Below are 54,084 nucleotides of genomic sequence, written 5' to 3'. Positions count from 1 at the left end.
CGCTGTCGCGAGCGGGGGTTTCCTGCTGGCGCTTTTCAGCTTCGGAGCCTGGGCCGTCCAACGGTCGGGCAGCGCGGGGATGGTCCTGCTGGATCAGGCTGACCGGTTGTCATCGCTGGTGACGGCAGGCGGAAGCGGCCCGGTCGCCGGCATCCTGCTGGCCGTGGCCGGACCCCCGCTGGCCCTTCTGGTGCTGGCACCCGTGCTGGTCATGGCGCTTCTTGTCGCGACACGGGGCTTTGTCGTCGCACCCAGCAAGCTGGCGCCCAAGCTGTCGCGGATATCTCCCATCGCCACGGCCGGGCACAAGTTCGGCGTCGAGGGTCTGGTGGAGTTCGCGAAAAGTACGGTCAAGCTCTGCCTCGTCTCGCTGATCCTCTACTACTTCCTCGCCGCGCGGCTGGAGGAGATCCTGGCCAGCCTTTACCTTACCCCAGCGATGTCGGGGGCGCTGATGGCGCAGATGACCCTGCATTTCCTGGTGATCGTGTTTCTTATTCAGCTGGTTCTGGGTGGGGTCGATTTCATCTGGCAGAACCACCAGCATCGCCAGCGGCAGCGCATGTCGCGCAAGGAGATGATGGATGAATACAAGGAAAGCGAAGGTGATCCGCACCTGAAAGCCGCCCGGCGCCAGCGCGCGCAAGAGGTTGCGACGAACAGCATGCTCTCGGACGTGGCGACGGCAAACGTGGTGGTCGTGAACCCGACCCACTATGCCGTGGCGCTGAAATGGGACCGGTCCAAGGGCGGCGCTCCGATCTGCGTGGCCAAGGGCGTGGACGAGATCGCCCGGAAGATCCGGGAACGGGCCGCCGAGCACGGCGTGCCGATCCACAGCGACCCGCCGACCGCCCGCGCGATCCATGCCACCGTCGAGGTCGGCCAGGAAATCCGGGTCGAACAGTACCGGGCTGTCGCTGCGGCGATCCGCTTTGCCGAGACGATGCGCAAAAGGGCGCGGCGGAAATGACCAGACCCGCCGACCTGGCCCGTATGGCAGAACTGGCGCAGCTTGTGCTTGACCAGCGTCTCGGCCGGTTGCGCACCGCCGCCGCCAAGCTGGAGAGCAGCCGCCAGCAGATCTCGGCGCTGGATCTGTCCGCCACCCAGACGGATCTGGAGCCGGTCACGGCCGAGAAGGTGGCGCTGACCTACAACCGCTGGGCCGACCAGCGCCGGTCCGAGCTGAACCTGGTGATCGCCCGGCAAACGGTGGACTGGATAGAGGCCCGCAGCGAGGCTCAGACAGCCTTCGGCCGCGTCCAGGCCCTGCAAGGCCTGGCAACGCGGCTGAAGTCCGGTCGATAGCGCGTCAGCTGTCCTGACGTGCGATGTCGGTGATCAGGACATCGGTGATCATCGGCCCCAGCACCTGCGCGCCCGCCTCTTTCAGGCTGGTGCGCAGGACCACAAGGTTCGAGCCGTCAGTGAACGACCCCGAGAAGCCACCGGTGTTGGCGTGATCGAACATCACCTGCAGGAAGGAATCCCGCAGCTTCGGCTCGCGCAGATAGACCTTATCGGTGTTTCCCGGTTCGATCTCCAGCGACAGCGACAGGACCACCAGGGCGGCGACCCGTCCCTCTTCGACAACCGGGACCACGAACTGATTGTTCAGCTTGACATATTCCGGCGCCCCCTCCTTCGGCTCGCCGTCTTCGCCTTCCCCTGCCTCGGCATGTTCCGCGTCATCTGCGGCTTTCTCGGCGGCCGCGGTGGCTTGGTCCTGAGGCGGCGGCGCGGGGCGAAGGAACAGGCCCGCGCCCACGCCCCCGCCCAGGCCGACCAGTGCAAGAATGACGGGAATGAGCTTGCCCATGATCAGAACGGCATCACGATGTCTGCGACCTGCTGGCCATAGGTCGGCTGCTGCATGTCGGTGATCTGGCCGCGGCCGCCATAGGCAATCCGGGCGCCTGCGATCTTGTCATAGGTGATCTCGTTCTGGCGCGAGATGTCGGCGGGTCGGACATAGCCCGTGACGATCAGCTCGCGCATCTCGAAGTTGACCCGGACTTCCTGCTGGCCCTCGATCTTCAGGACGCCATTCGGCAGCTCTTCGATCACCGTTGCCGCGATGCGCAGGGTCAGCTTCTCCTTGCGCGCAACCGAGCCCTGGCCCTTGAAGGTCGTGGACGAGTTCATGTCAAAGGCGTCCCCCATGCTGGCGCCCTCGGGCAGGCTTTCGTTCAGCCGCTGCGGGATGCCAAGAAGGTCGGGGATGCCGCCGCTTTGCTCGCCACTGCGGCTGCGGCCGGTCGAGTTCGAGATCGAGGCGCTGTCATCGATCTCGATCACCACGGTCAGGATGTCCCCCCGTTGCGCCGCCCGCCGGTCGCCGAACAGCGACTGTGTGCCTCCGGTCCACAGCGACGATCCGTCCGACACCGTCGCGGGCGGCTGATCCTCGGGCAGAGACGAGGCATACATCGCATAGTGCTGGTCTGTCCCCTCCAGTCCCGAAAACTCGGGCGCGCGCCCGACCTGTTCCAGCTTGGCGCAGCCAGCCAGGGCCAGTGTCAAAATCATGCAGGACCGCATCATCATCTTATCCATTCCATCCGACATAGACTGCTCCATCCGGGCCGATCCGACCCGTGACCGTGTTCCGTGAGCCGAGGTTCATCACCCGGATCTGATCGCCGTCCGCCCCCCGTGCCAGGGCGCGGCCTTCGGTCGAAATCGCCAGCCCCCCGGACACGTAGACCAGCGTGACCAGCTGATTGCGCTCCACCAGGGTTGGTGGGCCCAGGTCTCCAAGCCGCACCGGCTTTCCGGCATAGATCGACACGCGCGCTTCCAGCCCCACGGCCAGCGCCGGATCCGTCAAAGCACCGGGAAGCTCGGCATTGACGAGGGTCAGATCCTCGGGCGCGATCAATGTCTTGGCGCGGATTGTCCGCGTCGCGACCAGACTTTCCGCCGAGACGGGGGCCGCAAGGGCGATCAGAAGCAGGACCCTCAGCATCAGCGCACCTGCGTCGTGGCGGCCAGCATCTGGTCGGCTGCCGTGATCACCTTGGCGTTCAGCTCGTAGCCGCGCTGCGCCTTGATCAGCTCTGTCACCTCGCGCACCGCGTCGACCGAGCTGCTTTCCAGATAGCCATGCCGCAGCGTCCCCAGACCCTCTTGCCCAGGCGTGCCCGAGAAGGCCGCGCCCGAGGCCGGGCTTTCCAGGAAAAGGTTGGACCCGATCGCCTCCAGCCCCTTTTCGTTCGGGAAGGACGAAATCGTCATCTGTCCGATCAGTTCGGGATCGACCCGGTCCGCGAAATCGGCCCAGACCTCCCCGGTGGGCGAGATCGTGAGGCCCCGCGCATCCGCCGGAACCGTGATCCCCGGCACCACGGGATAGCCGTCCGAGGTGACGATCAGCCCCTCGGCCGACCGTTTCAGCGCACCGTCACGGGTATAGCCGACCTGACCCGAGGGCATCTGCACCTCGATATAGCCGTTGCCGTCGATGGCGACGTCCAGGTCGCCCCCGGTGGCATCCAGCGTCCCCTGGCCGATCACCACCGACACCGCTGCGGGCCGCACGCCCAGCCCGATCTGCACGCCCGTCGGCAGCATTGATCCGTCCGCCGCGGTGACGCTGCCGGGGCGGGCCATCTGCTGATAGGTCAGGTCGGCAAAGTCGGCGCGGCGGGGGTTGTAGCCCGTCGTCGACATGTTCGCGAGGTTGTTCGACACAACATCGACCTTCATCTGCTGCGCCGACATCCCCGTTGCAGCGATCTGCAAAGCCTTCATCACGGCCTCCTATCGACCAAGCGCCTGGATCACGCCGCGGACACGTTCGTCCTCGGAATCCAGGAATTTCTGACCAAGTTCATAGGCGCGCTGCACCGTGATCATGCGCGCGATCTCGGAGACGGGTTCGACGTTGCTGTCCTCCAGCATCCCCTGCAGAACCGTCGCGCCCTCGGCCGGCTCGACCGCATCGGCCGAAAACATCGTGCCTGCCTGATGGCGCAACGAGAGCGGGTCGGCCGGTTGCCAAAGCCCGACTTGCGCGATGGGCTGACCGCCGGTCGACAAGGTCCCGTCCGAGGCCATCGCCACGCCCTTGGCGTCCGGTGGCACGAAGATCGGCGCGCCGCCCGCGTCCAGCAGACGGTAGCCGTCGGGCGTCACCAGCTCTCCTTCGGCGGATGGTGTGAAAGTGCCGGCGCGGGTCAGGCGCTGGCCCTGCGGCGTCTCGATCAGGAAGAACCCTTCGCCCTGGATCGCAAAGTCGAACTGCCCGCCGGTCTGGCTTAGCGTCGATTGCGACAGGTCGACATGGCGGCCGCTGGCATGCGCCATCGACAGGGACGGGTCATGGTCCAGCGCCGCGACATATTCCGAGAAGACCACCCCTTCGCGCCGGAACCCGGTGGTCGAGGCGTTGGCGATATTGTTCGCCACGACGCCCATCTCGCGCATAAGTCCCGACTGGCGGTTCAGCGTCGCATATCCGGCGGCGTCCATGTCTTAGCCCCCGGCAATCTGTGGAATGATGGTTTCGGTGAAGAACGTGACCAGGGTCGAGGTCATGAAGCTCATCGACAGCCAGAAGACCCCCAGCATCACGGCGGCTTTGGGGACGAAGGTCAGCGTCATCTCCTGCACCGAGGTCAGGGCCTGGAAAAGACCGATGACCACACCGACCACGAGGGCAATCGTCAGCAGAGGCGCCGAGATCACCACGCAGATCCACAGGGCCTGGCGGGTCAGGTCATAGATCATCGGCTCGGTCATACCGGCATCCTCAGGATTTCCTGGTAGGCCTCGACGACGCGGTCGCGGACCGTGGCTACCGTCTCGACCGCCATTTGCGAGGAGGCCAGCGCCTGCACCAGCGCATGCGGATCGGCACCGCCCGTCATGGCAGACCGGGCCGTCGCCTCGTGCTCCTGCAAGGCGCCCATGAAATTTCCGGCCAGTTTTGCGAAACCCTCTTCCGCCGCCCCGGCCTTTGGCTGAGGGGCGGCGGCGGTCCGGGCATTCGCATAAGCCTGGGAAACGAAAGAGGTCTTTACGTCCATTCTGGATATCCCCTATCGGCGCAGAAGGTCGAACAGACTTTGCGTCATCTGACGCGTCTGATCGAACATTCGAAGGTTCGCCTCGTAGCTGCGCTGCGCTTCGCGCGCGTCAGCGATTTCGATCACCAGATCGACATTCGAGCCGTCGTAGTGACCGGTTTCATCCGCGAGCGGATGCCCGGGATCGTAGATCTTCGTCAGTTCAGCCTGGTCCAGTTTCACCGGACCGGCCTGGACCAGGCCACTGTCCATGGCCTGTTCGAAGGTCATCACCTTGCGGTGGTAACCGGGTGTGTCGGCGTTGGCGATGTTCTCGGAAACATGCCGCAACCGCATTGCCTGCGTCTCCATTCCGGAGGCCGCAAAGGAAAGCGAAGAAATCAGGTCATTGCCCATGTGCTACCCCCTTACCGCGGCCGGCCAAGGCTGGCGCGGACCACGTCCGAGGTCGCCCGGTAGATCGCCAGAGCCATTTCGTGGCTTTGGCGGGCTTCGACCGATTTCACCATCTCGGCCTCAAGCGAGACCGAGTTTCCGTTGGGCGATTCGTGCCCACGGACGATGTCGGGGATCGCCGCCACTGCCGTTGCTGGCGCGCTAAGGTGCCCGCTGCGCGTGGCACGCATCTCAAGCCCTTCGGCCGCATAGACATCGGCGAAGGCCGGGACATCCTTGGCCTTGTAGCCAGGGGTGTCGGCATTCGCGACGTTTTCGGCGATCACCGCCATGCGTGCCCCGGACTGCGCGGCCAAAGCCTGCGCCATTCGGGTAATTTCCAGTTTCTCAAACATCGGGGCTTCTCCCACGACCAACTTCACCAAGGCTTAAGAGTGATTCCTTTAGAAACGGTTGAGAGCGAACAAAGGGAGAATCCCGTGACTGGAATTTTTGATGGCCTCCTGGCGGAAATAGCGGTCAGCGCGTCGCTGCGGCGGATTGGTCGGGTGGCCGAGACCCGGCGCGGTCTGGCCGAGGTCACCGGGTTGGACACAGCCACGATCGGCGACCGGGTGCTCATCCACAGCCGCGACGGCGTGGCGGGCGGCGAGGTTCTGCGTCTGGCGCCGGGGCGCTCTACGGTCCTGCCCGATGCCTCGGGCGACGGGATGGCAATCGGTGACCGGGTCGAGCTTCTGGGCAAGGCCGAGATCGCGCCGGACGACAGCTGGATCGGGCGGATCATCGACGCGACGGGTCAGCCCCTGGACGGTCGACCTTTGTTGCGCGGCGCGCGTCCGCGTGCCCTGCGCGCCCCGGCACCTCCGGCAGCCTCGCGGCGCAGGCTGGGCGCGCGGCTTGAGACGGGGGTGGCAATCTTCGACACGCTTCTGCCCCTGGTGCGCGGGCAGCGGATCGGTCTTTTTGCGGGCTCGGGCGTCGGCAAGTCCTCGCTTCTGGCCAAGTTCGCCCGCGGAGTGGAGGCGGATGTCGTCGTCATCGCTCTGGTAGGCGAACGCGGCCGCGAACTGCGCGAGTTCACCGAACGCGTTCTGGGTTCCACCGGGATGGCGCGCAGTGTGGTGGTGACGGCGACCTCGGACCAGTCACCCTTGATGCGGCGGATGTGTGCGCTGACAGCGATGGCGGTGGCCGAACATTTCCGGGATCAGGGCAAGCATGTGCTGCTTCTGGTCGACAGCGTCACCCGCTTTGCCGAGGCGCATCGAGAGGTCGCCCTTGCGGGGGGAGAGGACGCGTCGCTGCGGGGCTACCCCCCCTCGCTGACGCAGGCGATCATGGGTCTGGCCGAACGGGCGGGTCCGGGGCCGGAAGGGGCGGGCGACATCACGGCCGTCTTCTCGGTCCTGGTCGCAGGGTCCGATATGGAGGAGCCGGTGGCCGACATCCTGCGCGGGGTCCTTGACGGGCACGTGGTGATGGACCGCCGGATTGCCGAGCGGGGGCGCTTTCCGGCCATCGATCTTCTCCGCTCGGTGTCCCGCTCTTTGCCCGAGGCGGCGTCCGAGGACGAGAACCAGCTGATCGGCGAGGCGCGGCGGCTTCTGGGGGCCTATGACCGGGCCGAGATGATGATCCAGGCCGGGCTATATGCCTCGGGCTCGGACCCGGTAATCGACCGGGCGATCAAGGTCTGGCCGCAGCTGGACGGGTTTCTTGCCGAGGGGGCCCCGGCCAACGGGATCACCGGAAGCTTCGAGCGGCTGCGGGCCAGCCTGAAGAGCTGACCTGGGGCCGCAAGGGACTGGCGTCGCCGGGGCTGCGGGGAAGCACCCGGGCCTCTTTCCAGATCAATGCCTTGCCAGCGTCGACTCAGAACAGGTCCGCATCTGCACCGCACCCGTCTACCGCCGCAATAGCTGCAGCGCCGTCGCGGCAGGGGAGTTGGCGGCTGCCTGACCCTGCATTTCGGACTGCAGGATGAAGCGGCGGGTCAGCGCCTCCAGCTTCTTGGGGTCCCGGAACTGGCCGATGTCCGACGACCCGAACGCCGCCTCGGTCCGCTTCTTCAGAACCGCGACCTGCTGGTCAAGGTTGATCGACGAGAAGCTTTTTGGCAGGCCCAGCGCAGTCTGCATCACTTCACGCAGCGGGGCGTTACCCAGAACGGTGAACCACTTGGCGTTCTCGCTTATCGTCCGGGAGGCCAGCGCCGGAATCTCGCGTTCGGCGTTCATCGCCAGACGGAAGGTGTTGTTCTGCGCACCCACCGCCGTCTCGAAGCTGCGCGCGCGGAACTGGGTCAGGATCTCGTCCGGGAAGGTCGAAAGCCTGGTCCGCGGAACGGAAAAGTCGCCGTAGCCAAAGGCCGCGGCGAATTTCTGGTACTGCTTGTCGGCCAGCTTGTTGGCAAGGCTGCCTTCCTTCAGCGTGCCCCCCTCCAGGATTTTCTGGATGAAGGCCTTGCTGTTCACATCGCCCTCAAGCCCGAAGGCAGTAAGGGCGATGCGCAAGAGCCGCTTGTCGTTCACCAGCTTTTCGGCGGTGTCGGCCTTGCCGATCTTGTCGCGGAAATAGGCCTCGTCGCGCTGCTGGACCGGAAGCGCCTGCTGCACGGCCTGTTGCCGCTCCATCGTGCGCTTGAGAAACCCCCAGCCGGTAAAGCCGGAAAGCGGCAGGACCGGCTGGAAGCTCATGCGCGGCCAGCGGCGAAAAGCCGCTCCTCACGCGGAAGAAGCGCCCGCAGCGCCTTGAGCGCCTGATAGGGCTGCGCGTCCATCACCGCGCGGCTGGCCAGGGTCAGCTGCGTGCGGCTGTCATAGTCGGTCAGCACCTGGGAAAGCTGCTCGATCCCGCGCAGAAGCTGCATCTTGGCATCCTCTGGGTCGGCGTCACCGGTCAGCACCAGCTGCGCGATGTAGCAGACCCGGCGGACGGGCGTGTTCACCTCTTCGGGGTGGATGGCATCGCGCAGGCGGAGGATGTTGGCGTTCGGCGTCATGATCGCCAGGCGCGAGCGCTTGTCGCCATTCTCGATCACCGCACCGTTGATCAGCACCCGTTCGTGCGGGCCAAGCTTCAGGACAAGGCCGCTCATTTGCTGCCTCCGTCACCGCGAAGGCCCCGCATCACGGCCATGTTGATGTCGGCCAGAACCTCGACACTTGCCTTGTCGTCCAGAACGGACCGGCTGTGCTGGACGGTGAATTCGTAAAGATAGAACAGCCGGGCGCGCAGCGCGGCGGGCAGTCCGTTGCCCGGCAGTGCGACGTCCGAGGCCAGCGTCGACCAGAGCGTGACATTGTCGGTCACGGCGCGGACCAGCGCAGGGTAGTCGGTCGCCCGGTTGGTCCAGGCAGTGCGCAGCCGCTGGGTGGTCTGCGCGAGAAGGTCGTACTCGACGGACCGCAGCGAGCGCGTCGGCGCTTCGGGTCGGGCGTAGCTGATGGCGGAGTGAAATGTCATGGGGTGTCCATCTGTTCGAAAGCGTTGGGGTGAGGTGGGCCGCGAGGATCACCCCCCGCGGCCCGAAGTGCTTAACGGAACAGAGACAGGAGACCCTGCGGCTGCTGGTTCGCGATCGACAGCGCCTGGGTGGCCAGCTGCTGCTGCACCTGCAGCGCCTGCAACCGGGCCGAGGCTTCCTCCATGTCGGTATCGACCATGACGCCGATGCCGGTCTTGAGCGAATCGGTCAGCTTGCCGACGAACTCATTCTGGATGTCGATCCGCTTTTGCGACGAGCCGAAGGACGCCGCCGCGTCGATCGAGGTCTGCAGCATGCCCTCGATGTCCTGCAGCGCAGTGGCCGGGTCATTGACCACGTCGATGTCGTTCAGGCCCGACAGACCACCGGTGCCGCGCGTGGCCGAGGCCGAGATCGCCGCCGCCTGGTTGGTGTTGTTGGCAACCTCCAGCGCGCCGGCGTTCAAGGTCAGCGTGAAGTCGGTGTCCGACAGCCCGTTGGAAGTGAGCGAGGCTTTCAGGCCCGCCACCAGCGCATCGGCCGTGTCGCCCTTCTGCACCGTGTACTTGCCTTCAACCGAGCCGATCTTCAGGCTGATCTGGTCGCCGGCGATCATCGCGGTCAGAACTGCCGGATCGGCGGCCGCGTCATTCCTGGCAATCGCGGGCCCACTCTGCTGGAAGGCAAAAGTACCCAGCGACACAGGCGCTCCGGTCACGACCGACGCGACCGGAGGCGTTCCGACGTTGGTCGTTCCGGTCAGCGTACCGCCGCCCGCAGTCAGGACCTCACCGGCGCTGGTCGACAGGTTCTGCGTCTCGACGTTGATGTTGGACGAGGTCACGCCGGTCTGGCTGCGGTCAAGCGAGGCCAGAACGTTGACGCTGCCACTGGCGACCGACCCGTTGACCAGGTTCAGGCCGTTGAACTGCGCGGCCCCGACGGTCGATTCGATCTGCTTGGTCAGCGCGTCGATGTCGGTCTGGATCTTGCCCCGATCAACGTTCTGGGCCTGCGAGGCGACGATCTTGCCCTTCACTTCCGTCAGCAGCTTGGTGACGGTTTCCGAGGCGTTGCGGGCGACGGTCAGCGTGGCCGAGCCGACGGACAGGCTGTCCGAGATGCCCTTGAAGCCTTCGACGTCCGATTCCATCACTTTGGAGATGGCCCAGACAGCGGCGTTGTCCTTCGCGCTGGCGATGGTCTTGCCGGTAGAGATGTCCGCCTGGGTCTTGTTCAGGCTGGCGCTGATGCCCTTCATGGTCTGCAGGGCAACCATTGCACTGGTATTGGTCAGGATCGACGACATTATTCAGTCCTTCACACGGGGCCGCAGGTTTCACGGCCGGGAAAGCCACAAGGCGTGGCAGTTTGGGCGTTCTGTCCGTGCTTGCCGGGGATCCCGGAAGCGCCGCCCCGTCATGAGGCGCGAGGGCAGTGAAGCGTGAAATCACCTAACCAATTCCTAAACGCCGTCTGCCGAATGCGGGGCATTTGACGAAAGCTAGACACGTCTTGCCGGAACCAGCCCCTGCGGCGCGAACAGGGCCTTCTGGCCGCGGGCGTCGTAGGTGGTCAGCGTGGGACCGCGGGTGATCTCGGCCACGCGCAGGCGTGCGGCCTTGACGCCGCGGGTCGCGGCTTCCAGAAGCCGGGCATTGCGCTGCGCCTTGGCCTGCAGCCGTTCAGCCGACGCGCGATCCTGCGGGACGGGAGCCGATTCGAGGCGCTCTGTCAGGGCGGCAAGCTCTGCCAGGTTTCCTGCCAGAAGCGCATCGGCGGCCTGGTCGAGAAGGTCTTCAAGCAGCCCCATTCTCGGCCTCCACCATCGAGTTGAAGATCAGTTCCGCCAGGCCCATGCCGCCCTGCTGGACGATCAGTTTCGCCTGTTCCTGCCGCAGGAACGAGGTGAACTGCGCCTCGCCCTGGCCGCCGCCAAAGGCGCCCTGCATTTCGCCCAGGCCGGAGTGGGCCAGCATTTCGGCGAGGAACGTGGCCTCAAGCTCTTCGGCCTTGGCCATAAGCTGATCGTGGCGCGACGGGGCGGGAAGCGTGATCGGTGCGATATCCATGCGGGCCTCTGGATCGGTCGGATTTTTCGCAACGATGCCTGAGGGGGGTAAAGAATGGGTAACCTCTTGACGGGATAACAGGGTCATTGCGGCAGAAGTCGTGGAAACCATGCAGACAGTTCTTGTCCTTCCTTCTCTCCAGACGCCCGTGCCCCCTGTCGGCGGGGCCGAGGCTGCGCTTTCACCGGACGGGGCCTTCGAAGCCTCGTTCGAGGATGGGCCCATCGTTGCAGAGGGTCCCGTTGCGCCACCCGTCATGCTGGCGATGCCGGTTTCCCCGATGATTGCGGTTGCGGCCACGGCGGCCGCGGTCCAGAGCCCCGAGACAGGGATCGCCGGTGCAGCAGATGCCGCAATGACGGCGGCGACCGTCGCCACCGACACCAAGGTGGCCGATCCCGTCGCGCCGCCCTTGCCCGTGCAAGGGGCCGACGTGGCAGACGAGACCGTGGTTTTGCCCCCGGTCCACCCGACTGCCGAAGTCAAGCATGACAAGGTCAAGGGCGACAACGCTCAGGGCAACCGACCTGCCGGCGCAGGTGAAGCGGCTCGGGGTGGCGGGCCGTCGGACGTCGCTCTGGCCGCCCGGTCCGCCGTTGCCACTGCGGCGTGGACAGCGACCAGGCCCACGGGCGATGCAGAGGGACAGGCCGTCCTGACGCCATCCGACGCCGTGCGTCAAGCGATGCTGGATCTGGCGGAAGGCCCGGGCCAAGCCGGGGGCGGCCAGGCACAAGATACGCGGTCGGCAATGCCGGAGCCATCGGGTCCGGCGACAGCTCCGCTGCGTGGGACCAATCCGGAGGCCGCTCGGGCTTTGCCGGTGCCACCGGAAGGGCCGCTGGCTTCACTCCCCGAAGCGGGCTTGCCAATGGAAGCCCCTGGGCCCGAAGCGCCGAAGGTGGTTTCGGGACCGGACACTGAGTTTTCCGCGACACAGGTCACGCAGGCCGCGGGGGCAGGCGGGGCGGAAGCAGACAAAGTCAGTCCAGAGGTGCCGCCTTCGACGCTTGGCGAAGCGGCAAAGCCTGCGGCGGCAGAACGTGAACTTCAGCCACCGGAAAGCCAGGCAAGGCCGGGGTTGTGGGAAAGCATGTTCAGCAGCCTCGCCCTGCCCCTGTCCGCAGCGGGTGAGGTGGCGCGCGCCTTGCGCCCTGTGCTGATCGGGCGGACGGACGCCGTGCCGCGGCTGGCAAACGGGGATCAGGCCGCGCTTGCGTCGCCCGACCGGCCCAAAGCGGACCTACCAGGGTCCGAGGCCGACGTGACAGCCACCACGCAGCCAGTCGAGAGTGCGAAAACCGCCCCCCCCGCTTCAAGCCCCGCCGTCGCACTTTGGCCCCAGGCAACGCCCTGGATGCTGCCCATCGACGCGCCGGACCACGCCACCGGGGACGAGGGGCTGCAGACGCTTGTCGCACCCGCAACGATGGCAACCTCAGGGGTCACCGCCGGACCGTCGGCGACCCCGGCGCTGCCCTCCAGCCCGGTTCCGCAGGTGGCGGCGCAGATGACGGCAGCCCTGTCGCAAAGCGCGGACGGCACGACCGAACTTGCGCTGTCGCCCGATGAACTGGGCCACGTCCGCCTGCGGCTGGAGCCTGACGCGGCAAACCCCGACCGCATGGTGGTGATGATCACTTTCGAACGGCCCGAGACTTTGGACCTTTTCCGCCGCCACGCCGGGGAACTGGCCGAGGCCCTGCGCGCTGCGGGCTATGCCGGGGCCGACATCGGCTTTGGTCAGGACCAATCCGGGACAGGCGGGTCCGAAGGCTCAGCCCACCGTTCCTCCGGCTGGGGAATGGGGCCGGACCAGACCGACCCCGCCCCCGTGCTTCCCCCCGCCCCGCGCCTTGCCGCCGGGGCCTCCCTTGACCTTAGATTGTGAGGCCAGAATGGACGTCACCTCTGTAACCAGCGCCACGACCGCCCCTCCGGCACCGGCGCCGAAATCGAAGATCTCTTCGGACTTCGACACCTTCCTGCGGATGCTGACGGTGCAGATGCAGAACCAGGACCCGCTGAAGCCGATCGATTCGGCCGATTATGCGGTGCAGCTGGCCACCTTTTCGGGGGTCGAGCAACAGGTCCGAACCAACCAGCTTCTGGTCGAGATGCAGGGAAAGTTCCAGCAGCTTGGCATGTCCGAGATGGCCAGCTGGATCGGGAAAGAGGCACGCACGGCCGCCCCCGTCCGCTATGACGGCGCACCGGTGACGCTGTCGCCCAATCCGGCTGTGGGCGCGGACCGGGCGGTTCTGGCGGTGACGGACGCGCAAGGCAACCTGGTCTCCCGCGAAGAGATTCCGATCAGCACGCAGCCCTATCAATGGCTGGGGGCCGGGATCGACGGCGCGCCGTTGCCGCCCGGCACCTACTCCATCACGCTGGAAAGCCTGAACGGCGACCGGGTGATCGCGACCACTCCGGTCGAGCACTATGCCCGGGTGATCGAGGCGATGGGTGGCGGCACGGGGGGCACAAAACTGGTCCTGGAAGGCGGGATCGAGGTCTTGGCCAGCGACGTCACCGCCCTGCGCGAACCGCGGTCGTGAAGCGCCGGAATTTTCGAAAATTCCGGCAAATCCCTTCGAAAGAATGTCGTCCTGGCCCGACGCTCAGAGATAGCGGTCCAGCGTCAGGCCTGCCACGAAGGCCAGACCCACAGCCATGACCCAAAGCAGCGGCGCCACGGATCGCCGCGGGCGGACGACCACCGTGGTCGGATTGCCCGAGCGGATCAGTTGCGCCTCGACCAGCGCCGGAAGCCTCGGGCCAAAGCGCGCCAGCACCCGCGCCGTCTTCAACAGGTCGCGCACCACGGCCTTGGGGCCGATATTCTCGCGGATGTAGCGTTCGACGATGGGGCTGGCGACCTGCCAGATGTTGATATGCGGGTCCAATGATCGCGCGACGCCTTCCACCACGACCATCGTGCGCTGCAACAGGATCAGCTCGGTCCGTGTCTCCATCCCGAAGCGTTCGGTCACCTCGAAGAGATAGGCCAGAAGCCGCGCCATGCTGATCCGGCTGGCGTCCATGCCGAAGATGGGCTCGCCCACGGCCCGCAGGGCGCGGGCGAATTCGTCGATGTCGCGGTCGGGGGGGACGTAGCCCGCCTCGAAATGCACCTCGGCGACGCGGCGGTAATCCTTGCGGATGAAGCCCATCAGGATCTCGGCATAGACCCGGCGGGTGTATTCGTCGATCCGGCCCATGATCCCGAAGTCATAGGCGATGATGTCGCCGTTGGCCGCTATCTTCAGGTTGCCCTGGTGCATGTCGGCGTGGAAGAACCCGTCGCGCAGCGCGTGGTTCAGGAACAGCTGCAACACCCGCGCGCCAAGCACGGTGCGGTCATGGCCCGCCGCGTCGATCAGCGCGTTGTCGTTCAGCCCGATGCCCTCGGCCCAGCCCAGCGTCATCACGTTGCGGCTGGACAGGAACCAGTGCGGCTTAGGGACCTGAAAGCCTTCGTCCTTTTCGGTGTTCGCGGCGAACTCGGCGGCAGAGGAGCTTTCCAGCCGCAGGTCCAACTCGCCCATCACCACGCCTTCGAAATGGGTGATGACCTCCACCGGGCGCAGGCGGCGCGAGAACGGGGCGAGGCGCTCGATCCAGCGGGCGGCAAGGTAGAAGGCGTCGATATCCTTGCGAAACGCGCGCTCGATGCCGGGGCGCAGGACCTTGACCGCGACCTCCTCACCCGTGTCGGCCAGCCGCGCGCGGTGCACCTGGGCGATCGAGGCGGCGGCAACGGGCTCGGAAAACTCGCTGAAAATGGTCGAAACCGGAAGCTCCAGCTCGGCCTCGATCATCTTCTTGGCGATTTCGACCGGGAAGGGGGGCAGCTTGTCCTGCAGGTACTTCAGCTGCAGCGCCAGCTCTTCACCGACCACGTCCGGACGGGTGGAAAGGACCTGGCCAAACTTGATGTAGGCCGGGCCAAGCGCGGTCAGCGCGCGCGTCGCGGGGGGCAGCTCGGGGTCGCCCTTCAGGCCCAGCCACTTGAACGGCCAGCCCAGCATCCGAGCGGCAAAGCGCAGGCGCGGGGGGGCGCGGAACGCCTCCAGCACCACGTCCATGGCACCCGTCCGCTCCAGCGTGGCGCCGGTGCGGATCAAGCGGATGATGTTGTGCGGACCCTTCACAGCTTCCAGCCGGAATGGAGTGCTGCGATGCCAAGCGAGAGGTTGCGGTATTTCACCATCCCGAACCCGGCGGTGCGGATCATCGCGGCAAATGCCTCCTGATCCGGGAATTTTCGGATTGATTCGACGAGGTACTGGTAGGACGGCCGGTCGCCGGCGATGATCTGCCCCATCACCGGGATCACGTTGTAGGAATACAGGTCATAGGCCTTTTGCAGCAGATCATTGGGGATCTGGCTGAACTCCAGCACCATGAGCCGCCCGCCGGGCCGCAGCACGCGGTAAGCCTCGGACAAGGCGTCAGGGATTCGGGTGACGTTCCGGATGCCGAAAGAGATCGTGTAGACGTCAAAGCTGTTGTCGGGAAACGGCAGTGCCATCGCATCGCCGACGACCCAGTCCAGCTGGTCGTGCAGCCGTTCCGCCTCGGCCCGTTTGCGGCCTTCGACCAGCATGGATTCGGTCATGTCGCAGACGACGGCGGTGGCGCTGGGCGACCGGCCAAGGAAGCGGAACGCCACATCGCCGGTCCCGCCCGCCACGTCCAGAAGGCGCTGGCCCGGCCGCGGGGCCAGCCAGTCCATCATCGCATCCTTCCACAGCCGGTGGATGCCCACCGACATCACGTCATTCATGATGTCGTATTTCGAGGCCACCCGGGTGAAGACCCCATGCACCATCCCGGCCTTTTCGGACTCGGGGACGTCCTGAAACCCGAAGTGCGTGGTCTTGTGCTCGGTCATCCTGCCCGCCCGAAAATTGCCATTCCACGGGGATATAGCGCCCGGTGCCCATGAAGGGAAACCGCAAACTGCCGCAGGGGGGGGGACGATGCAGGCCGAGGGGGAGCGTTTTGTCTGGACCCTATTGCTTGCATTGGCCGCGGGGGCGGCGTTCTTTGTCCTTCGGCTGATCCTGGCCTGGCGGCTGCGCAAGCGAATGCCCGCGGGCCTGGTGCCGCAAGGAAACGAGTTGTACCGCCCCGACGGCATGTCGCGCATCGTCTCGCTGATCGGCATTGATGCTTTGGCGAAGGAGACTCTGGGCACGCGCCGGCTGCAGGCCACGCTGGGACTGAAGCTTCTTTATTGGGGGGTTCTTGTGGCACTGGTTGTCACGTCGGTCCAGATGAAGGCCAAGGTCCCGGGCATCGAAACCGCCATCATCCTGCTGGTTTTCTGGCTGGCCCTGCACACGACCTTCTACGAAATCAGCTACGACCGCGATACGATCACTCTGCCCCGCTGGTGGTTCGGCCACACGACCCACAAATGGCGCGAGCTTGAGGCAGTCACCGAACGGCAGGGCTGGTTCCTTGCCTTCCACTTTCGGGGCGGCAAGGTCGTGCAGGCGCACAAGTATGTTGTGGGTTACGCCGCATTGCGGGAAAAGGCACAGGCCGTCCTGCGCGAGGTCTGAATGCCCGAGCTTCCCGAAGTCGAAACCGTCCGCCGCGGCCTGCTGCCGGTCATGGAAGGGGCCGTGATTGCGCAGGCCGAGGTCAACCGTCCCGACCTGCGCTGGCCGCTGCCGGAACGGATGGCCGACCGGCTGACCGGCAGGCGGGTGACGGCGCTGCGGCGGCGGTCAAAGTATATCCTCGCCGACCTCGACAGCGGCGAGACCTTGCTGGTCCATCTGGGAATGTCGGGGCGGATGCTGATTTCCGGCGCGCAGCTCGGCACCTTCTACCACGACCACCCTGCACCACAGAAACATGACCATGTCGTCCTGCACATGGACAACGGCGCGCGGATCACCTTCAACGACGCCCGCCGTTTCGGTGCGATGGACCTGATGCCCACAGACCGCGCGCAAGACCACATTCTGCTGAAGGACCTGGGGCCCGAACCCTTCGGCAACGACTTCAACGAACCCTATCTCGCAGGACGGCTGAAGGGGCGGAAGACCCCGATCAAGGCCGCACTTCTGGACCAGCGGATCGTGGCGGGCCTGGGCAACATCTACGTCGCGGAAACCCTGTTCCGGGCACATGTCAGCCCGCTGCGGCTGGCGGGAGACCTTGGGGACCCCCAAGTCCATGCCTTGGTCCCGATCATCCGCGAGGTGTTGGCCGAAGCCATCGAGGCAGGCGGCTCCTCCTTGCGCGACTTTCGGCAGGCCAATGGTGAACTTGGCTATTTTTCCAAGCATTTTCAAGTGTATGACCGGGAAGGCGACCCCTGCGAGACCCCCGGTTGCCAGGGCGTCATCACCCGCACCGTGCAGTCCGGCCGGTCCTCCTTCTGGTGCCCCACCTGCCAGAGTTGACTTGCCAACGCGCCGATTGGTGCTAGGAGTCACCCCCGACCGCCATCCAGGAGGCGGGCAAGGGGAGTGGCGGGCATGGCCTATGAAACGCTGATCGTCGAGATCGAGGATTATGTCTCGCTGATCCGGCTGAACCGCCCCGATGCCATGAACGCCCTGAACTCGACCCTGATGCGCGAGCTTGCGGCGGCCGTGACCGCGTCGGAAGCCAACGAACGCGTCCGCTGCATCGTCATCACCGGGTCCGAAAAGGCCTTCGCCGCCGGGGCGGACGTCAAGGAGATGGCCGAGCAAAGCTTCATCGACGTCTTCTTCGACGACCTTTTCGGCCCCGAAGCGCAGACCATCGCCCGCGCGCGCAAGCCGATCATCGCCGCCGTTGGGGGCTATTGCCTGGGCGGCGGCTGCGAGCTGGCCATGCTGTGCGATTTCATCATCGCCGCCGACAGCGCCAAGTTCGGCCAGCCCGAAATCAACCTTGGCATCGTCGCCGGCATGGGCGGCACCCAGCGCCTGACCCGCGCCGTGGGCAAGTCGAAGTCGATGGACATGCACCTGACCGGCCGCTTCATGGACGCCGCCGAGGCGGAACGCTGCGGCCTTGTCAGCCGCGTGGTCCCGGCGAAAAGCCTGCTGGAAGAGGCGATGAAGGCCGCGCAGAAGATCGTCGAGAAATCGGCCGTCACCACCCGCGTCGTCAAGGAATGTGTGAACCGCGCGCAGGAAACCACCTTGGCCGAGGGGCTTTTGTTCGAACGCCGCATGTTCCACGCGATGTTCGCGACCGAGGACCGGAAAGAGGGCATGGCCGCCTTCCTGGAAAAACGCCAGCCGCAGTTCCGCGACCGCTAGGCCCCCAAGGGCGGCTGCCACAGCTCGATCGGCGTGCCTTCGGGGTCGTGGATGCGGGCGAAGGTGCCATAGCTGCCGTCGCCGTCCCAATCTTCCCGCGTCTCGACCGCGATCCCCGCGGTGCGCAGCTGCCCGATCAGCCCCGCCAGATCATCGACCCGCAGATTCAGCATCCACTGCTTTTCGGCGGCGAAGTAATCGGTCGTGGCCTTGAAGGGGGAAAAGACGGTCGGCCCGGCCTCTTGCATCCAGACGGCCAGGTCGGGCTGGGTGATGCCCAGATGGGTCCGATACCAGGTGTTCAGCGCCTCGGGGTCCTGCGCCCGGAAGAAGATGCCGCCGATGCCGGTGACCTTGGCCATGCCTGCCTCCAAAGGAAAAGGGCCGCCCGCTGGGACGACCCTCTCATACATCACGACAGGCGGAAAGCCTTAGCCGTTGACCACATCCTTCAGCGCCTTGGCGATGGCGAACTTGACCTGCTTGTCGGCGGGCTTGGTCATCGTCTCGCCCGTGGCCGGGTTGCGAACCTGACGCTCGGGGCGGGCCTTGCAGGCCACCTTGCCGAGGCCGGGCAACGTCACGGTGCCGCCAGCAGCGACTTCACGCGACACGACCGCAGCAATCGCATCCAGAGCCGCATTCGCGGTCTTCTTGTCGCCGCCCATTTCTTCGGCAAGGGCAGCCACCAGCTGGGTCTTGGTCATCGGTTTGGACATTGGATCATCCTTCGTTGTTATTCGCTTCGTGTCATATGCACGTTTCCACCCGTAAAAGCCGGGCGTCCCCCCGTTCCGGGGTCCCGGCCCAGACACACGGTTTGGGGGTCAAAATCAACCCAAAAACCACCTGACAACCCGGTTCCCGGGCATTTTTGCCCGTCAAAGGAAGGCCGTTTCCTCGAAAGACCGGAGTTTCCGGCTGTGAAGCCGTTCGATTGGCGTGTCGCGCAACCGCTCCATCGCGCGGATGCCGATCTGCAGATGACGGCTGACCTGCGTCTTGTAGAAGTCCGAGGCCATGCCGGGCAGCTTCAGCTCGCCATGCAGAGGCTTGTCGCTGACGCAGAGGAGAGTGCCGTAGGGCACCCGGAACCGAAAACCGTTGGCGGCGATGGTGGCGCTTTCCATGTCCAGCGCAACGGCGCGGGACTGCGACAGACGGCGGACCGGGCCGGACTGGTCGCGCAGCTCCCAGTTGCGGTTGTCGATGGTGGCGACAGTGCCGGTGCGCATGATCCGCTTCAGCTCATAGCCTTCAAGCTGAGTGACCTCGGCCACGGCCTTTTCCAGCGCGATCTGGATTTCCGCCAGCGCCGGGATCGGCACCCAGATCGGCAGGTCGTCGTCCAGCACGTGATCCTCGCGCAGGTAGGCGTGCGCCAGGACGAAATCGCCCAGCGACTGGCTGTTGCGCAGGCCCGCGCAGTGGCCGACCATCAGCCAGGCATGCGGGCGCAGGACGGCGATGTGGTCGGTCGCCGTCTTCGCGTTGGACGGCCCGACGCCGATGTTGACCAGGGTGATCCCGTTCCCGTCGGCCCGCTTCAGGTGATAGGTCGGCATCTGCGGCATCTTGGTGACCGGATGGATCTCGCCGTCCGGCGTCTCGATCACCTGGTTGCCGGTCGCCACGAAAGCCGTATAGCCCGAGGTCTTGTCCGCCAGGACAGCGCGGGCATAGGCCTCGAACTCGTCCACGTAGAACTGGTAGTTGGTGAACAGGACGTGGTTCTGGAAATGCGTCGGGTCGGTCGCGGTATAATGCGACAGGCGGGCCAGGCTGTAGTCCACCCGTTGCGCCGTGAACGGCGCCAGCGGGGCCGAGCCGTCGTCATACCGCGTCATCACGCCGTTTACGATGTCGTCGTTCGTCGTCACCAGGTCCGGCACGTCAAAGACGTCCCGCAACGAAAAGTCCATCACCCCTTCCTGCGGGATGGCGACAGCACTGCCCGAGACGGCGAAATGAACGGGCATCGGGGTTTCGGACAGGCCCACGTCCACGGACACCCCGTGGTTGCGGATCAGAAGCTCGATCTGCTGGGTCAGGTAGTTGCGAAAGAGGTCGGGCCGCGTGATCGTGGTGGCATAGGTCCCGGGGCTGGAGACATGGCCAAAGGCAAGCCGGGTGTCCACCTTGTCAAAGCTGGTGATGGTGATGCGGATTTCCGGGTAATAGGCCCGGATGCGGCGACCCGGGTGCCCTTTCGACACCGTGCGCAGGAACTGGTCGGACAGGAACTGTGTCGCCTGCGAATACAGGGCCTCCAGCCGGTCGACGGCGTCGGCCGCACTGGTAAAGCTTTCATGCGCCGGGGCTTCGGGGGAAAGGATGGTGTGGGCGTCGTCCATTGCGGGTCCTGCAAATTGATCCGGCATATAAGCCGAAACCGGGGTGCGGGCGCAAGTGAAGCGATTATGACAGCTCAGGCCGCGCGAAAAAGGGCGATCAGCGCCCGGTCCCCGGCATGGGCGGAGTCGATCTGTGCTGCCGCCGCACCGTAGACCTCGACCTCGATCAGCTGCAGGTCGGTGATCCGCTTTTGGGCGCCCAAAGCCTCCAGCGCGTCATCGAAACCTGCCAGGCTCCAGACCCGCCGGTTGATCGACAGCGCGAACTGAGCCTGTGGTCGCGCCACCGCCAGAAGGTGCGGCAAGGCCGTGGGCCCGACATGCCCTGCCGTGAAGGTGCCCGAGCTGACGATCCCGCCATAGCGGCGCGTCAGGGTCAGGGGCTGGGTGATGTCGGTCTGGAAAAGCCCGTCATAGATGCGCTTTTCCGCCGCACGCTCCAGCATGGCGGACGAGAAATCCACCGCGTCGATCGGGTCCTCGAACCCCATCTGCCGCAACGCCGCGGCCAGAAGCCCGGTGCCCGCGCCCACATCCAGGACCGGCCCTTGCCCCTGCGCGCCCAGGAAGGCGGCGGCAACATGGGCGGGCAGCAGATACTGCATCTCGGTCGCGAAGCCCTGGTCGTAGCTGGCGGCCCAGTCGCGGTAATGGGCCAGGCAAGCCTCCGGCCCGGTCAGACCCAGCGCGCCTTTCAGACCCTGCTCCATCTGTCACCTCCGCGTCGCGCCCAGCATGGAATGCGCACGTCCCTGTCGCAACCCCTTGCCTCCACTTCTCCACGCCCCGATAGTCGCCGCATGTCAACGCTCCTTTCCCTTGGCCACGGCTACTCTGCCCGCGCCCTTGCCCGCCGCCTGGTTGCCCAAGGCTGGCGGGTCGTCGGTACCACCCGAAACCCGGCCAAGGCCGACCAGTTCCATGCCGAAGGCGTCGAACCTCTGATGTGGCCCGGTGACCTCAGCTGGGCGCTGGACGAGGCGACGCATATCCTCTGCTCGGCCGCGCCTGACGCGAAGGGCGATCCGTTCCTTCAGGCGGTGCCCGAGATCGCGAAGGCCAAGGCCGGCTGGGTCGGCTACCTGTCCACCACGGGCGTCTACGGCGATCATGGCGGCGGCTGGGTCGACGAGACCACGCCCCTGACCCCGCAGTCCGACCGGGGCCGGCAAAGGGTCCTGGCCGAGGGGCAGTGGCTTGCCACTGGACTGCCGGTCCACATCTTCCGCCTTGCCGGGATCTACGGCCCCGGTCGCGGCCCCTTCGAAAAGGTGCGCGACGGCACGGCCCGCCGGATCATCAAGCCGGGCCAGGTCTTCAGCCGCATCCATGTCGACGACATCGCCCAGGTGCTGGAATCGTCGATGCTCCGTCCGAACCCGGGGGCGGCCTACAACGTTTGCGACGACAACCCTTGCCCACCACAGGACGTGATCGGTTACGCCGCGCAGCTCCTGGGACTGCCCGAGCCTCCCGCCGTGCCCTTTGACGAGGTCGCGCCGACGATGACCCCGATGGCGCTTGGCTTTTACAGCGAGTCAAAGAAGGTCCGGAACGACCGGATCAAGGACGAGCTTGGGGTGAAGCTTCTCTACCCCGACTATCCGCAAGGCCTTGCGGCTTTACTGGCCGCAGGCGACTGAACCGCTCGTCGTTCGACTTCGTCGCTCCTCGCTGCCGTCCGGCGACGAGGAGACGAAGTCGAACGAGGAGCAGTCGTCAGACGTAGCGGTTCCAGAGGTTCTCCAACCGCTCCTGCCGCCCGGACCTGGGTTGCGGCTCCAGGCCTTCGGCAGTCACCCGCGCGGCGGCTTCTTCCAGGCTGCCTTTCAGCATCGCCTGCGCTTTGGGGTCCTTCCAGCCGGCATAGCGGTCCGCCTTCGCGGCCTCCATCTCACCCGACTCCAGCAGGGCCGCCGCAGATTTCAGGGCGCGGGCGCAGGTGTCCATGCCGCCGACATGGGCCAGGATCAGATCCTCGGGGTCCAGCGACTGGCGACGGATCTTGGCGTCGAAGTTGACGCCCCCCGTGGTGAACCCACCCGCCTTCAGGATCTCGTAGAAGGCCACGGCCTTTTCGGCGTGGTTGTTCGGGAACTGGTCGGTGTCCCAGCCGGACTGATAATCGTTCCGGTTCATGTCGATCGACCCGAAGATGCCCAGCGCTGCGGCCAGACCGATCTCATGCTCGAAGCTGTGACCCGCCAGGATGGCATGGCCCTGTTCGATGTTGGTCTTCACTTCACCCTCCAGACCGAAGTCCTTGAGGAAGCCATAGACCGTGGCCACGTCATAGTCGTACTGGTGCTTCGACGGCTCTTGCGGCTTGGGTTCGATCAGGATCGTGCCCTTGAAGCCGATCTTGTACTTGTACTCGACGACCTGCTGCAGGAACCGTCCCGCATGGTCGCGTTCGGCCTTGAGGTCGGTGTTCAGCAGCGTCTCATACCCCTCGCGCCCGCCCCAGAGGACATAGTTCTGTCCGCCAAGCCGGTGCGTCACGTCCATGTTCGCCTTCACCGTGGCTGCGGCATAGGCGTAGACATCCGGATCGGGGTTTGTCGCGGCACCCGACATCCAGCGGCGGTGGCTGAACAGGTTCGACGTGCCCCAAAGAAGCTTGGCTTTGTGCTTGCCTTGCTTTTCGCCAATGTAATCCGCGACCTCGTTCAGGTTCTTCAGGCTTTCGGCAAAGGTCGCCCCTTCCGGCCGCATGTCGGCGTCGTGGAAGCAATAGAAGGGCACGTTCAGGATATCGAACATCTCGAACGCAACGTCAGCCTTCAGCTTCGCCAGCGCCATCGTGTCGCCGAACCAGGGGCGCTGCAGCGTCTGCCCGCCGAACGGGTCGCCGCCCGGCCAGGCGAAGCTGTGCCAATAGGCGACGGCAAAGCGGAGGTGATCCTCCATCCGCTTGCCCATGACGACCTCGTCCGGGTTGTAGTGGCGGAAGGCGAATTCGTTTGTCGAATTCGGACCCTCGTACTTGATGGCGGGGATGCCTTTGAAAAAGTCGGTCATGTCAGATCCTTGATGGCAGATTGGGCGGCGCGGAAGCGGGCATGCCCCGCGTCAAAGGCGTCCTTGAGGGAAGGATCGGGGTCGATGGTTCTGGCGATCTGCGGCAGGGTCGCGATCTCGGCCCCCGCGCCTGTGGCGGCCATAAGGCCGAGGCGCGCGGCACCGAAGGCCCCGCCGAAATCGCCGGCAACGGGCAGCTGCACCGGGCAATCCAGCGCCGTGGCGATCAGCTTCAACCAATAGTCCGAGCGGCTGCCGCCCCCGACCGCCAGCAGATGCTCCAGCTTCGTGCCAGTCGCCGCCAGCGCATCGCGGCTGTCGCGGATGGCATAGGTCACCCCTTCCAGCACGGCGCGGGTCGCGGCCTTGCGGTCGGTCGCGTGTTCAAGGCCGGTGAAGGCCCCGCGCACAGTGGCCGAGTTCAGGGGCGTCCGCTCGCCACCCAGATAGGGCAGGAAGATGGTCTTGCCGGGGGCTTGCAGGTCGCCAAGTTCGCCGGTCAGCCGGGCAGCATCGGTGCCGATCAGGTTGGCATACCAGTTCAGCGCATCCGTCGCGGCCAGGATCACGCCCATCTGGTGCCAGGTGTTCGGCAGCGCGTGGCAGAACGTATGCACCGCCGTCGCGGGGTCCGGCTGATAGCCGTCGTTCGCGGCAAAGAGGACTCCACTGGTGCCCAGCGAGACAAACGCCTCCCCGGCCCGCACGACACCCACACCCACGCCCGAGGCCGCGTTGTCGCCGCCACCCCCGGCCACGACCACGCCCTTCGGCAGACCCCAGCGTGAAGCCAGCGCCTCCCGCAGGTAGCCCGAAACTTCCGAGCCTTCGACCAGGCTTGGCATATGGCTGCGGTCCAGCCCCGTCGCTTGCAACAACTCGTCCGACCAGTCGCGCTTGCCGGTGTCCAGCCAACTGGTCCCCGCCGCATCGGACATCTCGCCGACATGCTCTCCTGTCAGCCAAAGGCGCAGATAGTCCTTTGGCAACAGGACCTTCGCCAGCCGTTCGCGGATGCCGGGTTCGTGGTGGGCAACCCACATCAGCTTCGGCGCCGTAAACCCCGGGAAGACGATGTTGCCGGTCAGACGCCGGAACATCGGGTCGCCGTCCAACTCGGCGGCTTCCTCGAAGCTGCGGGTGTCGTTCCACAGGATGCAGGGCCGCAGGACCTCGTCCCGCGCGTCCAGAAGGGTCGCGCCGTGCATATGGCCCGACAGCCCGATCCCGCGGACCTGTCCCAGCGACTGCTGCGCGGCAAGCCGGTCAAGCACCGTCTCGGCCGCTGAAATCCAGTCCGAGGGGGCCTGCTCGCTCCACCCCTCATGGGGGCGCTGCACGGTCAGGGGGGCGGTGGCCTCGGCCAGGACCGCCTGATCCTCGCCGATCAATATCCCCTTCAGACCCGAGGTCCCAAGGTCCAGCCCGATATACATCACGCGGCCAGGTGCTGGGGTTTCTTGCCCAGGATGATCATGCCCAGGATGTCGTCATCCGTGACCTCCTTGACATCGACGGTGCCGACCAGCTGGCCGTTCTTCATCACGCTGGCCCGGTCGCACAGCTTCATGACGTTGTGGATGTCATGCTCGATCAGGAAGATGCCCAGGCCCTGCGCCTTCAGCTCCTGGATCAATTCGGCGACCATCTGAGTCTCATGCGGACCCAGCGCAGCCGTGGGTTCGTCCATGATCAGGATCTTGGCGTTGAAATACACCGCCCGGGCGATGGCGACCGACTGGCGTTGGCCGCCCGACAGCATGTTCACCGGCACGTTGAACTTGCGGAAGTTCGGGTTCAACCGACCCATGATCTTCCGCGTCTCCGCCTCCATCTTCGACTCGTCGACAAAGCCCATCGGCCCGACCAGCTCACGCCCCAGAAAGAGGTTGGAGGCCGCATCCAGATTGTCCGCCAAAGCCAGCGTCTGGTAGATCGTCTCGATGTTCTGCGCGCGGGCGTCGCGGGGGTCCTTGATCTCGACCTCCTGGCCGTTGATCAGGATTTGCCCTGCGTCCTTCTGATAGGCCCCCGACAGGCACTTGATCAGCGTCGACTTGCCCGCACCGTTATGGCCCAGAAGGCCCACGACCTCGCCGGGGAAAAGGTCGACCGTGACGTGGTCCACGGCCTTGATCCCCCCGAAGGAAATCGAGATGTCGCGCAGTTCGACAAGCGGGGTTCCGGTTCTGTCTACCATGATATCAGCCCCTTACTTGATGCGTTTGCGGTAAACGATGTCGAGCCAGACGGCGAGGACAAGCGCCACGCCGATCACGATGCGCTGGTAGGACCCGTCGCCAAAGCCGATCAGCACCATGCCGGTCTGCAAGGACGTCAGGATCAGCGCCCCGATGATCGCGCCGTAGATCGTGCCGACGCCGCCAGCCAGCGAGGTGCCGCCCACGACGGCAGCGGCGATGACGTACAGCTCGTCCAGGTTCCCCATCGCGTTGGTGGCGCTGTTCTGACGTGCAGCGCCGATCACGGCGGCCACGCCAGCCAGCCCGCCCATCAGGGTGAAGATCTTCACCGTCATCGCGCGGGTGTTGATGCCGGACAATGCCGCCGCCTCGGGGTTGCCACCGATGGCGAAGACATAGCGGCCAAACCGGGTGCGGGTCATCAGGATGGTCATCGCGATGGCGACGATGATCATGATCAGCACCGGATAGGCGAAGCCGTGGCCAAAGCTGGCGCAGACGTCGGTGTAGATGTCCCCACCCTTCTGCGCGCAGGCCGGAACTTCCTGCCCAAGGGCCTGATAGTATTTCTGGATGTTCCCCAGCGGCCAGATGTAGCTGTTGACCATTGCCGTTGCGCCCAGGATCACGGCGCAGACCAGACCGATCACGAAGGTCTCGGCCCAGACCGGGCGCTGCGCAAAGCCGTGGGTCTTGCGCGACCGGCGGCCGTTCAGGAAGGCCCAGACGACGAAGACGCAGGCGATGACCGCGAAGATCCAGCTGCCGGTCTTGCCCAGCGCGCCGAAGGACCCGCCTCCGATCAGCGCGAAGGTGTCATCCAGCGGCGCGATGGTCTTGCCGCCCGCGACCAAGAAGGCCGCACCCCGCCAGACCAGCAGGCCGCCCAGCGTGACGATGAAGGACGGGATGCCCAGGAAGGCGATCAGCACGCCCTGGAAGGCCCCGATCAGCGCACCCATCGCGATGCCGAAGATCACCGTGATGATCCAGATCGACGGATGGCCCAGGCCCAGCGCCGGAGTCAGGTATTCGACCTGCAACAGGCCCATGTACATGCCGACCATGCCCATGATCGACCCGACCGAGAGGTCAATGTTCCGGGTGATGATGACCAGCACCATCCCCGTCGCCATGATGCCGATATAGGCCGTCTGAACCGACAGGTTCCACAGGTTGCGCGGGGTCAGGAAGCCGTTCGCCTCGGCCTGGCTTGCGCCCAGCAGCAGCGAGGGGCGGCCAAGGACGAAGGTCGAGTACGCCTCGAACGCGACCCAGATCAGCAGCAGCGCGCCGACCATGCCCAGAAGGCGTGGATCAATCTCGGTCGCGCGCAAAAAGCGGGAGAACCCGCCTTCGTTCGGCGCATGGGTCGTCGGGGATTGGGGTGTTGCGGTCATGTCCTCGTCCAGCCTGAGAGGGATGGGGCTGTGCCAGAGCCGGGCGCAGGATGCGCGCCATCACGCCCCTGGGGCGACGGTCCAGCCAGAGAGAAAGGGAGTGGCGCCGCCCCTTGGGGGACGGCGCCGGAGGATCAGATCACTGGCAGGCAGCGACGTCGGGCATCGCGCCTTCGCAAGCCTGTTCCTTGGTGATGTGGCCCGCTTCGATCGCCACGTTCAGCGTGTCCTTGGTGATCGGGGTCGGGGACAGCAGGATGGCGTTCATTTCAACGCCCTTCTCGCCACCCGAGAACTTGGTCGCGCCCGGAACTGCGTCCAGAGCGGCCCCTTCCGCCAGAGCCGAGGCGATTTCGCCAGCGGCCTTGCCAAGCTGACGCGCGTCTTTCCAGACCGAAACGGTCTGGGTGCCGCGGGCAACGCGGTTGATCGCGGCAAGGTCGCCATCCTGGCCACCCAGCGGAACGTTCAGGCCCTGAGCGGCCAGCGCAGCAGCAGCACCACCGGCCATGCCGTCGTTCTGCGACAGAACGGCGTCAACGGCGTTGTTGTTGGCGGTCAGGATCTGCTCCATGTTCTTCTGGGCATTCTCCGGCTTCCAGCCGTCCGAGTTCGCTTCGCCGACGATCACGATGTCACCCGAGGCAACAGCTGCGCCGATGACTTCTTCCATGCCCTGACGCAGGAAGCCGACGTTCGGGTCACCCGGGTCGCCCTTGATGATCGCATAGTTGCCCTTGGGGGCCACGGCGAACACCGATTCCGCGATGATGCGGCCGACGCCGACGTTGTCGAAGGTCAGGTAGAAGGTGCGGTCGTCTTCGATCAGGCGGTCGTAGCCGACGACCGGGATGCCTTCGGCAGCGGCTTTCTCGATGGCCGGCCCGATGGCGTCCTTGTCCCAGGCGTTGATGACCAGGGCGTCAACGCCCTGCGCGATCAGCGCGTCGATGTCCGACAGCTGCTTTTCAGCCGACGACTGCGCGTCCGCCGAAACGTAGGTGTTGCCGGCAGCTTCGATCGCGGCCTTCATCGCGGCTTCGTCGATCTTCCAGCGCTCTTCCTGGAACTGCGCCCAGCTGACGCCGATCACCTTGCCTTCGGCCAGCGCGGCGGACGAAAAGCCGGTCACCGCCAGAACGGCGGCGAGAATTGCGGTACGCATGTGTAACCTCCCTAGTGTATCGGCCAGCAGATGACCGGCCCGGCAGATTCGCCGTGACAGGCGCGAATGTGCCGCGAATAATTTCAGTTGTCAAAATATAAAAGCGCCAAAGCTGCGGGGCCTTGGCGCCTTTGCCGTGCCGGGCTGCGTTACTGGCAGGCGGCGACGCTGGGCATCGCGCCCTTGCAGACGTCCTGCTTGGTGACGTGGTCCGCGTCGATCACGACATCCAGGTTGTCGACCGTGACCGGCGTGGGCGTCAGCAGGATCGCCCAGACCGGAATCCCCTTCTCGCCGCCCGAGAACTGGGTCGCCTCGGGGATCAGGTTCATCGGCGTTCCCTCGGCCAGAAGGCCTGCGATCTCTCCGGCGCGCTTGGCCAGATCGAAGTTGTTCTTCCAGACCGACACCGTCTGAAGCCCCTGCGCCACCCGGTTCAGCGCGGCCTTGTCGCCGTCCTGCCCGCCCACCGGGACCGACAGACCCGCGGCTTGCAGCGCCTCGATCGCCGCCCCCGCCATGCCGTCGTTCTGGGCCAGCACCGCGTCAACCTGGTTGCCGCTGTCGGCCAGGATCTTCTCCATCACCGCCTTGGCATTCTCGGGCTTCCAGCCGTCGGCATTGGCTTCGCCGACGATGGTGATCTGCCCGCCCGCCACTGCGGCCCCGATCACTTCTTCCATGCCCTGCCGCAGGAACGTGCTGTTTGCATCGCTGGGATCGCCCAGAATGATCGCATAATTGCCCTCGGGCTGGACCTGCTTGACGATGGCCGCGATCAGGCGTCCGACGCCGACGTTGTCGAAGGTCAGGTAGAACACCCGCTCGTCCTCGATCATCCGGTCGTAGCCCAGGATCGGAATGCCCGCCGCTGCCGCACGGTCGACGCCCGGCCCGATGGCCTCCTTGTCGACCGGCTGGATGATCAGCGCGTCAATGCCTTCCGCCACCAGCTTCTCGATGTCGCGCAGCTGCTGTTCGGCCGAGCCGCCCGCATTGGTGGGGATGTACTTGTTGCCGTTGCGCTCGATCATCGACCGCATCGCCGTGGCGTCCCAGCGCCAGCGCGCTTCCTGGAAGTCCCCCCAGGCGACGCCAATCCGCTTGCCTTCGGCAAAGGCACCGGACGCGAAACTTGTGATGACCAAGGCTGCCGCCAGGATAAGGCTGCGCATGGGGTGTCTCCTACCAAGAATGGGACCCAACCAGGCTACCGCTTAAAGTTGAGCCAACTTCGGCCCAACGCTGCCACAACAATTTCAGTTGTCAAAATAAATCGTCTGACAGAAGCTGGGCATTCGCGAGTGTCCGGGCAAATCCGGCGAAAATAGGGTTAAGTGGGGGCGTCGCCTGCCACATTTGGCAACGTTTACTTCGGGGATCGAATAAATGCCTCTTACGGCGACTCGGCCCGCCAGCGGTGACGGGCGCAAAGGTGTCGGCCCGCTGATCCCGCCGCTGACCGAAAGCCAGCGCCCGCTGCGCCAGCAGGTTTTCGACCTGGTGCGCGCCGCGGGCCTTATTCCCCGGGTGCAGCTGGCCAAGGATCTGGGTGTCAGTCCTGCCACGGTCACGACCATTTCGTCCGAACTGATCGAAGCCGGCCTGATAGAAGAGGTCGCCGCCCCCCGCGACAACGACGCCGGTCGCGGCCGTCCCGCCGTGGCTTTGGGCGTGCGCGCCCAAGCCCACCGTGTCGCCGGGATGAAGCTTTCGGATCGCGAACATACCGCCGTGATCGTGGACTTCGCCGGCAAGCTGATTGCCGATGATGCCATCCCGCGCCAACCCGGCCCGATGTCCCTGCCCGAAATCCTGGAAGCGATCGAGACCTTGCTCGCCCGGGTCTGCGCCAAGGCGGACATGAACCGGTCCGACCTTTCCGCCGTGGGCATCGGCCTGCCCGGCTTTGTCGACTGCGCCGAGGGGATGGTCTTCTGGTCCTCGATCCTGGCCGAGCGCAACGTCCCCATCGCCGCCGCCGCCACCGCCCGCCTGGGCCTGCCCGCCTATGTCGACAACGACGCCAACCTTGTCGCCCTGGCCGAGCTGTGGTTCGGCGCGGGTCGCAGCCTGTCGGACTTCGCCGTCGTGACCATCGAACACGGCGTCGGCATGGGGTTCGTTATGAACCACCGCATCTATCGCGGCGCGCAGCGGCTGGGGATGGAACTGGGTCACACCAAGGTCCAACTGGACGGCGCCTTGTGCCGCTGCGGCCAGCGCGGCTGCATCGAGGCCTATGTCGCCGACTACGCCCTTGCGCGCGAGGCGGCGACGGCGCTGAACTGGGGGCACAAGGAAAGCCAGCCGATCAACGTTCTCCTCGAAAGCCTGTACGACCATGCCAAGGCCGGGAACGTCACGGCAAAGTCGATCTTCCGCCGCGCCGGGCGCTATCTGGCGCTGGGGCTTTCCAATGTGGTCAACCTCTTCGACCCGTCGCTGATCATCCTCTCGGGCGAACGGATGCGCTACGACTACCTCTACGCCGCGGAAACCCTGGCCGAGATGGACAATCTGGCGATCAACACCGGCCGCCCGCGCCCGCCCATCGAGATCCACGCCTGGGGCGACCTTCTCTGGGCGCATGGCGCGGCGGCGCTGGCGCTGTCCGAAGTGACCGAGGCGATCCTGGCCCCCGCCACCCGCGAAATCGCTGCGCAATAAAGGCATCTCATGGACCAGATCGACCGCATCCTCTCTGCCGCGCCTTTCAATCTTGACGCGGGCGGACGCGCCTGGGTCCGCGCCACCCTCTCCGGGATGGACCGGGCCACCAAGGTCCGCCAGCTGTTCGTCCACATCTGCTTTGGCACCGGACCAGAGGTGGTCGACCGCATCACCGCCCTTTCCCCCGCCGGCATCACCAAGTTCTTCGGCCCCGACGCCACAGCCGAACTGGACACCCTGGACGCCCTCCGCGCCGCCGCTGACATCCCCTATTTCGTCAGCGCCGATCTGGAAGGCAGCCGGATGAGCCCCTCGTTCGGGACCGAGGTGCCGAACCCCCTGGCCCTGGCCGCCGTGGACGACGTCCAGGCCTCGGCCACCATCGCCCGGATCATGGCCACCGAGGCGCGGGCGGCGGGCGTGAACTGGTCCTTTACCCCGGTCATCGACATCAACGCCCTCTTCCGCTCACCCATCGTCGCAACGCGCGGCCTGGGGTCGGACCCCACCCGCATCCGCGACCACGCGCTGGCCCTTATCCGCGAGCTTCAGTCCGCAGGCGTCGCCGCCACGGTCAAGCACTGGCCCGGCGAAGGCCACGACGACCGCGACCAGCACCTTGTGACCACGATCAACCCGCTTTCCATCGACGATTGGCAAGCCACCCACGGCGCGCTTTACCGCGCGGCCATCGACGCCGGGGTGATGTCGGTCATGTCCGCCCATATCGCCTTTCCCGCCTATGTTCTGGCGCAGGACCCCGACGCAGGCGTCGAGGCTTACCGCCCCGCCTCGGTCTCTCGCCTGCTGAACCAGACGCTTTTGCGCGATGAGCTGGGCTTCAACGGTCTCATCGTGTCGGATGCAACGCCAATGGCCGGTCTGGGCGCCTGGGCGCATCGCGATGTGGCGCTGCCCGAGGTGGTGTCGTCAGGCTGCGACATCATCCTGTTCTCCGATGAGCCCGAAGCCGACATCACCCGGATCGAAGCCGCGCTTGACGATGGCCGGATCACCGGCGAACGGCTGGACGAAGCGATGGTTCGCGTTCTGGGCCTGAAGGCGGCGCTTGGCCTGCACCAGACCGGCAAGGCCCCCGCCGACCGCTCGAAGCTTGCGCTGCCCGCCAATGCCGAGGCCGCCCGCAAGATCACCGCCCGCGCGCCGACGCTGGTCAAGGACGTGCAGGGCATCCTGCCCCTGTCCCCCGACCGCCACCGCAGGGTGCTGGTCTACTCCACCGGCATCGTCACGCCGCTGCATGGCGACGGGATGCCGATGCTCTTCCCCGACCGCCTTCGCGCCGAAGGGTTCGACGTGACGCTCTACGACCCCGCCACCCGCCCCGACCCGCGCCAGTTCGACCTTGTCCTTTATGTCATGGCCGAGGAAACCCTCCTGACCCGAGGCCGCATCTTCCTGGACTGGAACCGCCTGACCGGAGGGATGTTCGGCGCGATGGCGCGGCATTGGTATCAGGTGCCGACGGCGCTGATCTCGTTCGGCTATCCCTACTACCTATATGACGCGCCACGCCTGCCTTGCGTGGTCAACGCCTATGCCACGATGGACACGATGCAGCGCGCCACGGTCGACTGCCTGCTGGGCCGCGCGCCGTTCCACGGGACAAACCCGGTCGACCCGTTCTGCGGCCAGCCCGACGCGCGCTACTGACCGCTCCTCGTGCGCCTTCGGCTTCTCGTCGCAGGACCGCGAGGAGGAACGAAGTCACCGACGAGCCGCCCGCATCCGGGCGTCCAGTTCAGCATTGATCGCCCCGCCCAGCAGGACGGCCCAGACCGACAGGTAAAGCCACATCATCAGGATGATCACCGCCCCGATTGACCCGTAGATCGCGTTGTAGCTGTTGAAATTGGCAAGGTAGAACGAGAACCCGATCGACACCCCCGCCCAGGCCACCGCCGCCACCAGCACCCCGACGCTGATCCAGGGCGATCGGAACCCCCCCTGCACATTGGGGCCGAAGCGATACAGGATCGACAGGCAGGTCACCACCAGCAGGAACATCGCCGCCCAGGGCAGCACCTTGGTCAGCCAGGCCTCGAACGTCCCCAACTGGACGTAGTTCAGAAGAATCGGCACGACGACCACGGTCACCAATGCCACGAACAGCGCCCCGATCAAGGCCCCTGTGAGGACGAAGTCCACCGCCCAACCCCATAGCCAGGCCCGGGGCCGCGACCGATGCACCACGTCCAGCCCCTGCACCAGCGCCGAGACCCCCGCCCGGGCCGAGTACAACGCAATCAGCAGCGACAGAAGCGTCGTCCACTGCAACGCCGTGCGCGGCGCGGTGATCAGGCCCATCACCTGGTCATGCACCAGCGCCCCCGCTTCGGGCGGCAGGAAGCGCTCGGCGATGGAGAGATAGCCCTGGATGGCGCGCGGGTCCGCGAACATCCCCCAGACCGCGACCGCGGCCGCAAGGCCGGGAAAGACGGCGAACATCGCAAAGAACGCCACGCCCGCCGCGATCAGGCCGAAATGCCCGTCTCCGACCCGCGTCCAGACACAGACCAGAAAGTCCCAAACCTCGCGTACGATCTTCATCCGTCCAGCATCCCCCGGATTGCCGCCCGGCGCAACTTGAAGCCGCCCGACCCTCGCTGCATGATAGCGCGAACAGGAGGACCCCATGACCTATACCCCCGCCGCCGACCGCTATCAGCGGATGATCTACAACCGCTGCGGCCATTCCGGCCTGAAACTGCCAGCGATCAGCCTGGGCCTGTGGCACAACTTCGGCCACGACACGCCGCACGCCACCAAACAGGCGATCTGCCGCACCGCCTTTGACCTTGGGATCACCCATTTCGACCTGGCCAACAACTACGGCCCCCCGCCCGGCAGCGCCGAAGAAGCGTTCGGAGAGCTGCTGGCAACCGACTTCCAGGGCCTGCGCGATGAACTCATCATCTCGTCCAAGGCAGGCTACCTGATGTGGGACGGCCCCTACGGCGAATGGGGCAGCCGGAAATACGTCATCGCGTCCTGCGACCAGTCGCTGAAGCGGATGGGCCTCGACTATGTCGACATCTTCTACTCGCACCGCTTCGATCCCGAAACGCCGCTTGAAGAAACGATGGGCGCGTTGGACCACATCGTCCGCTCGGGCCGCGCGCAGTATATCGGGATCTCCAGCTACAACAGCCAGCGCACGCGTGAGGCAGTGGCGATCCTGAAGGATCTGGGGACCCCGCTCCTCATCCACCAGCCCAGCTACAACATCCTGAACCGCTGGGTCGAAACCGACGGGCTGAAGGACACGCTGAAAGAGCTGGGGGTAGGCTCCATCGCCTTTGTCCCGCTGGCGCAGGGCATCCTGACCAACAAGTACCTGAACGGCATCCCGGCAGGCAGCCGTGCGGCGCAGGACAAATCGCTGCATCCGTCCGTGGTGGAAAAGGCGCTTGGCTCGGTCCGCAAGCTGAACGACATGGCCGCCGCCCGGGGCCAGACGCTGGCGCAGATGGCGCTGGCCTGGGTCCTGCGGAACGGTGGGATCACCACGGCGCTGATCGGGGCATCCAGGCCCGAACAGGTCGTGGACTGCGTCGGCGCGTTGCAGAAGCTGGACTTCACGGCGGATGAACTTGCCCAGATCGACGCCATCTCGGAAGAAAAGGACATCAACCTCTGGGCGCGGTCGTCCGAGGATTGAGAAGGGAAGAAGCCGGCCCCAGGGCCGGCTTCCTTGCTTTGCGAGGGCCTTACTCGGCGGGAACCTTCGCCACTTCGTCCGACAAGGGATAGGGCAGCCGGTCCACCATTTCCTTCGGGCAGACCTGCAGGAAGTTCAGCCGCTCGCGGTCCCAGTTGCCAAGGATACGCTCGGCGATGCGGCTGCCAGTCTCGTCCAGATGGCGCTGGATCAGGCCCTTCAGCTGCATCTCCCAGTGCGGATGCTCCACCGCGCAGGTCAGGATCGACTCCAGGTTCATGAAGTCCTCGGCCACGCCTTCGGGGTCGTAGACATAGGCCATCCCGCCCGTCATCCCCGCCCCGAAGTTCGCACCGATCCGACCCAGGATCACCGCGACGCCGCCGGTCATGTATTCACACCCGTTCGACCCGCAGCCTTCCACGACCACCGAAGCGCCACTGTTCCGCACCGCAAAACGCTCCCCCGCGCGACCGGAGGCGAACAGGAACCCGTCGGTCGCACCGTACAGAACGGTGTTCCCGATGATCGTGTTCTCCTCGGCCTTCAGGGGCGAGGACATCAGCGGCCGCACCGTGATCGTGCCGCCCGACAACCCCTTGCCGACATAGTCGTTGGCATCGCCCTGCACTTCCAGCTTGAGACCCCTCACCGAGAACGCCCCAAGCGACTGACCGCAAGACCCGGTCAGCTTCACCGTCAGATGGTCGGGCTGCAGCGCGTTCCGCATCCCGAACTTCTTGACGATATGCGAAGAGGCCCGCGTCCCGATGGTCCGCAAAGTGTTCCGCACCGCGTAGGACAGCTGCATCTTCTCGCCGTCTTCAAAGAAGCGGTGACCGTCCTTGATGATCTCGGCGTCCAGCGTGTCCGGCACGGCGTTCCGGGGCTTGGTCCGGTCATAGGTGATCGCCCGCGCCCCATCGACGCTGATCAGCATCGGGTTGAGGTCAAGGTCATCGAGGTTGGCCGCGCCACGGCTGACCTGCGTCAGCAAGTCGGCCCGCCCGATGATCTCATCCATCGACCTTGCACCAATCGACGCCAGAATCTCCCGCACTTCCTGCGCGTAGAAGGTGATGAGGTTCACCACCTTGTCCGCCGATCCGGTGAACTTGGCCCGCAGTGCCTCGTTCTGCGTGCAGACGCCCACCGGGCAGGTGTTCGACTGGCACTGCCGCACCATGATGCAGCCCATCGCGATCAGCGCGGCGGTGCCGATGCCGTATTCCTCGGCCCCCATCATCGCCGCCATGACGATATCGCGCCCGGTCCGCAGACCCCCGTCCGTGCGCAAAGTCACCCGCTCGCGCAGGTTGTTCATGGCAAGAACCTGATGCGCCTCGGTCAGGCCCATCTCCCACGGCAGGCCGGCATACTTGATCGACGTCGCCGGAGAAGCCCCCGTCCCGCCGTTGTGGCCACTGATCAGGATCACGTCAGCCTTCGCTTTCGCCACGCCTGCCGCAATAGTCCCGACACCCGACGAAGACACCAGCTTCACCGTCACCTTGGCGCGCGGGTTGATCTGCTTCAGGTCATAGATCAGCTGCGCGAGGTCCTCGATCGAATAGATATCGTGGTGCGGCGGCGGGCTGATCAGCGTCACCCCCGGCGTCGAATGCCGCAGCCGGGCGATCAGCGCCGTGACCTTCATCCCCGGCAACTGGCCGCCCTCACCGGGCTTGGCCCCTTGCGCGACCTTGATCTCCAGCTCCTCACAGGCGTTCAGATACTCCGCCGTCACGCCAAAGCGCCCGGAGGCAACCTGCTTGATCTTGGCGGACGGGTTGTCCCCGTTCGGCTCCGGCACGAAATGCGCCGGGTCCTCGCCGCCCTCACCGCTGTCCGACTTCGCTCCGATCCGGTTCATCGCCACGTTCAGCGTCTTGTGCGCCTCGGGGCTGAGAGCGCCCAAAGACATCCCCGGCGTCACGAACCGCTTGCGGATCGAGGTGATCGACTCGACCTCCTCAATCGGCACCGGCTTGCCCAGCGTCTTGATGTCCAGCAAATCCCGCAGGTGGATCGGCGGGTTTGCCCGCATCGCGGCCGAGTACTGCTTCCACACATCATAAGACGCCCGGTCGCAGGCCGATTGCAACATGTGCATCGTCTGCGCTTCCCAGGCGTGCTTTTCGCCCGACCGCCGCGCCTTGTAGAAGCCGCCAATCGGCAGCACGTCCGCCCCCCCGCGCCAGCCGCGGGCGTGGACCTCTTCCAGCTTCTGCTCCACGCCCGTGAGACCAATCCCCGAGATGCGCGACTGCATCCCCGGGAAATACTCGGCCACCATGGCGCGGGACAGCCCCACCGCCTCGAAGTTCAGACCACCGCGATAGGAGGAGATCACCGAAATCCCCATCTTCGACATGATCTTGAGGAGCCCTGCGTCGATGGCATCCCGATACCGCCGCATCGCGTCGGTAAGCGAGCCATCCAAGAGCCCCCGGTCGATCCGGTCCGCAATCGAATCCTGCGCGATATAGGGGTTCACCGTCGTCGCACCCGACCCGATCAGCACCGCAAAGTAATGCGGGTCAATGCACTCTGCCGACCGCACGTTGATCGAACAGAACGTCCGCAGCCCCTTGCGAGTCAGCCACGAATGAACAGCCGAGGTGGCAAGGATCATCGGCATCCCGACCTTGTCCGGCCCCTGATGCTCATCGGTCAGCACCAGCTGCCCGGCACCAGACCGCACCGCATCCTCCGCCTCGGCCCGAATGCGTTCCAGCCCCTGCCGCAGGTCATCCAGCCCCTCGCCCACCGGGAAGGTGCAGTCGATGAACGCCACCTGATCGCCGAAGCGTTGCACCATCACGTCGAACTCACGGTTCGCGATGAAGGGGCTTTCCAGCACCAGGATTTCCGTCTGGGAGTTGTTCTCGTCCAGCACGTTCCGCAGGTTGCCGAACCGCGTCTTCAAGGACATGACGCGCCCCTCGCGAAGCGAGTCGATCGGCGGGTTCGTCACCTGGCTGAAGTTCTGCCGGAAGTAGTGGCTGAGGGGCCGATAGACCGACGACAGCACTGCAGGGGGCGTGTCATCGCCCATGCTGGCGACCATCTCTTTCCCGTCCTCGGCCATCGGGGCCAGGACCTGCTCCAACTCCTCGATGGTGAACCCCGCCGCGATCTGGCGCTTGCGGAGGTCGCCGCCGGTAAAGGTCTGCGTCTCCGGGATGTCCCGCAGCAGGCTGTTCAGGTCGACGATCTTGCCCACCCACTCGCTGTAGGGCTGCGAGGCGGCAAGCTTGTCCTTCATCTCGGTGTCGTGGAAGAGCTTCCCCTCGACCATATCGACGGCAATCATCTGCCCCGGCCCCAAAGCGCCCTTCTCGCGGATCGTCGACTCATCGACCGGCACCATGCCAGCCTCCGACCCCGCGATCAGAAGGCCGTCACCCGTCACGACATAGCGCATCGGCCGCAGACCGTTGCGGTCCAAGCCACCGCAAACCCAGCGACCATCGGTCATCGCCAAAGCCGCCGGACCATCCCACGGCTCGATCACCGAGTTGCAGTAGGAATACATGTCGGCCCAGGCCTTGGGCATGTTCACCGTCTGCTTCGACCAGGCCTCTGGCACCAGCATCGTCTTCGCCATCGGTGCTGACCGCCCCGACCGCACCAGCACCTCGAACACCGCGTCCAAGGCACCCGAGTCGCTGGTCCCCCCCGGAATGATCGGCTTGATGTCCTCTGCCGCCTCGCCAAAGTTGTTCGAGGCCATGCGGATTTCGTGGGACTTCATCCAGTTGACGTTGCCCTTCAGCGTGTTGATCTCGCCGTTGTGGGCCAGCATGCGGAAGGGCTGCGCCAGCCACCACTGCGGGAAGGTGTTCGTCGAATAGCGCTGGTGGTAGATCGCGAAGGCGGATTCAAACCGCTCGTCCATCAGGTCGGGGTAGAAGGTCGCCACCTGCTCGGCCAGCATCATCCCCTTGTAGATGATCGACCGGCAGCTAAGGCTGCACAGGTACATCCCCTGGATGCCCGCCGCCGTCGCTGCCTTCTCGATCCGGCGGCGGATGATGTACAGCTCGCGCTCGAACGCCTCGGCGTCGATGTCCTTGTCGCAGCGGATCAGGATCTGCTCGATCTCGGGCCGCGTCGCGTTCGCCTTGTCGCCCAGGACCGAGACATCCACCGGCACATGCCGCCAGCCGTAGATGTAGTGCCCCATCCGCAGGACCTCGGTCTCGACGATGGTCCGGCAGCGTTCCTGAGCACCAAAGTCCGTCCGCGGCAAAAACACCTGACCCACCGCGATCAGCTTGTTCACGTCCGGCTCATGCCCCGTCCGCCGCACCTGGTCATAGAAGAACCGCACCGGGATCTGCACATGGATCCCCGCCCCGTCGCCGGTCTTGCCATCCGCATCCACCGCGCCCCGGTGCCAGACCGCCTTCAGCGCGTTGATGCCGTTCTCCACGACCTTGCGGCTGGGCTTGCCGCTGATCGAGACAACCAGCCCCACCCCGCAGGACGAATGCTCATCCTCGGTCTTGTACAGCCCGTTCGCATCCAGCCAGGCGCGCTTTTCCTCTTCGGCCTTCACCCAGGCATCATCATAGGTCATGGCTTTCCCCTTCATTCACTGGCCAGAAGCGGGAATTTCTCCACGCACTGCGCTCGCGTCAAAACGTTCCGACCCTCGCCCGCGAAGGCATAGCTGTCGGGCTTGTGGTCGATGTAGATCTCATTCGTCATGGTCAGCCCGCTCGCATCGTCGAACGTGCCTACCGGCAGCTCCAGGTTGCCCGAGTACGGCCCATCCACCGTTACCCGGAACCACAGGGCCGACCCGCACTCCACGCACCACGCCCGTTCGCCCCAGGCACTGGACTGGCGGCGCGCGATATGTTCGGCCCCTGTCCATTCGACATTCCCCTCGGGCACCGTGATCCCCAAGAGCGCCGAGCCGGTCCACTTCCGGCACATCGGGCAATGACAGACGCCGAAATTCGTCCCCGTCAGCCGCGCCTTGAACTGCACCGCGCCGCAGAGGCATCCGCCCTCACGCTCAAGGCTCATGGCTGACCCTCCAAACGGGCAGCGAGGCCGTCAGGGCATCGCAATCGTAAAGCGGCTGGGACGAAAGGAACCCGTCCTCGCCCGGAAAGACGAACTGGACCGGCGAGCCGTCGATCGGCAGCCATTGCCCGTCGCCCAGGTCGGTCCCGCCGGGACCGGCAAAAAACAGCCGCCATTCAGGGTGGACGTATTCGTTGCCACGCGACCGGCGCAGGGCGTTGCCCGACAGATCATACTCGGTGAAGTCGACCTCGGTCTCTTGCAGCGTGATCCCGTCGATCACCACGCTTTGCCCGGTCAACCGATCATACCCCTCGGCGCGAGAGCCCGTCCCGTCTTCCTTCGACAGGCTGAAACTCCAGGTGTCCACACCTTCGCCGATCAGCTCGGACATGCTGGCCGCATCGGCAGGGTTGGGGTCCAGCACCTGTTTGACGGGGTCATAGCTTTCCAGCCACTGCCCCTCGGCGTCGATCTTCGAATAGAAGAACGGCCCCTCCTGATCCAGATCGACGCGCCACTGGTCGCCTGGTTGGTCGGCCGAGCAGCGGTAATAGTGGGACACCCGGCAGGCCTTGGACTGCACGGTCATGAACACCTCGCAGCCAACGGGGGCGTCCCAGGTCCCGGCGAGGGAAGGGGTTGGGCTTAGCGCCAGAAGGACCAGAACGCGCTTCATCCCGTCACCTCACTGCCTGGGAGTGACAGGCCGCTGATCTCGCCGCAGCCGTCTCGTGGCGTCTCGTCGCCGAATCCAGCTTGGCCAGACAGCGCCAACCGCGTCAGACGGTACACGCTGGACCCCGTCTCAAGATCGACGCGCACTTCTTCTTCCAGCAGCAGGTCAAGCCGGTCGCTGTACAGAAACAGCCCCCCACCATCAATGTCTGGCACCGGCGGAGGCATTCTGATCACTCCGGAAAAGGTAATGCGCGCGAAGGTTTCACCGGCAAGGACAGTGGTTTCACCGAAATAGCCATAGCTGGTTTCGCCGCTGATCGGCTGCGTCCTGCCGAAAAGCTCAAGCTCGCCCACGATGCGGTCTTCCGCCCTGCCGTTCTGGATCGTATCGCGCGGGTGTGCCTTGGACTGATCAAGACGAACGACCATGCCCTGCCCGACAAGATCCCACATTACCGACCCGTGGTTCAGATTTCGGGTCTCGACCGTCAGGCCATAAGCATCCCTGCTTTCTATCCAGAAGGCCGGAGCCCCATCGGCGCAACGAAAGACATTCGCCACACTGCAATCGTCGTACTGCGCGGTCGCCAGGCGGCTGCAGCTCTCCGGGCGGAGGGCCGAACCGTCCGCCGCCGCCAGAGAGGCAGAGCACACCGTCAGACAAGGAAGGAAGGCCAACCGCATCGCTTCACCACTAATCAGGTCACGTATCCTGACGTTTAAGTTTTCCTGCATCGACCGCGCGTAGAGACGGAAGGAAGGCGCAAGGAAGATGGAAAGAAGACTACTCTGCCGCCACTGCTCCGGTCTGGGCCAGATAGGACAGGATCGCCTCTGCCGCCTCGCGGCCATCGCGGATTGCCCAGACGACCAGCGATGCGCCCCGCACGATATCCCCCGCCGCGTAGACGCCCGGCAGGCTGGTCTCATGCGTGCGGAAATCGGCCTTGATCGTGCCCCAGCGGGTCACCTTCAGCTCTGGCACGCCCCAGAGGGTCGGCAGGTCTTCAGGTTCGAAGCCCAAAGCCTGGATCACCAGATCGGCGGGTTCGACATAGTCGGCGCCTTCGATAATCTCGGGCGTCTGGCGGCCCGTGGCATCCGGCGCTCCAAGGCGCATCTTCTGCACCATCACGCCGTCGACCTCGGTCCCGCCAGTGAACCCCTTGGGCGCGGAAAGCCACACGAATTCAACGCCTTCTTCCTCGGCATTCTGAACTTCGCGCTGCGACCCCGGCATGTTCGCCCGGTCGCGACGATAGAGGCACTTGACCGACAAGGCCCCCTGCCGGATCGCCGTCCGCACGCAGTCCATCGCCGTGTCGCCGCCGCCGATCACCACCACGCGCTTTCCGCTGGCGTTCAGCTCACCGCTCTCATACTCCGGCACATCGTCGCCGAAGCCCTGCTTGTTCGACACCGTCAGATAGTCCAGCGCCTTCACGATCCCGCGCGCCCCGACGCCCGGAGCCTCGATGTCCCGCGCCTTGTAGACGCCCGTCGCGATCAGCACCGCATCATGCTGACCCCGGATCGCGTCAAAGGTGATGTCCTCGCCCACGTTGCAGTTGAGGACGAAGTTCACGCCCCCGTCCGCAAGCTGAGCGTTCCGACGCTCCACCACATCCTTCTCCAGCTTGAAGCCGGGGATGCCGTAGGTCATCAGCCCGCCGGAACGATCATAGCGGTCGTAGATCGTGACCTGCACGCCCTGACGCCGCAGCATGTCCGCCGCCGCAAGTCCCCCCGGCCCCGCGCCGATGATGCCCACGGATTCCGCCCGTTCCGCATGGGGACGGATGGGCTTGACCCAGCCCTCCTCCCACGCCGTATCGGTGATGTATTTCTCGACCGACCCGATGGTCACCGTGCCATGACCCGACTGCTCGATCACGCAGTTGCCTTCGCAAAGCCGGTCCTGCGGACAGATACGGCCGCAGATCTCGGGGAAGGTGTTGGTGGCCTGGCTGATCTCGTAGGCTTCCTGCAGACGGCCCTCGGCGGTCAGCTTCAGCCAGTCGGGGATGTTGTTGTGCAAGGGGCAGTGCGACTGGCAATAGGGCACGCCACACTGGCTGCAGCGGCTGGCCTGCTCGGCCGCCTTGCGATCCGCGTACTCCCGGTAAATCTCGTGGAAATCCTGCGCGCGCGAGGATGCGTCACGCTTCTCGGGCATCTCTTTCCCGACGGTGACGAATTTCAGCATCTTCTGCGTGGCCATAACCTAGCGTCCCTTGCGAGTTCTTCCGGGACCGACGGGATACAACCGTTCTGCTGACATGAAAAGTCAGCAATGCTTACCTATTTATCGCTTTTTCAGCAGATGCGGCAGCAAAGCCGACATTTTCGTGCTGAATTAGGTCAGTATGGTTTCCGAACTTCGCTAGTAACCCAGCAAAAGCGCCGTCAGGGCGATGGACCCCACGATGATTCGCCACCAACCGAACAGGGCGTACCCATGTTTGCTGATGTAGTTCAGCACCCAGCGGACCACGACGGCCGCGGTCAGAAAGGCGACTGCGAAGCCGACGGCGATGTCCCATACTGCGGCAAAGTCCAGAACATCGCGGTTCTTGTACAGGTCAAAGACCACCGCCGCGCCCATCGTCGGCAGGGACAGAAGGAACGAGAACTCGGCCGCGGCCCGCTTCTCGACCCCCATCAACAGGGCCCCCACGATGGTCGCCCCCGACCGCGAGACGCCGGGGACCAGCGCCAGGGTCTGACAAAACCCGATGGCCAGCGACTTGCTGAACGGCAAGGCCAGCGCGTCATGGTGGACCGGCGTCGGCGCGATGCGGTCGATCACCAGAAGGACGAACCCGCCCAGGATCAGCACGACGGCGATCAGCATCGGCGTCTCGAACAGCACCGACTTCACGAAGCCATGCGCAAGGACACCGACCACCACGGCGGGCAGAAACGCCAGCAACAGCGACACAAGCGACCTCCGCGCAGCATCCTCATGCCGCGCCCGCAGGAACAGCCGCAGGATCAGCGTCGCATAGACCGAAAACAGCGCCAGGATCGCGCCCAGCTGGATCACCACCTCGAAGGTGCGACCGGCTGATTGGAAGCCAAGGAAATGCCCTGCCAGCAGCAGGTGACCCGTCGAAGAGACGGGCAGAAACTCGGTCAGGCCTTCCAGAAGGCCCAGGAAGGCTGCGGTCAGAGTGTTGCCCAACCCTCAGACCTTCTTGAGATTCTTGGCCGAATCCTTGATCGCCGCATACTGGCCGGACGCGCGATAGCGCCACAGGTATTCCGGCAGAACCCCCTCCATCGCTGTGGGGGTGATCCCAAGGTCGGCAAAGCCGCGCGCGGTCGGCGAGACCACGTTGTCGCGCGCAAGATTGCGCACCTGGTCGCGGGTGATCATCTTGTTCTCGATCAGCCCCAGCGTCACGGCCTGGATCATATCAAAGCCGAAGCCCATGATCCGGGCCACGAAGAACGGCATGTTCACCACCGCGCGACGGCGCTGGATCACCTTGAGCATCCGGGCCATCAAACCGCGGAAAGTATCGACCTCGGGCCCGCCAAGTTCATAGACGCCGGGCGCGGCCTCTCCATTCACAGCCTTCACCGCAGCCTGCGCCACGTCGTCCACATGGACCGGCTGGAACCGGGTGTTCGCCCCCACGACGGGCAGGATCGGGCCCATCCGGGTCATCGCGGCAAAGCGGTTGAAGAACTGGTCCTCGGTCCCGAAGATGATCGAGGGACGCAGGATCACCGCCGTCGGGAAAGCCGCCAGAACCGCCGCCTCGCCCTCGCCCTTGGTGCGGGCATAGGCGCTGTCGGACTGCGCGTCAGCCCCGATGGCCGAGATCTGCACCAGCCGCCCGACACCCATCTCGGCGGCGATCCGCGCGACCCGGCCGGCGCCTTCCGCCTGAACCGCGTCGAACGTGTTCGCGCCGACCCCGTTCAGCACACCCACGCAGTTGACCACCGCATCCGCACCCCGGATCACCGAGCGGACGCTGGCATCGTCGCGGATGTTGCAGGCCACCGGCTCGACCTGGCCGGGCACACCGTAAGGGCGCACGAACAAGGCCTCGTTCGGACGGCGCACGGCCACGCGAACCCGCCACCCGTCTTTCGCCAATCGACGAGCGATGTAGCGGCCGACAAAGCCCGAACCGCCGATGATGGTGACCAGCTTGCTCATGCGCGCACTCCTTCACGGGCGCCTGAAAGACGCCGGAAACTGGGCCGATGAATAACTGCGCCGCCCCCGACGGGCAAGGCCAAAGCGGCAACAAGAAATTTGCGCAAGGGGCCGTTGACTCTGTCAAACCGGGCCGTTACATCGCCCATCAGTGCCCAGATGGCGGAATTGGTAGACGCACTGGTTTCAGGTACCAGCGCTGCAAGGCGTGGAGGTTCGAGTCCTCTTCTGGGCACCATCCCTACCAGAAAAACCCTGCAATCGGTTCCGATTGCAGGGTTTTTGTTTTCCAGGCCCACGCGCAACAGGGGCCGGGGCGATCACGCCACCCGCAGGCCCTGGGCCCAGACCCCGCGCAATGCGCCAGCGGTACCGATCCTTGCAACCCGCACCAGGTCGGCCCGCGCCCCGACTTCCACCCTGCCACGGTCCGACAACCCGACAGCCTGGGCCGGCGCCGACGTCACCGTCGCGATCCCGCGGGCAAGGTCGCCCCACAGGTCCCCAAGCATCAGGGCCGCCGACAACAGCGACGAGGGGACATAGTCCGACGAGATGATGTCCAGCAGCTCGGCCCGGGCCAGGTCCGAGGCCGCCACGTTGCCCGAATGGCTGCCACCCCGGATCAGGTTGGGCGCGCCCATCATCACCTTGATGCCGTGGTCGTTGCAGGCCTGTGCTGCCTCGACCGTGGTCGGGAACTCGGCGAAATGCGCGCCGTGTTCGGCTGACCGCGCAACATGGCCGACGTCGGTGTCGTCATGGCTGGCCAGCACTGCGCCATAGCGACGCGCGGCGGCGACGGCGGCGGCCTCGTGCACCGCGCCATTGCGCGCCGACAGGTCCTTTTGCACCGCGATATGCGTCTCGAACTCGGCTTCGCTCATGCCGTGCTTGCCCATGACGTATTTCCGCAGTTGCGTCACATCGCGGAACTGCCGCTCTCCGGGCGTGTGGTCCATCAGGCTGACGATCCCGATCCGGTCGGCGGGACCGAACTTGTCCAGCTCTTCGACCAGCGTTTCGGAACAGACCTCGGCCCGCAGATGCAGGAAATGGCTGATCTTCAGCGCGCCCTGGTCGCGAAGGCCCAGGATCTCGTCCGCCAGTGCCCGGGCGTATTCGCCGTAGTTGGCCTTGGCGTTCGAGACGACGGACCCCACGCGCAGGGCGTCGAAGACGGTGGTGATGCCGACACTGGCCAGCTCGGCGTCATGCGCGATGATCGCGGCGGCGTGGGGCCAGTCGACCTTGGGACGCGGCTCGATGTGGCGCTCCAGATTGTCGGTGTGCAATTCGATCAGGCCGGGCATCACCAGATCGCCGCCGCAGTCTTCGGCCCCCTGCGGGACCGCACTACCGGGCGCGATATCGGCGATCTTGCCGTCAACCAGCCGCACGGTCCCGCGCAGGGTCTCGCCCGGCAGGACCAGGGTGGCGTTGGCAAGGATGGTCTCGCGTGTCATGTCGTCCTCGATTGTCTTGCGGCCCGCGCTGCGGTGGCCTCTGGTGACATTGTCCCGTCACACCAATGTGACAAAACCTGAGTACCCCGGCGCGCATGGACCAGATCGCCCGCTACGCCGTCTACTACGCCCCGCCCGAGGGGCCGTTTGCCTTTCGCGCGAACGAATGGCTGGGCCGCGACCCAGCGAACGGCAACAACCTGCCGCAGCCCGTGCTTGCCGGGATCGGCGACCCGCACGCCATCACCGCCGAGCCGCGCCGATATGGCTTCCACGGCACGATCCGCGCCCCGTTCCGGCTTGCCGAAGGCGTGACCGAAGCGGCGGTTCAGGACTGCGTGGCCGGTCTTGCCGCGCGCCTTGCGCCGGTCGTCTGCACCGGGTTGCAGGCCGAAACCCTGCACGGTTTCGTCGCACTGACCCCGCTTGGCTGCGAGGCGGCGCTGCTTGACCTTGGGGCCGCGGTGGTCGAGGCCACCAACCCCCTGCGCGCCGCCCTGACCGAGGCCGAGATCGCCCGTCGCCGCCCGGATCAGCTGTCCCCGCGCCAGCGTGAATTGCTGCAGCACTGGGGCTATCCGCATGTGATGGAGGAGTTCCGCTTCCATCTGACCCTGACCGACCGGCTGGCCGAGCCCGAACCTGTCCGCGCGGCGCTGGAGGACTTCTTCGCCCCGGTCCTGCCGCGCCCCTTCGTGATCGAGGACCTGTGCCTGTTCGGCGAAGACCGCGGCGGTCGTTTCCACCTGCTGCACCGCTACGCCCTTACCGGCTGAAGGGCGGCCAGAAGGCGGGCCGTGCCGATCTCGGGCGTCACGTCGTTCACCACGGTCTGAAACGCGATGCCCTCGGGCATCTCGAACGCGGCACGCGACAGGCGGGCGCGGATGTCCTCGGCGTTCTCGCGACCCCGGGCGGCAAGCCGGGCGGCAAGCACGATGTCCGGGGCGGTGACAAGGATCACGCGCAGGCCGGGAAAGACCGTTGCGGCCAGCGGCAAGGCCGCGCGGCTGCCGTTGAAGATCACATCGCCAGGGGCAGTGACCTGCGATTTCGGGATGCCGTAGGACAACCCGTGTGCCGTCCAGGTCAGGGCAAAGTCGCCGCGCATCTGGCGCTGGGCAAACTCTGAAGAGGTGACGCCTTCGAAGTCCTCGCCCCCGGCTTCGGTCGGTCGGGTGATGACCCGGCGGACCATGCGCAGATCGGGACGAGCGGCAAGCGCCCCCCGGATCAGCGTGTCTTTCCCGGCACCCGAAGGGCCGACGATCGCGAAGATCATGCCGCAAGCCGTGGCGTGAAGCCGGTCACATCGACAATCCGGTCGCAGACCCGCGTCCGCGCGCCTTCGTCGTGAAAGATCCCCAGGATCGCCGCCCCACGCGCCTTGGCCTCTTCGATCAGCGTCAGCACGACCTCGCGGTTGGCGGCATCAAGGCTGGCGGTGGGCTCGTCGAGGAGAAGGGCCGGGTAAGTGTGGGCAAAGCCCCGCGCGATGTTGACCCGCTGCTGCTCGCCGCCCGAAAAGGTGGTGGGCGAGAGGGTCCAGAGCCGTTTGGGGATGTTGAGGCGCTTGAGAAGGTCTGCGGCACGGTCGCGCGCCTGGTCGACAGGGGTGCCAAGGGCGAGGAGCGGCTCTGCCACCACATCCAGCGTGGGGACACGGGGCACGACACGCAGGAACTGGCTGACGTAGCCCAAGGTGTGGCGGCGCAGCGCGATGATCTGGCGCGGGAGGGCCGTGGCGACATCGGTGTCCCCGACCATCAGACTTCCCCCGGCGGTCAGATAGTTGCCGTAGACCATGCGCATCAGGGTGGATTTGCCCGCACCCGACTGCCCGGTCAGGCCCACGCATTCGCCAGGCGCGACAGTCAGCGACGCGCCCGCCATGACCGGGATCACCGTGCCGCCCTGGTTGTGCAGCGTGAAGGACTTCGACAGGTTCTCGATATGGATCATGGGGTTACACCTGCAGGACAGAGGAAACGAGCAGCTGGGTATAGGCGTGCTGCGGATCGTCCAGCACCTGATCGGTCAGCCCCTGTTCCACCACCCGGCCCGATTTCATCACCATCAGCCGATGCGCCAGCAGGCGGACGACGGCAAGGTCATGGGTTACGATGATGACGCTAAGGCCAAGGTCCCGGACCAAGCCGCGCAACAGGTCCAGAAGCCGCGCCTGAACGCTGACATCAAGGCCGCCCGTGGGTTCATCCATGAACACCAGCCGCGGCCCCGTCACCAGGTTCCGCGCGATCTGCAACCTTTGCTGCATCCCGCCGGAAAAGGCCGAGGGCCGGTCGTCGACCCGGTCCGCCGCGATCTCGACCCGACCGAGCCAGTCCACCGCTTTACCCCGGATGTCGCCGTAATGCCGTGCGCCGACGGCCATCAGCCTTTCGCCCACATTGCCGCCCGCGCTGACGCCCATCCGCAACCCGTCGCGCGGGTTCTGGTGGACATAGGCCCAGTCGGTGCGGGAAAGGCGGCGGCGTTCCGTCTCGGGCATCGCCAGCACGTCGCGGCCGTCATAGCTGATCCGGCCCAGATCCGCGCGCTGATGGCCCGCAAGGCACGACAACAGCGTCGACTTGCCCGACCCGCTTTCACCGACAATCCCCAGGACCTCGCCAGGGAACAGGTCGAAGGACACATCCGCGCAGCCGATGCGGGGACCATAGCGCTTGGTCAGGCCATCGACCCGCAGCAACGGCTGGTCGGTCGCCACAAGCTTTTCCATAACCGTCATGCCACGTCCTCCGGCTCGGGCGCCCAAAGCCGCCCTTTCATCCCCCGCGCCCGTCGCCCGGCGCAGAAATCGGTGTCCGAACAGACGAACATCCGCCCGCCCGCGTCGTCGGTGATCACCTCGTCGAGGTAGCTGTCCCTGGCCCCGCACAGGTCGCAGTCGTGGGGAGCCTTCGAGGTCTCGAACGGATGGTCGTCGAAATCCAGGCTGACGGCCTTCGTCCAGGGCGGCAGCGCATAGATCCGCTGCTCGCGCCCTGCGCCGAACAGCTGGATCGCCGGGTTGCCGGACAGTTTCGGATTGTCGAACTTGGGGATGGGCGAGGGGTCCATCACATAGCGCCCCTCGACGCGGACCGGATAGGCGTAGGAGGTCGCGATCTGGCCGTGGCGCGCGATGTCCTCGTACAGCTTGACGTGCATCAGCCCGTATTCCTCCAGCTCGTGCATTTTCCGCGTTTCGGTTTCGCGCGGTTCCAGGAATCGCAGGGGTTCGGGGATCGGGACCTGGTAGACCAGGATCTGGCCATCGGTCAGCGGGGTTTCCGGGATGCGGTGGCGGGTCTGGATCACCGTGGCCTCGGGCGTGGACTCGGTCACCGCGACCCCCGCCGTGCGCTGGAAAAAGCGGCGGATGCTGACCGCGTTCGTCGTGTCGTCGGCACCCTGGTCGATGACCTTCAGCCTGTCCTCGGGCACCAGGCACGCCGCCGTCACCTGCACCCCGCCCGTGCCCCAGCCGTAGGGCATCGGCATCTCGCGGCTGGCGAAGGGCACCTGATAGCCCGGCACGGCAATCCCCTTCAGGATCGCGCGGCGGATCATCCGCTTGGTCTGTTCGTCGAGATAGGCGAAGTTGTAGGCCTCCGCCTGGGAACCGGCGTCACGCATGGGAATTGCCTCCGAAAGGAGTGTGCATCATGATCATGGACATCTCGACCATCGCCTGGATGTGTGTCGGCATCGCGGTCCTTGGCTTCGCGCCGCTGTGGTGGCGGTAAGTCATTCCGCCGCCTCCTGCAGCGCCATCGCCTCGGCCCGCAGCTTGCGGACCAGCTCCAGCTCGGCCTGGAAGTCGACATAGTGCGGCAGCTTGATGTGTTCGAGGAACCCTGTGGCCTGGATGTTGTCGCAGTGCATCAGGACGAATTCCTGATCCTGCGCCGGGGCGCCGGTGAAGTCCTCGCCCAGCTCTTGCCAGCGCAGGGCGCGGTCGACGAGGCTCATCGCGATGGCCTTGCGTTCGGACTGACCCATGACGAGGCCGTAGCCGCGAGTGAATTGCGGGGGTTCGGTCCGGCTGCCCTTGAACTGGTTCACGGTTTCACATTCGGTCAGTTCGATCTCGCCGATTTCCACCGCAAAGCCCAGTTCGGGGATCTCGACCTCTACAGCCACAGTGCCGATGCGCAACTCACCCACGAAGGCATGGGTCCGGCCGTAGCCGCGCTGGGTGGAGTAGGCCATGGAAAGAACAAACCCCTCATCCCCACGGGTCAGCGCCTGCAGGCGAAGCGCGCGGTCGGCGGGCAGTTCCATCGGTTCGCGCGTCAGGTCGGGGGGGGTTAAGTCGGACGGGTCGGCGGTCTCGATCAGCCCGTCGCGGTTCAGAAAGCTGGTGACGTGGGGCACGCGGGTTTCCCCCTCACCCCGCCCCTCTCCCCCCAGGGGAGAGGGTGACCCCGTGTCCGGCGCAGCGCCTTCAGCCATCAGGGCAAAATCCAGCAGGCGGTGGGTGTAGTCGAAAGTCGGCCCCAGCACCTGGCCACCCGGCAAGTCCTTGAACGTGGCCGAGATGCGCCGGTCCACGGCCATCGCGCCGGTATCCACGGGATTCGATCCAGCCAGACGCGGCAGCGTGGTGCGGTAGGCGCGGATCAGAAAGACCGCCTCGATCAGGTCGCCCCGCGCCTGCTTGATCGCCAGCGCGGCCAAGTCGGGGTCGTAGAGCGAGCCTTCGGCCATGACCCTGTTCACCGCCAGGGCCATCTGCTCACGGATTTGCGGGATGGTCAGCTCTGGCACGGCAGGGTCGCCCCGGCGTTCCTCGGACAGCCACTGGTGCGCATTGTCGATGGCGCGTTCGCCACCCTTGACGGCCACATACATCAGATCGCCTCCACGCGGGTGGAACGGGGAAGTCCGGCGATGTGATCGCCGGCGGTGAAAAGCGTGTCGAAGCCCAGCGGGAACAGCGCCCGGTTGGCGCGGAACGCGGCGGTTTCGGGCAAGTTGAGCCAGGTCGCCGTCTCGATCCCCGGGCCGGTCAGCGCGGGGCCGTGGGGCACGAGCCGGTCACATTCGACGATCAGGGTGGCCGAGCGGTCAGGATAATCAGGCTGGCCGATGCGGAAGCGGGTGACGGGGTGCAGGTCATCCCAGGTGCCCAGGGCGAAGTCGGCGTCTTCGGCGGCGGCAAGCGGCGCGCCGATGTGGAAGGCAACCCAGTCGCGGACCGCCGGGCAATCCGCGCCGCCCGCCAGATGCAGACGCGTCGTCGGGTCGGTCAGGACCAGAAGCGCCACCCCGGCTGCCGGGGACAGCGGTGCGGGGGGGTGCGCCCCGGCGACGCGGCGGATCGTGCCGGGGCGCGCCATCGCCTCAAGGATTTCGCGGAAGGCGCGGGCGGACTGGAGCGGGGCCTCGGTGAAGCCACCGGCAAGCGCGTCGGATGCGGCGATCATTTGTCCTCTCCGCGGACCAGGGTGAAGAAGTCGACCTTGGTGCCTGCGGCCTTTTCGGCGCGGACCGAACGGGCGGCCCCCGCTTCGGCCTGAAGCAGCTGCAGGACGTGGGACGTCAGATCGGTGGCCGCATCGGTCTGCATCAGCGCGTCAACAGCCGCGGCCCGCAGCGCATGGCCCTTGTCGCGGCCCTGCACCCAGGCATGCCCAACCTCGCCCGAGGCCAGCCGGACCGAAGCGCGGGTCACCGTCATCTCGCCCAGGTTGAACGCAGCCCCGGTCGCGCCGATCCGCCCCCGGACCATCACCGCACCAATCTCGGGTTGGCGCAGGACGGTGTGTGGCGGAAGGTCAGGCAGCAGCGCAGCCAGCCGGACAGCCGGGGCCTTGGCCAGCATGGCCATCCAGGTCTTGCGGGCCAAAGGGGAAGCGTCGGTCATTTTCATCTCGACAGGTTGAGGGGGTTGTCTATCTACCTATACAACTATACAAATAATACCCGACAGACGGCCCGGGACCAACCGGAGAGTTGTGAATTTTTCATGACAGGATAAGACGTTGAAAGAAGCCATCTGGTCCGCCATCGCGGGCACCCTGACGGAAGAGATTGCTGCCGGGCACTATCGCCCCGGTGACCGCCTGCCGACCGAAGCGGCGCTTGCGGCGCGGTTCGGGGTGAACCGCCACACGGTCCGCCACGCGCTTGCCGCCCTGGCAGAGCGGGGTCTGGTCCATTCCCGGCAAGGGGCGGGCGTCTTCGTGGCGCAGCGGCCGACGGATTATCCCCTGGGCCGTCGGGTGCGGTTTCACCAGAACGTGCTGGCGGCAGGCCAAACTCCGTCGCGGCGGATCAGCCGGACCGAGACGCGGCCCTGCGATGCCGACGAGGCGAGGGCGCTGCGGCTGAAGGTGGGCGATCCGGTGCAGGTGGTCGAAGGGGTCTCGCTGGCCGATGGGCAGCCGATCGCGGTGTTCCGGTCAGTCTTTCCGGGTGGCCGGTTTCCCGACCTTCTGGCCTCGGTTCGCGAGACCGGGTCGATCACCCGGTCACTGGCTGCTTCAGGGCTGACTGACTATACCCGGGCCGAAACGCGTCTGACGGCGCAGTTGGCCGACCCGGTGCTGGCGCTGGCGCTGGCGGTGCGCCCCGGCGCGCCGGTGATGCGGACGCTGGCGGTGAACGTGGACCCGAAGGGTGTGCCCGTCGAACTGGGCACGACCTGGTTCGCGGGCGACCGGGTCACACTGACGGTTGCCGATCAGCCCTGATATTTCTCCAGGAACGCCTCGGCCTTCAGGGATCGGAAGTCCATCAGGGCGGCGCGCAGGCGGTCGTGGCTCCAGTCCCACCAGGCCAGCGCCATCAGACGGTCGGCGATGCCGGGGCCGAAGCGGGGGCGGAGCGGTTGGGCCGGGATACCGGCCATGATCATGTAGGGTGGCACATCCTTGGTCACGACCGCGCCCGAAGCGATGACGGCGCCCGCGCCGATGGAGACCTCGGGCTTCACGATGACGCCGTGGCCAAGCCAGGTGTCGGGGCCGATCACGGTGCGGCGGCTGGCGCGATGGGCCATGAAGTCCGCATCGTCGGCGATGTCGTCCCAGTAGTACGAGGACCGGTAAAGGAAGTGGTGCAGGCTGGCGTTCGCCATCGGGTGATCCGTCGGGCCGATCCGGGTCATCGCGGCGATGTTGGCGAACTTGCCGACCGTGGTGTTGGCGATGTCCGACAGGCGGTCGCAGTAGGCATAGGCCTCGAAAGTGGAATTCAGGACGCGGGAGCCTGCGCCGACCTCGGTCCAGGGGGCGAAGCTGGAATTCACGATCTGGCAGTCGGCATGGATCACCGCGCCGTCGGCGGAAAGGCGCGGTCCAGGCTGGTTGGGCGGATCGGTGGCAATGGTTTCAAGGGGTTGCTGGTGGGCGTTCATGATGTCTTGACCTTGTTCCTGGTGGCAGCCCCTCACCCCGGCCCTCTCCCCGAGGGAGAGAGGGCGCGGGTGGGGCTGTCAGAGCCCGGTTTTCGGCGGCGGAGCCTGGGGCGGCCGGGGAGCCTCCGGCGGGGATATTTGCGGCAGTATGAAAGGCAGGCGTCGGGCGGCCGGTCATGCCCCCTTGATCAGCTTGCGGCGCAGCCAGCCGGAGAGGCTGTCCATCAGCATGACCATCAGGACGATCAGGACCATGTAATAGGCAACTTCCTCCCAGTCCTTCTGGGTGATGATGGCCTGGGTCAGGAGGAGACCGATCCCGCCGCCGACGATCGCACCGATCACCGTGGCGCTGCGGGTGTTTGATTCCAGGTAGTAGAGGATCTGGGACAACAGGACCGGCGTGATCTGCGGGATGACCCCGAAGCGGGCGCGCTGCAGGCTGTTCGCGCCGGTGGACTGGATGCCCTCAACCTGCTTTTCGTCGATGTTCTCCAGCGCTTCCGAGAAGGTCTTGCCGAAGGTGCCCGCATCGGTGATCGCGATGGCGATGGCGCCGGTCATCGGACCCGGCCCGAAAGCGCGGGACAGGATAATGGTCCAGATCA

The 54,084-nt window shown here is 65.7% G+C and carries 59 protein-coding genes and 1 tRNA gene (1 of these 60 only partly in view); 15 read left to right on the top strand and 45 right to left on the bottom strand.

The features are described 5' to 3' along the window. Together U1E69_RS16230 and U1E69_RS16225 are read left to right on the top strand one after the other, a co-directional pair. Nucleotides 1-973 carry the 3' portion of a flagellar type III secretion system protein FlhB gene (locus U1E69_RS16230; protein ID WP_322245450.1) on the top strand. 107 nt of this gene lie to the left of the window's left edge, so the window shows 973 of its 1,080 coding nt (coding positions 108-1,080); its start codon lies off the left edge, out of view; the stop codon is at nucleotides 971-973. After that, nucleotides 970-1,311 (top strand): hypothetical protein, encoded by a 342-nt coding sequence (locus U1E69_RS16225; RefSeq protein WP_322245449.1) that lies wholly within the window; start codon nucleotides 970-972, stop codon nucleotides 1,309-1,311. The genes U1E69_RS16230 and U1E69_RS16225 overlap by 4 nt, the downstream gene beginning before the upstream one ends. A 4-nt stretch (nucleotides 1,312-1,315) precedes the next feature. Here U1E69_RS16225 and U1E69_RS16220 read toward each other — a convergent pair whose 3' ends face one another. From U1E69_RS16220 to U1E69_RS16180, 9 genes are read right to left on the bottom strand one after another with little or no spacing between them, the layout of a single operon-like run. Next, on the bottom strand, nucleotides 1,316-1,825 hold the full coding sequence (locus tag U1E69_RS16220) for a flagellar basal body-associated FliL family protein (RefSeq protein WP_322245472.1): 510 nt from the start codon (nucleotides 1,823-1,825) through the stop codon (nucleotides 1,316-1,318). After that, nucleotides 1,825-2,544, bottom strand: a complete 720-nt coding sequence (gene flgH, locus U1E69_RS16215; protein WP_322245471.1) for a flagellar basal body L-ring protein FlgH — start codon at nucleotides 2,542-2,544, stop codon at nucleotides 1,825-1,827. The genes U1E69_RS16220 and flgH overlap by 1 nt, the downstream gene beginning before the upstream one ends. A 7-nt stretch (nucleotides 2,545-2,551) precedes the next feature. Then, on the bottom strand, nucleotides 2,552-2,971 hold the full coding sequence (gene flgA / locus U1E69_RS16210; protein WP_322245448.1) for a flagellar basal body P-ring formation chaperone FlgA: 420 nt from the start codon (nucleotides 2,969-2,971) through the stop codon (nucleotides 2,552-2,554). Next, nucleotides 2,971-3,756, bottom strand: a complete 786-nt coding sequence (gene flgG / locus U1E69_RS16205; protein WP_322245447.1) for a flagellar basal-body rod protein FlgG — start codon at nucleotides 3,754-3,756, stop codon at nucleotides 2,971-2,973. Before flgG ends, flgA begins: the two co-directional genes overlap by 1 nt. Before the next feature lie 9 nt (nucleotides 3,757-3,765). Next, on the bottom strand, nucleotides 3,766-4,476 hold the full coding sequence (locus tag U1E69_RS16200; protein ID WP_322245445.1) for a flagellar hook-basal body complex protein: 711 nt from the start codon (nucleotides 4,474-4,476) through the stop codon (nucleotides 3,766-3,768). A 3-nt stretch (nucleotides 4,477-4,479) separates the two neighbouring features. After that, the gene (locus U1E69_RS16195; RefSeq protein WP_322245443.1) at nucleotides 4,480-4,746 is read right to left on the bottom strand and encodes a flagellar biosynthetic protein FliQ; all 267 of its coding nucleotides are present in this window, start codon (nucleotides 4,744-4,746) and stop codon (nucleotides 4,480-4,482) included. Further along, a complete protein-coding gene (gene fliE / locus U1E69_RS16190) occupies nucleotides 4,743-5,033 on the bottom strand; it encodes a flagellar hook-basal body complex protein FliE (RefSeq protein WP_322245442.1) in 291 nt (96 codons plus the stop codon). The genes U1E69_RS16195 and fliE overlap by 4 nt, the downstream gene beginning before the upstream one ends. Before the next feature lie 12 nt (nucleotides 5,034-5,045). Continuing rightward, the gene (flgC, locus tag U1E69_RS16185) at nucleotides 5,046-5,429 is read right to left on the bottom strand and encodes a flagellar basal body rod protein FlgC (protein ID WP_322245441.1); all 384 of its coding nucleotides are present in this window, start codon (nucleotides 5,427-5,429) and stop codon (nucleotides 5,046-5,048) included. Nucleotides 5,430-5,440: 11 nt separating this feature from the next. Next, the gene (locus U1E69_RS16180; protein WP_322245440.1) at nucleotides 5,441-5,824 is read right to left on the bottom strand and encodes a FlgB family protein; all 384 of its coding nucleotides are present in this window, start codon (nucleotides 5,822-5,824) and stop codon (nucleotides 5,441-5,443) included. Nucleotides 5,825-5,908: 84 nt separating this feature from the next. Here U1E69_RS16180 and U1E69_RS16175 point away from each other — a divergent pair, with 84 nt between their 5' ends. Continuing rightward, the gene (locus U1E69_RS16175) at nucleotides 5,909-7,219 is read left to right on the top strand and encodes a FliI/YscN family ATPase (RefSeq protein ID WP_322245438.1); all 1,311 of its coding nucleotides are present in this window, start codon (nucleotides 5,909-5,911) and stop codon (nucleotides 7,217-7,219) included. A gap of 117 nt (nucleotides 7,220-7,336) precedes the next feature. Here U1E69_RS16175 and U1E69_RS16170 read toward each other — a convergent pair whose 3' ends face one another. The 6 genes from U1E69_RS16170 to U1E69_RS16145 all read right to left on the bottom strand — a co-directional run bounded on the left by U1E69_RS16170 (nucleotide 7,337) and on the right by U1E69_RS16145 (nucleotide 10,970). Next, nucleotides 7,337-8,128 (bottom strand): DUF1217 domain-containing protein, encoded by a 792-nt coding sequence (locus U1E69_RS16170; RefSeq protein ID WP_322245437.1) that lies wholly within the window; start codon nucleotides 8,126-8,128, stop codon nucleotides 7,337-7,339. Further along, nucleotides 8,125-8,529, bottom strand: coding sequence for a flagellar biosynthesis repressor FlbT (gene flbT / locus U1E69_RS16165; protein ID WP_322245435.1), 405 nt, complete (start codon nucleotides 8,527-8,529; stop codon nucleotides 8,125-8,127). The genes U1E69_RS16170 and flbT overlap by 4 nt, the downstream gene beginning before the upstream one ends. After that, on the bottom strand, nucleotides 8,526-8,897 hold the full coding sequence (gene flaF, locus U1E69_RS16160) for a flagellar biosynthesis regulator FlaF (RefSeq protein WP_322245434.1): 372 nt from the start codon (nucleotides 8,895-8,897) through the stop codon (nucleotides 8,526-8,528). Before flaF ends, flbT begins: the two co-directional genes overlap by 4 nt. A 71-nt stretch (nucleotides 8,898-8,968) precedes the next feature. Further along, nucleotides 8,969-10,207 (bottom strand): flagellin, encoded by a 1,239-nt coding sequence (locus U1E69_RS16155; RefSeq protein WP_416200297.1) that lies wholly within the window; start codon nucleotides 10,205-10,207, stop codon nucleotides 8,969-8,971. Nucleotides 10,208-10,402: 195 nt separating this feature from the next. Further along, the gene (locus tag U1E69_RS16150; protein ID WP_322245432.1) at nucleotides 10,403-10,711 is read right to left on the bottom strand and encodes a hypothetical protein; all 309 of its coding nucleotides are present in this window, start codon (nucleotides 10,709-10,711) and stop codon (nucleotides 10,403-10,405) included. After that, nucleotides 10,698-10,970, bottom strand: coding sequence for a rod-binding protein (locus tag U1E69_RS16145; RefSeq protein ID WP_322245431.1), 273 nt, complete (start codon nucleotides 10,968-10,970; stop codon nucleotides 10,698-10,700). The genes U1E69_RS16150 and U1E69_RS16145 overlap by 14 nt, the downstream gene beginning before the upstream one ends. Nucleotides 10,971-11,118: 148 nt before the next feature. Between U1E69_RS16145 and U1E69_RS16140 the strand changes: the two genes are divergently transcribed. Both U1E69_RS16140 and U1E69_RS16135 read left to right on the top strand, forming a co-directional pair. After that, nucleotides 11,119-12,861 (top strand): flagellar hook-length control protein FliK, encoded by a 1,743-nt coding sequence (locus U1E69_RS16140; RefSeq protein WP_322245429.1) that lies wholly within the window; start codon nucleotides 11,119-11,121, stop codon nucleotides 12,859-12,861. A gap of 7 nt (nucleotides 12,862-12,868) precedes the next feature. Continuing rightward, entirely contained in the window at nucleotides 12,869-13,528 is a 660-nt protein-coding gene (locus tag U1E69_RS16135; RefSeq protein ID WP_322245427.1) for a flagellar hook capping FlgD N-terminal domain-containing protein, read from the top strand. A gap of 63 nt (nucleotides 13,529-13,591) precedes the next feature. On the opposite strand, the gene ubiB is transcribed toward U1E69_RS16135, so the two are convergent. Next, the gene (gene ubiB / locus U1E69_RS16130; RefSeq protein WP_322245425.1) at nucleotides 13,592-15,124 is read right to left on the bottom strand and encodes a 2-polyprenylphenol 6-hydroxylase; all 1,533 of its coding nucleotides are present in this window, start codon (nucleotides 15,122-15,124) and stop codon (nucleotides 13,592-13,594) included. Then, on the bottom strand, nucleotides 15,121-15,867 hold the full coding sequence (gene ubiE, locus U1E69_RS16125) for a bifunctional demethylmenaquinone methyltransferase/2-methoxy-6-polyprenyl-1,4-benzoquinol methylase UbiE (protein WP_322245423.1): 747 nt from the start codon (nucleotides 15,865-15,867) through the stop codon (nucleotides 15,121-15,123). Before ubiE ends, ubiB begins: the two co-directional genes overlap by 4 nt. Before the next feature lie 88 nt (nucleotides 15,868-15,955). Here ubiE and U1E69_RS16120 point away from each other — a divergent pair, with 88 nt between their 5' ends. The 3 genes from U1E69_RS16120 (at nucleotide 15,956) to U1E69_RS16110 (ending at nucleotide 18,247) form a co-directional block, all read left to right on the top strand. Further along, complete coding sequence (locus tag U1E69_RS16120; RefSeq protein WP_322245421.1) at nucleotides 15,956-16,543, top strand: hypothetical protein; 588 nt, start codon at nucleotides 15,956-15,958, stop codon at nucleotides 16,541-16,543. Next, the gene (mutM, locus tag U1E69_RS16115) at nucleotides 16,544-17,395 is read left to right on the top strand and encodes a bifunctional DNA-formamidopyrimidine glycosylase/DNA-(apurinic or apyrimidinic site) lyase (protein WP_322245419.1); all 852 of its coding nucleotides are present in this window, start codon (nucleotides 16,544-16,546) and stop codon (nucleotides 17,393-17,395) included. Nucleotides 17,396-17,470: 75 nt separating this feature from the next. Further along, complete coding sequence (locus U1E69_RS16110; protein WP_322245418.1) at nucleotides 17,471-18,247, top strand: enoyl-CoA hydratase; 777 nt, start codon at nucleotides 17,471-17,473, stop codon at nucleotides 18,245-18,247. Here U1E69_RS16110 and U1E69_RS16105 read toward each other — a convergent pair. The 4 genes from U1E69_RS16105 to U1E69_RS16090 all read right to left on the bottom strand — a co-directional run bounded on the left by U1E69_RS16105 (nucleotide 18,244) and on the right by U1E69_RS16090 (nucleotide 21,311). Further along, nucleotides 18,244-18,609, bottom strand: a complete 366-nt coding sequence (locus tag U1E69_RS16105; RefSeq protein ID WP_322245417.1) for a VOC family protein — start codon at nucleotides 18,607-18,609, stop codon at nucleotides 18,244-18,246. The genes U1E69_RS16110 and U1E69_RS16105 overlap by 4 nt on opposite strands. A gap of 69 nt (nucleotides 18,610-18,678) precedes the next feature. Beyond that, nucleotides 18,679-18,966 carry an HU family DNA-binding protein gene (locus U1E69_RS16100; RefSeq protein WP_322245416.1) on the bottom strand — a complete coding sequence of 96 codons (288 nt, stop codon included), beginning with the start codon at nucleotides 18,964-18,966 and terminating at the stop codon, nucleotides 18,679-18,681. 162 nt (nucleotides 18,967-19,128) lie between these two features. Beyond that, nucleotides 19,129-20,601: an AMP nucleosidase gene (locus U1E69_RS16095; RefSeq protein ID WP_322245415.1), complete on the bottom strand. Its 1,473-nt coding sequence runs from the start codon at nucleotides 20,599-20,601 to the stop codon at nucleotides 19,129-19,131. Nucleotides 20,602-20,675: 74 nt separating this feature from the next. Further along, nucleotides 20,676-21,311: a class I SAM-dependent methyltransferase gene (locus U1E69_RS16090; protein WP_322245414.1), complete on the bottom strand. Its 636-nt coding sequence runs from the start codon at nucleotides 21,309-21,311 to the stop codon at nucleotides 20,676-20,678. Nucleotides 21,312-21,401: 90 nt separating this feature from the next. Here U1E69_RS16090 and U1E69_RS16085 point away from each other — a divergent pair, with 90 nt between their 5' ends. Then, a complete protein-coding gene (locus tag U1E69_RS16085; protein WP_322245413.1) occupies nucleotides 21,402-22,244 on the top strand; it encodes an SDR family oxidoreductase in 843 nt (280 codons plus the stop codon). Between the two features lie 76 nt (nucleotides 22,245-22,320). Here the strand turns inward: U1E69_RS16085 and xylA are convergent, their stop codons facing one another. The 6 genes from xylA to U1E69_RS16055 form a co-directional block, all read right to left on the bottom strand. Next, complete coding sequence (gene xylA, locus U1E69_RS16080) at nucleotides 22,321-23,622, bottom strand: xylose isomerase (protein WP_322245411.1); 1,302 nt, start codon at nucleotides 23,620-23,622, stop codon at nucleotides 22,321-22,323. Further along, complete coding sequence (gene xylB / locus U1E69_RS16075) at nucleotides 23,619-25,058, bottom strand: xylulokinase (protein WP_322245410.1); 1,440 nt, start codon at nucleotides 25,056-25,058, stop codon at nucleotides 23,619-23,621. The genes xylA and xylB overlap by 4 nt, the downstream gene beginning before the upstream one ends. After that, entirely contained in the window at nucleotides 25,058-25,822 is a 765-nt protein-coding gene (locus U1E69_RS16070; protein ID WP_322245409.1) for an ATP-binding cassette domain-containing protein, read from the bottom strand. The genes xylB and U1E69_RS16070 overlap by 1 nt, the downstream gene beginning before the upstream one ends. A 12-nt stretch (nucleotides 25,823-25,834) precedes the next feature. Beyond that, the gene (locus U1E69_RS16065) at nucleotides 25,835-27,226 is read right to left on the bottom strand and encodes a sugar ABC transporter permease (RefSeq protein ID WP_322245408.1); all 1,392 of its coding nucleotides are present in this window, start codon (nucleotides 27,224-27,226) and stop codon (nucleotides 25,835-25,837) included. A 139-nt stretch (nucleotides 27,227-27,365) separates the two neighbouring features. After that, the gene (locus tag U1E69_RS16060; protein WP_322245406.1) at nucleotides 27,366-28,391 is read right to left on the bottom strand and encodes a substrate-binding domain-containing protein; all 1,026 of its coding nucleotides are present in this window, start codon (nucleotides 28,389-28,391) and stop codon (nucleotides 27,366-27,368) included. 149 nt (nucleotides 28,392-28,540) lie between these two features. Next, nucleotides 28,541-29,566 (bottom strand): substrate-binding domain-containing protein, encoded by a 1,026-nt coding sequence (locus U1E69_RS16055; RefSeq protein WP_322245405.1) that lies wholly within the window; start codon nucleotides 29,564-29,566, stop codon nucleotides 28,541-28,543. A gap of 214 nt (nucleotides 29,567-29,780) precedes the next feature. On the opposite strand from U1E69_RS16055, the gene U1E69_RS16050 reads away from it, so the two are divergent. Beyond that, entirely contained in the window at nucleotides 29,781-31,061 is a 1,281-nt protein-coding gene (locus tag U1E69_RS16050; protein ID WP_322245404.1) for an ROK family transcriptional regulator, read from the top strand. Between the two features lie 9 nt (nucleotides 31,062-31,070). Continuing rightward, on the top strand, nucleotides 31,071-32,738 hold the full coding sequence (locus U1E69_RS16045) for a glycoside hydrolase family 3 protein (protein WP_322245403.1): 1,668 nt from the start codon (nucleotides 31,071-31,073) through the stop codon (nucleotides 32,736-32,738). A 54-nt stretch (nucleotides 32,739-32,792) separates the two neighbouring features. Here U1E69_RS16045 and U1E69_RS16040 read toward each other — a convergent pair whose 3' ends face one another. Beyond that, entirely contained in the window at nucleotides 32,793-33,635 is an 843-nt protein-coding gene (locus tag U1E69_RS16040; protein ID WP_322245401.1) for a YihY/virulence factor BrkB family protein, read from the bottom strand. An 85-nt stretch (nucleotides 33,636-33,720) separates the two neighbouring features. Here U1E69_RS16040 and mgrA point away from each other — a divergent pair, with 85 nt between their 5' ends. Continuing rightward, on the top strand, nucleotides 33,721-34,746 hold the full coding sequence (mgrA, locus tag U1E69_RS16035) for an L-glyceraldehyde 3-phosphate reductase (protein ID WP_322245399.1): 1,026 nt from the start codon (nucleotides 33,721-33,723) through the stop codon (nucleotides 34,744-34,746). 49 nt (nucleotides 34,747-34,795) lie between these two features. Here mgrA and gltB read toward each other — a convergent pair whose 3' ends face one another. The 7 genes from gltB to U1E69_RS16000 form a co-directional block, all read right to left on the bottom strand. Next, nucleotides 34,796-39,331, bottom strand: coding sequence for a glutamate synthase large subunit (gene gltB / locus U1E69_RS16030; protein ID WP_322245398.1), 4,536 nt, complete (start codon nucleotides 39,329-39,331; stop codon nucleotides 34,796-34,798). Nucleotides 39,332-39,342: 11 nt separating this feature from the next. Then, entirely contained in the window at nucleotides 39,343-39,786 is a 444-nt protein-coding gene (locus tag U1E69_RS16025) for a GFA family protein (RefSeq protein ID WP_322245397.1), read from the bottom strand. Further along, nucleotides 39,776-40,465, bottom strand: coding sequence for a hypothetical protein (locus tag U1E69_RS16020; protein ID WP_322245396.1), 690 nt, complete (start codon nucleotides 40,463-40,465; stop codon nucleotides 39,776-39,778). Before U1E69_RS16020 ends, U1E69_RS16025 begins: the two co-directional genes overlap by 11 nt. After that, on the bottom strand, nucleotides 40,462-41,202 hold the full coding sequence (locus U1E69_RS16015) for a hypothetical protein (protein WP_322245395.1): 741 nt from the start codon (nucleotides 41,200-41,202) through the stop codon (nucleotides 40,462-40,464). The genes U1E69_RS16020 and U1E69_RS16015 overlap by 4 nt, the downstream gene beginning before the upstream one ends. A 49-nt stretch (nucleotides 41,203-41,251) precedes the next feature. Beyond that, the gene (locus U1E69_RS16010; protein WP_322245394.1) at nucleotides 41,252-42,688 is read right to left on the bottom strand and encodes an NAD(P)-dependent oxidoreductase; all 1,437 of its coding nucleotides are present in this window, start codon (nucleotides 42,686-42,688) and stop codon (nucleotides 41,252-41,254) included. A gap of 162 nt (nucleotides 42,689-42,850) precedes the next feature. After that, nucleotides 42,851-43,651 (bottom strand): undecaprenyl-diphosphate phosphatase, encoded by an 801-nt coding sequence (locus U1E69_RS16005; RefSeq protein ID WP_322245393.1) that lies wholly within the window; start codon nucleotides 43,649-43,651, stop codon nucleotides 42,851-42,853. 3 nt (nucleotides 43,652-43,654) lie between these two features. Next, nucleotides 43,655-44,641: a complex I NDUFA9 subunit family protein gene (locus U1E69_RS16000; protein WP_322245392.1), complete on the bottom strand. Its 987-nt coding sequence runs from the start codon at nucleotides 44,639-44,641 to the stop codon at nucleotides 43,655-43,657. A gap of 153 nt (nucleotides 44,642-44,794) precedes the next feature. On the opposite strand from U1E69_RS16000, the gene U1E69_RS15995 reads away from it, so the two are divergent. Beyond that, nucleotides 44,795-44,879: transfer RNA gene (locus tag U1E69_RS15995), tRNA-Leu, on the top strand. Nucleotides 44,880-44,961: 82 nt separating this feature from the next. Here U1E69_RS15995 and U1E69_RS15990 read toward each other — a convergent pair. Further along, nucleotides 44,962-46,107, bottom strand: a complete 1,146-nt coding sequence (locus tag U1E69_RS15990) for an alpha-D-ribose 1-methylphosphonate 5-triphosphate diphosphatase (RefSeq protein ID WP_322245391.1) — start codon at nucleotides 46,105-46,107, stop codon at nucleotides 44,962-44,964. Between the two features lie 95 nt (nucleotides 46,108-46,202). Between U1E69_RS15990 and U1E69_RS15985 the strand changes: the two genes are divergently transcribed. Then, on the top strand, nucleotides 46,203-46,883 hold the full coding sequence (locus tag U1E69_RS15985) for a DUF1045 domain-containing protein (RefSeq protein WP_322245390.1): 681 nt from the start codon (nucleotides 46,203-46,205) through the stop codon (nucleotides 46,881-46,883). On the opposite strand, the gene phnN is transcribed toward U1E69_RS15985, so the two are convergent. The 7 genes from phnN to phnG all read right to left on the bottom strand — a co-directional run bounded on the left by phnN (nucleotide 46,865) and on the right by phnG (nucleotide 51,988). Next, on the bottom strand, nucleotides 46,865-47,389 hold the full coding sequence (gene phnN, locus U1E69_RS15980; protein ID WP_322245388.1) for a phosphonate metabolism protein/1,5-bisphosphokinase (PRPP-forming) PhnN: 525 nt from the start codon (nucleotides 47,387-47,389) through the stop codon (nucleotides 46,865-46,867). The two genes, U1E69_RS15985 and phnN, sit on opposite strands and share 19 nt — an antisense overlap. Continuing rightward, nucleotides 47,386-48,069 carry a phosphonate C-P lyase system protein PhnL gene (gene phnL / locus U1E69_RS15975; protein ID WP_322245387.1) on the bottom strand — a complete coding sequence of 228 codons (684 nt, stop codon included), beginning with the start codon at nucleotides 48,067-48,069 and terminating at the stop codon, nucleotides 47,386-47,388. The genes phnN and phnL overlap by 4 nt, the downstream gene beginning before the upstream one ends. A 4-nt stretch (nucleotides 48,070-48,073) precedes the next feature. Beyond that, complete coding sequence (gene phnK / locus U1E69_RS15970) at nucleotides 48,074-48,850, bottom strand: phosphonate C-P lyase system protein PhnK (protein WP_416200298.1); 777 nt, start codon at nucleotides 48,848-48,850, stop codon at nucleotides 48,074-48,076. Nucleotides 48,851-48,855: 5 nt separating this feature from the next. Beyond that, complete coding sequence (locus U1E69_RS15965; RefSeq protein WP_322245385.1) at nucleotides 48,856-49,749, bottom strand: alpha-D-ribose 1-methylphosphonate 5-phosphate C-P-lyase PhnJ; 894 nt, start codon at nucleotides 49,747-49,749, stop codon at nucleotides 48,856-48,858. A 111-nt stretch (nucleotides 49,750-49,860) separates the two neighbouring features. Further along, nucleotides 49,861-50,967, bottom strand: coding sequence for a carbon-phosphorus lyase complex subunit PhnI (locus U1E69_RS15960; protein ID WP_322245384.1), 1,107 nt, complete (start codon nucleotides 50,965-50,967; stop codon nucleotides 49,861-49,863). Next, nucleotides 50,967-51,542 (bottom strand): phosphonate C-P lyase system protein PhnH, encoded by a 576-nt coding sequence (phnH, locus tag U1E69_RS15955; RefSeq protein WP_322245383.1) that lies wholly within the window; start codon nucleotides 51,540-51,542, stop codon nucleotides 50,967-50,969. The genes U1E69_RS15960 and phnH overlap by 1 nt, the downstream gene beginning before the upstream one ends. Then, entirely contained in the window at nucleotides 51,539-51,988 is a 450-nt protein-coding gene (gene phnG, locus U1E69_RS15950; protein WP_416200296.1) for a phosphonate C-P lyase system protein PhnG, read from the bottom strand. The genes phnH and phnG overlap by 4 nt, the downstream gene beginning before the upstream one ends. Before the next feature lie 112 nt (nucleotides 51,989-52,100). Here phnG and phnF point away from each other — a divergent pair, with 112 nt between their 5' ends. Further along, the gene (gene phnF / locus U1E69_RS15945; protein ID WP_322245381.1) at nucleotides 52,101-52,811 is read left to right on the top strand and encodes a phosphonate metabolism transcriptional regulator PhnF; all 711 of its coding nucleotides are present in this window, start codon (nucleotides 52,101-52,103) and stop codon (nucleotides 52,809-52,811) included. On the opposite strand, the gene U1E69_RS15940 is transcribed toward phnF, so the two are convergent. Continuing rightward, complete coding sequence (locus U1E69_RS15940; RefSeq protein ID WP_322245380.1) at nucleotides 52,802-53,476, bottom strand: chloramphenicol acetyltransferase; 675 nt, start codon at nucleotides 53,474-53,476, stop codon at nucleotides 52,802-52,804. The genes phnF and U1E69_RS15940 overlap by 10 nt on opposite strands. Nucleotides 53,477-53,650: 174 nt before the next feature. Further along, nucleotides 53,651-54,084, bottom strand: a 434-nt coding sequence (locus tag U1E69_RS15935; protein ID WP_322245379.1) for a PhnE/PtxC family ABC transporter permease, incomplete at its 5' end; no start/stop codon positions are given.

The organism is Tabrizicola sp., assembly GCF_034366665.1.
In the GTDB taxonomy this organism is placed as follows: domain Bacteria; phylum Pseudomonadota; class Alphaproteobacteria; order Rhodobacterales; family Rhodobacteraceae; genus Tabrizicola.
This window is presented reverse-complemented; position numbering and strand designations above follow the sequence as displayed.

Bases quoted from the DNA above. Each gene is read 5' to 3' on its own strand.
- U1E69_RS16155 (WP_416200297.1), bottom strand. From the start codon at position 10,207: ATGTCGTCGATCCTGACCAATACCAGTGCAATGGTTGCCCTGCAGACC.
- U1E69_RS16225 (WP_322245449.1), top strand. From the start codon at position 970: ATGACCAGACCCGCCGACCTGGCCCGTATGGCAGAACTGGCGCAGCTT.
- U1E69_RS16050 (WP_322245404.1), top strand. From the start codon at position 29,781: ATGCCTCTTACGGCGACTCGGCCCGCCAGCGGTGACGGGCGCAAAGGT.
- U1E69_RS16020 (WP_322245396.1), bottom strand. From the start codon at position 40,465: ATGAAGCGCGTTCTGGTCCTTCTGGCGCTAAGCCCAACCCCTTCCCTC.
- flaF (WP_322245434.1), bottom strand. From the start codon at position 8,897: ATGACATTTCACTCCGCCATCAGCTACGCCCGACCCGAAGCGCCGACG.
- U1E69_RS16135 (WP_322245427.1), top strand. From the start codon at position 12,869: ATGGACGTCACCTCTGTAACCAGCGCCACGACCGCCCCTCCGGCACCG.
- U1E69_RS16045 (WP_322245403.1), top strand. From the start codon at position 31,071: ATGGACCAGATCGACCGCATCCTCTCTGCCGCGCCTTTCAATCTTGAC.
- gltB (WP_322245398.1), bottom strand. From the start codon at position 39,331: ATGACCTATGATGATGCCTGGGTGAAGGCCGAAGAGGAAAAGCGCGCC.
- flgG (WP_322245447.1), bottom strand. From the start codon at position 3,756: ATGAAGGCTTTGCAGATCGCTGCAACGGGGATGTCGGCGCAGCAGATG.
- U1E69_RS15985 (WP_322245390.1), top strand. From the start codon at position 46,203: ATGGACCAGATCGCCCGCTACGCCGTCTACTACGCCCCGCCCGAGGGG.
- phnG (WP_416200296.1), bottom strand. From the start codon at position 51,988: ATGAAAATGACCGACGCTTCCCCTTTGGCCCGCAAGACCTGGATGGCC.
- mgrA (WP_322245399.1), top strand. From the start codon at position 33,721: ATGACCTATACCCCCGCCGCCGACCGCTATCAGCGGATGATCTACAAC.
- U1E69_RS16060 (WP_322245406.1), bottom strand. From the start codon at position 28,391: ATGCGTACCGCAATTCTCGCCGCCGTTCTGGCGGTGACCGGCTTTTCG.
- U1E69_RS16170 (WP_322245437.1), bottom strand. From the start codon at position 8,128: ATGAGCTTCCAGCCGGTCCTGCCGCTTTCCGGCTTTACCGGCTGGGGG.
- flgH (WP_322245471.1), bottom strand. From the start codon at position 2,544: ATGCGGTCCTGCATGATTTTGACACTGGCCCTGGCTGGCTGCGCCAAG.
- U1E69_RS15965 (WP_322245385.1), bottom strand. From the start codon at position 49,749: ATGCGTGACGCCGGTTCCCAGGCGGAGGCCTACAACTTCGCCTATCTC.
- xylA (WP_322245411.1), bottom strand. From the start codon at position 23,622: ATGACCGACTTTTTCAAAGGCATCCCCGCCATCAAGTACGAGGGTCCG.
- U1E69_RS15940 (WP_322245380.1), bottom strand. From the start codon at position 53,476: ATGAACGCCCACCAGCAACCCCTTGAAACCATTGCCACCGATCCGCCC.
- U1E69_RS16180 (WP_322245440.1), bottom strand. From the start codon at position 5,824: ATGTTTGAGAAACTGGAAATTACCCGAATGGCGCAGGCTTTGGCCGCG.
- ubiE (WP_322245423.1), bottom strand. From the start codon at position 15,867: ATGACCGAGCACAAGACCACGCACTTCGGGTTTCAGGACGTCCCCGAG.
- xylB (WP_322245410.1), bottom strand. From the start codon at position 25,058: ATGTATATCGGGCTGGACCTTGGGACCTCGGGTCTGAAGGGGATATTG.
- phnH (WP_322245383.1), bottom strand. From the start codon at position 51,542: ATGATCGCCGCATCCGACGCGCTTGCCGGTGGCTTCACCGAGGCCCCG.
- U1E69_RS16055 (WP_322245405.1), bottom strand. From the start codon at position 29,566: ATGCGCAGCCTTATCCTGGCGGCAGCCTTGGTCATCACAAGTTTCGCG.
- flbT (WP_322245435.1), bottom strand. From the start codon at position 8,529: ATGAGCGGCCTTGTCCTGAAGCTTGGCCCGCACGAACGGGTGCTGATC.
- U1E69_RS16150 (WP_322245432.1), bottom strand. From the start codon at position 10,711: ATGGGGCTGCTTGAAGACCTTCTCGACCAGGCCGCCGATGCGCTTCTG.
- U1E69_RS16105 (WP_322245417.1), bottom strand. From the start codon at position 18,609: ATGGCCAAGGTCACCGGCATCGGCGGCATCTTCTTCCGGGCGCAGGAC.
- U1E69_RS16040 (WP_322245401.1), bottom strand. From the start codon at position 33,635: ATGAAGATCGTACGCGAGGTTTGGGACTTTCTGGTCTGTGTCTGGACG.
- phnL (WP_322245387.1), bottom strand. From the start codon at position 48,069: ATGATCCATATCGAGAACCTGTCGAAGTCCTTCACGCTGCACAACCAG.
- U1E69_RS16200 (WP_322245445.1), bottom strand. From the start codon at position 4,476: ATGGACGCCGCCGGATATGCGACGCTGAACCGCCAGTCGGGACTTATG.
- U1E69_RS15990 (WP_322245391.1), bottom strand. From the start codon at position 46,107: ATGACACGCGAGACCATCCTTGCCAACGCCACCCTGGTCCTGCCGGGC.
- phnN (WP_322245388.1), bottom strand. From the start codon at position 47,389: ATGATCTTCGCGATCGTCGGCCCTTCGGGTGCCGGGAAAGACACGCTG.
- U1E69_RS16015 (WP_322245395.1), bottom strand. From the start codon at position 41,202: ATGCAGGAAAACTTAAACGTCAGGATACGTGACCTGATTAGTGGTGAA.
- U1E69_RS16070 (WP_322245409.1), bottom strand. From the start codon at position 25,822: ATGGTAGACAGAACCGGAACCCCGCTTGTCGAACTGCGCGACATCTCG.
- U1E69_RS16120 (WP_322245421.1), top strand. From the start codon at position 15,956: ATGCAGGCCGAGGGGGAGCGTTTTGTCTGGACCCTATTGCTTGCATTG.
- U1E69_RS16010 (WP_322245394.1), bottom strand. From the start codon at position 42,688: ATGGCCACGCAGAAGATGCTGAAATTCGTCACCGTCGGGAAAGAGATG.
- U1E69_RS16095 (WP_322245415.1), bottom strand. From the start codon at position 20,601: ATGGACGACGCCCACACCATCCTTTCCCCCGAAGCCCCGGCGCATGAA.
- U1E69_RS16000 (WP_322245392.1), bottom strand. From the start codon at position 44,641: ATGAGCAAGCTGGTCACCATCATCGGCGGTTCGGGCTTTGTCGGCCGC.
- U1E69_RS15960 (WP_322245384.1), bottom strand. From the start codon at position 50,967: ATGTATGTGGCCGTCAAGGGTGGCGAACGCGCCATCGACAATGCGCAC.
- phnK (WP_416200298.1), bottom strand. From the start codon at position 48,850: ATGGAAAAGCTTGTGGCGACCGACCAGCCGTTGCTGCGGGTCGATGGC.
- U1E69_RS16195 (WP_322245443.1), bottom strand. From the start codon at position 4,746: ATGACCGAGCCGATGATCTATGACCTGACCCGCCAGGCCCTGTGGATC.
- fliE (WP_322245442.1), bottom strand. From the start codon at position 5,033: ATGGACGTAAAGACCTCTTTCGTTTCCCAGGCTTATGCGAATGCCCGG.
- U1E69_RS16145 (WP_322245431.1), bottom strand. From the start codon at position 10,970: ATGGATATCGCACCGATCACGCTTCCCGCCCCGTCGCGCCACGATCAG.
- U1E69_RS16065 (WP_322245408.1), bottom strand. From the start codon at position 27,226: ATGACCGCAACACCCCAATCCCCGACGACCCATGCGCCGAACGAAGGC.
- mutM (WP_322245419.1), top strand. From the start codon at position 16,544: ATGCCCGAGCTTCCCGAAGTCGAAACCGTCCGCCGCGGCCTGCTGCCG.
- U1E69_RS16100 (WP_322245416.1), bottom strand. From the start codon at position 18,966: ATGTCCAAACCGATGACCAAGACCCAGCTGGTGGCTGCCCTTGCCGAA.
- U1E69_RS16085 (WP_322245413.1), top strand. From the start codon at position 21,402: ATGTCAACGCTCCTTTCCCTTGGCCACGGCTACTCTGCCCGCGCCCTT.
- flgA (WP_322245448.1), bottom strand. From the start codon at position 2,971: ATGCTGAGGGTCCTGCTTCTGATCGCCCTTGCGGCCCCCGTCTCGGCG.
- U1E69_RS16110 (WP_322245418.1), top strand. From the start codon at position 17,471: ATGGCCTATGAAACGCTGATCGTCGAGATCGAGGATTATGTCTCGCTG.
- flgC (WP_322245441.1), bottom strand. From the start codon at position 5,429: ATGGGCAATGACCTGATTTCTTCGCTTTCCTTTGCGGCCTCCGGAATG.
- U1E69_RS16025 (WP_322245397.1), bottom strand. From the start codon at position 39,786: ATGAGCCTTGAGCGTGAGGGCGGATGCCTCTGCGGCGCGGTGCAGTTC.
- U1E69_RS16090 (WP_322245414.1), bottom strand. From the start codon at position 21,311: ATGGAGCAGGGTCTGAAAGGCGCGCTGGGTCTGACCGGGCCGGAGGCT.